Raw genomic sequence first — 57671 nt, 5'->3', positions numbered from 1 at the left:
TGTACGGCATTTAACTGCTCATACAAATCGATCAGTAACCTCGCCCGTTCCAATAGCAATTGGCCCTTGGGGTTATCAGGGTTCATGGCGTACTTATCGGTAAGCAGCAGATTCCGGATCAGCTCATGTTTCTGATTTACCTTAATGTGCAGTTTTATAGCTTCCTTTTGCTGCAGATCGAGCGGAACATCCACATCGTAATTTTTGGCTTTGGCATTCAAGAACATCGCGCTGCTCATCAAACATTCGAAAATGGCGTGGTGAAGCGAACGGTAAGGGCGCAGCAAAATCTGGATTAAACTGATCACGTAATACCAAACCCCGCCAACCAGGATATAACCGCTAAAATACAGCGGTCGTTCAGGATGAAGCCCCATAACAAAAGTACACACAATCAGCGCCATGGTACCAATCAGCGATAGTTTCTGCCCGTATACAGCAAACATCGAAAAGCTGAAAGCTGCAATCACCACAACCACCGCGGTGAGGTAAACATAATCTAAAACGGATGAAACGACCAACGTAGTAGCAAAAAAGACAATAATACTCGATAGCGCTGTTTTAAGTTTGTTCAGTCGGTTATCGGGCAGATCGGTCAAGCTGATCAATAAAGCGCCAACCCCTATTCCTTTTGCCGCTTCAGGATTACCCAGGTAAAAGAATAAAATAATGGGCAATACGACGGTAATGGTGGTACGCAGGGCATCAGAAAAGTACTCACCTAAAAAGAAATAAGAAATGGTAGAGCCGATGCTGTTTTTGCCCATGTATATGTTAATGAATGCTGATAATTGATAAAAGTTGCAAAGATAACAGATTTATAATGCATGCATAGCAAATAGCTTCACAAAACCAGATACCAATCTGTTCTTTGGACTTTAGCCGAGTAATTGCGTGTTCATAGCTCAATCTTATGCGTTACTCCAGTGATGCTTCGCTGAATACTACGGAGAGGAAGGGGTTCTTATTATTTCCATGCCCGACTAAATACAGCACTTATTGGAGCGATCATGGGAGCAGCTCCGAATTTTTCAGCAAGTTCTTTTTCCACCTTAGTTTTTATCTCGTCTATACAGTCAGGATGATGTTTTTTGATCTCCTCATAAACAGGTCCCCACTCTACCAAACCGCATGCAGCTTCTTTTGCGGTTGGACTTACGGAAAAAAGTTTTACTTTTTCAATTGATATTTTTGCAAAGCCGGCATCCTTTAGTAATGGTGTGATAAGCGCTTCATTATTCATCGAGGTTGCAAGATTATGCGATTCGGGCAAGGGCTCGTCTAAATATTTCATTGCAATAGATCTGGCAGAATAAGACGCGGCATTATTTTCCAGCTTATCCCAGGTTGTAAATAAAAGCAGGCCACCCGGTTTTAAAACCCGATAGGCCTCTGCAAATGCTTTCGGTTTATCAGGAACAAACATATACCCGAAGCAACAAACCACCAAATCTATGCTGTTATCGCTAAAAGGAAGTTGCTGGGCATCAATATTTCGCCAGTCAATATCAAGATGGCTCAATGTCTTTTTGGCTACGGCCAACATTTCCTCGCTAATATCTGAAGCGATCAGCTTTGCTGAGTATGGAATATGCTCGCGGATATGACGGGTAACACGACCTGTCCCTGCCGCAATTTCGAGCACCACAGAAACCGGAATGGAATTAATTCGTTTTGCAACTTCTACAGCATAGGGTTCAAAGAATAATGGGCCGAAAAACTGCTCGTAACGAGTAGCACTATCTTCCGGCAAATCAGCCGAAGGATCTTTTGTCGAAGTATCGTTCATAAACGATTGGTTTTATAATTCGTTCAAATACAATAAGTGATATTGTGACCCCTCAGGGGTTCGAACCCTGGACCCACAGATTAAGAGTCTGTTGCTCTACCAACTGAGCTAAGAAGTCTGGTTGATTAAATATAGGATTTGATAGGGATATTAGAAAGATTAACCAAAGTTATTTATTCCAATGAGATCATACGGAAGTTACGGTTATGTTGCGTCTTTTACTTAATTTGGCTTTTAACAAAACAGGATAAACAACACTATGAATAATTATATTTCTAGAGGTGGTTGGTTTAGCTTCACATTAGCTAATGGCTGGGCAGAATACGATGATGGGGATGATTCCACTTATGCCTTCTGGAATGAAGCAGATGCATCTTGGACTGGTAATTTTAGGATTACAGCCTTCCAATGGCCAAATGTAACTGACTCCAATGTAGATAAAGCCAGTGAATATATTACCATTGAGGTTTTGGAGAATACAGGTGCGCAGAAAATTATCTTAGGTGAATACGACTGCGCGCATTACAAGAAAGAATTTCAACAAGAGGGAGATCACCAGATTATTTATTATTGGATGACGGGAAAACAAAATGATATATTTATCTGCACATTCTCAATTGATAAGGAACAGGAAGCAATGCCGATTAATGCAAGAGAACTAATCTCGGTTCAAAATATGATCGCCAGTATCAAAATAATCTAGAACGATTGATTGACTATTTATGTACCAATTTGGCAACTCATTAGCATCAAGACAAAGACACCATGTACATTCAAAAACTATCCATTGACATAAAGACCAACACAAATAAAGACCATCCTAGCGCAAGTCTTAGCGCCCGAGGCCCGTGCAAAGAACTGACTTGTGCTTTAAAATAATCTCTAAGGTAAAAATCTATCTATCCAAATTCTGGAAAGCACAAGTCAACCCAACCCTACTACCCTACCCGCTAAGACTTGTGCTAGGATGTGCCGCGCTGAACGCTAAGGAGAGGATGGATTTTTCATTTATAATATTTATAACAAAGCGATATCTCTATTTACTATTAGTTATTATCTCAACAACTAATCAGACAAACAGCTTCCATAATCAATCGACATGGTATCTGATGGAGGACTAAGCCTAATTTTAAATGCTGACGCTATATTTTATAGACAATAGCTTTTTTAAAAAAAATACACAAGATTTATAGATTATTGTACATGTTAAATTTTAGTTAACATATTAAAAAATAGACACATATATATATATTTACATCTACATTTACATATCAATCATTAACCAATTCTCATTACTATGAAAACAAAAAACAAATTAATTCCTCTCCGAACAAGGATACCGAATGTAAAAACTATTGCAATAATTCTTCTTTCGCTCATCGCACTAATAACCTCCAGGTGTGCAAAGGACAGATTAGTAAGCGATGCAATTGTTAGTAAAACCCTTTCGGCAAATTCGCCAGATCTACAAAAACGTCTTGAAGCAATCAAAAAATCCTACGAACAACAAAAGCTACAACAAAAACTCCAACCAAAAAAAATCGATAAGATATCGTGGACACCAGATTGGGATCATCCCAAGATTCAGGTTGTAAATGATAGTGTTTCATATGTTTTTTATCAATTGCTGGGCCAGGTCGATGTTAACGGCAAACATCAAATTGCCAAGCAGATTAACGGAAGATTATACCTGATGGTTAAAAATGAACTGGATTTTTACAAAGCTTTTTATTACGATCCAAAGATCGATCCAAATGAAAAGATCAGTAAGAATACAAAAGAGTTTGACTTGAAATCATTCACTGGTAATTTATTACTGTCCAGTTTGCAAAATGGGGGCAATTATCTGTTAGATTATTCGAATGGCCGCCTTAGCGATTCTTATCGAAAAAAAGGTGTTCTAGCGGTAAAAAAAATGCAGTCAGTTAAAGGTACTACTTCATATTGGCAGCAAGAATGTAATAGCGTAGTTCGGAACTGTACCTTTTCATCACTGTCTCCCAGCTGGTGTGGGGGATCTGTTAACATTGTGTTTAGCCCTACTTGTAGTTGGCCACAGTCAACCTGCGGCGATGTTTATTCATTAGTGGATTCAGATGAGGCAGTTGTTTGCGAAGACGTTTGGTACCCAGATCCACCGACTGATCCAGGTGATGGTGGCAGTGGAGGCGGTGGTGGTGGTGGAGATGGTGAATTTCAACCGGTCGCACTTGCCCGTACCATAACAATTGATCCGAACACACGTCCGTGTTTAGAAAGTATAAAAAATGCCGTGGTTAACGCAGCTGAATTCTCTGTTACAATGGCAAGTCTTTTGAAACAAGTGCATAATGACAACACAAAAGCGCAAAATGCTGTCTTGGCATTGGCTAATAATACAAACATATCGATAACTTTAGGTGAAAAGACCATACCATACCAAACTGTCACCAACCCTGACGGAACAACATCAGTAAGGGAAACACACGGAGAAACCGATCCTATCACAGGTAACATCAAGCTAAACACTCTTGTGTTGAATGAAGCATCAGACCTGGCAGTTGCGGCAACCCTGATTCATGAAATGATGCATTCCTATTTTGTGTGGGGGGCCAACAATCTTACCGGTGAAGAAGCTATGGCGTTTAGTGATCTGAACAGGTATCTGTTTGATCAGGAAGATGGCACTCCCCATCCTTATAATTACCCAGAACTGGGAGCGATGCAACATATGCAAATGGCCGAAACTTACGTGAACTCTATGGCAAATATATTAGCTACTGTAGCAGCTTCAAAAGGCATAGGAGCATCTCCTGATACATCTATATCACTTGGAGAGTATTGCCGTGATATTTTCTGGGGAAGTTTACAGCAGACTTCAGGACTTGATGCGCCTAACGCGGCAAGATCAAAAGCAAATTCAGAGAGAGAATATAAAAACCAAACAGGCTCAACAGGAAAAAATGATTGTCAACCATGATAAAAAATATGATCTTTAGCATCGCAATAGTTGGATCGGCTCATTGCATAGCAACACAGAATACACCTGAATTAAAGGATGAAAGCATTATCATCAATAAAGTTATTGATATAGTATCAGATAAAGAAGTCCGTCCGAAATCCGTTTTCATCAGTGAGCAACTTTTGTCAAATCTTGATCGGTACTTGACTAATCAAGAAGGTGAAAAAAAAAGCGACTCATTATCTTTACTGATACAGGGGAAGTGGAACTATTTAAAGGAGGTAAAGTCGGATTCATATTCAATGGCCTGGAAACAACTTTTGCTTTCAAAAGCTGCACTTGATAAGAATCATGTAGGAAATAAAATTAAAGCGGATGATGTCCGATTAAGTACAGTACAATTTTCACCTGATGGTACGAAAGCATTTGTGGTATATAGCAGGACTTCTAAAAACATAACACAAACGACCGTTTTCTTTTTCTTTGAAAAAAAGAATGGAATTTGGGCTCACACAGCCCATTATATTCCATTTTTTGATTAAGACAATTATAAATTGCTACTTTAAATCAACAGTTCAAATTGCTGCGTTGTTTATCTATTGATAGATTACGCAGCAATTCTTCATTATTAAACAGCCCAGTAGTTTCTTAATCCCTATACCCATCCCTAAAACTATAATGCGTTTGCACATTACAGATTACATAATCGATAATTTCGATGTTTAGCTTTGCGCAGGTATTAAAACAGGTACTTACAAAAAGTTAATCGAGCGGGTTAACCTTAATGCTTTTAATATCCTATCTAGCGCAAGCCTTTGCGCCCTGGCCTAAACAAAGGCATGACTTGTGCTTTAATTTAGCATTAAATTTAGATTGCTTCACACCACTTCGCTACCCCTGCCCTTCAGTTCGCAATGACGAATCTCTCCGCCTTTATAAGCCCAAACTTCGAACTTCCATCTCCACCCTACCCTCATTAAAATATACCCAATAAATGGTATTGACGACAAATAGCGTGATTGGGAAATTTGCCCATAACAAACAAACAATAAAGCATGAAAATAAACAAACTACTATTAATGGCAGTGCTTGTGCAATTGGTTACAACATCCAATTTAATTGCGCAGGTAAAGAAATCGACAACCAAAACGGCTGTTCCCGTTAAAACCAAATATGGTGCATTGGCCATAGACCGATCTAATGGCTTTTATTATGGTTTTTCATTCGATCAGCCAAACCGGGCAGAAGCCGAGAAAAGAGCGGTTGACGAATGCAACAAACGTGGCGGATCCTGTAGCATTGTGCTCACCTATTCGGGCACAGGTTGTGCCGCCTACCGCACCATAAACGGTAATGTGGGTACCGCATTTGGCTGGGGTATAGCCAAAACAAAAGAAGAAGCTGATGCAATAGCAACTAAAGAATGTTTAAAAAGAAGCGGCGGCATACAACCTACCAACTTTGTTTGGAGCTGTAATGCAGCACAAGCGGCGCCATTAAAAGAAATGTACAATGCCTCGCCTGAAATTACAGGTCCGGTAAAAATTGGTAACCAGGTGTGGACAAGTACCAATTTAAACGTAAGTACCTATAGAAACGGCGAGCAGATTTATTATGCAGCCAACCAAAAAGAATGGGAAAAGGTAAGCAGGGATAAGATTCCGGCTTATTGTTACCTTAATTTCGACAGCAGCAATGAAAAGAAATACGGTAAGCTATACAACTTTTATGCGGTTACCGATCGCCGTGGCTTAGCACCTGCCGGTTGGCACGTACCTAGCAGCAGTGAATTTTTAACCCTTATTGCAGCTTTAGGTGGAGAAAAAGTAGCCGGTAAAAAAATGCGCGGAACGACCGGCTGGGACGTAAAAGACTCATATAAATTTGCGCATGGCAATGGCGATAACTCATCAGGTCTCAATTTACTTCACAATGGCAGTGCAGGTGGCGATGAATATGGTGGGGGCCAGTCTTTCAAGTATGGGATATGGTTAAGCTACTGGTGGTCGAGTACTACCAAATCAAGCGGCGACAGCTTTGCCTACTACCTTGACTTTAACAAATACAGCGAACCACGTGTAACCGATTATAGTAAAACCACAGGTGCCGCGGTAAGGTTGGTGAAAGATTAATTCTCGTATCCTAATAATGCTCATATTTCGAAACCTAAAGGTTAGAAATCGCTTACTCAACCGGGAATGATCAAGATTTCCGGTTGATTTTGTTTAAGGGGGTATAATAAACCATATACTACATACATTTGTATTTGAAAATAATAAGGAATTAAAGGGAATATAAGCTGACAGCTAACTATAGGGCTTAAATTGTTTATTTTTAACAATTGGATTGCTTCACCTCACAATTCCTCCCCTTTGGTTAGCAATGACGTATCAAAACCCTTCTTTTAACAATTACCAAAACAATTGCCTTTTAAAAGGGATTATATAAGTACACCAATAACATTTGATATGAAAACGAAAATAATAATCTTGGTAGCTGCCTTTGGTTTAGCGTTGTCAGCGTGTAGTGGTAAAAAAGCCGATCAGGAAAATGCCGACAGTATGTACAAATACACCGATACGAACAAATTGATCGATAGTACAAGCACCGATTCAATAGCAGATTCGACCAGCAATGCTCCAGCCGATGTTAGACGTTAAAGAAGAATAAACAAACAGCTAGCGCTCATACCTAAAGATATGGGCGTTTTTTAATGTTTTACCAAAACCAATCTTCCAATGTTAGGTTTCGCCCCCAACCTCCCGAACCAGTATTAATATGCCAACAGGTTGCTCCATACGTTATCTTCATCTTCGGGGTACAGCCCGATGTTAAATAGCCCTGATGGAAGTGAAACGGACAGCAGGACCGAAGCCAGCCCAAGGATTACAGCCCATTCGCTCCAAAAAACCTTTCAACTCCAAACTGATCTCTTTTAGTTTTCTCTTTAGAAATGCAAACTTCGGACGAATCTATCAAACAGATTGCTTCACGCCACATCACCCCCTAGCCTTCGGTTCGCAATGACGCGTTGAGTTAATATAAACCTCGACTTCGGACCTCCGACCCCTGACTTCTGACTCCAAGCTACAAACTAACCCTTCCCCAGTTCTCCAACATATCGATAAGTATTCAGTTGCACTCCTGTAGGCGTCGTTTTGGTACTTACAAAAGCCAGTTCCCGTGCATTGGCTGTTTCAGAAAAGAAACGTTTGCCTTTGCCTAACAACACTGGGTATACCATCAGCACCACCTCGTCAACCAGTCCCTGTTCTAATAATACAGCAACCACTGTCGAGCTTCCATACACGATCAGATCAGGACCCTCTGTTGATTTAAGTTCGCGAATACGCGTTACGATGTCTGTGCCTAAATCTTCAACGGGACCCCATTCGAGGCTGTCGGGCCTGTGAGTGGCCACGTATTTTTTGCCATTATTCAAACTGTTCGCCATCGGATTATCGCCAGCTTTTGGCCAGTACTGAGTCCAGCTATCGTAGGTTTTACGGCCCAGCAACAGATCGATGTGAGTACCCTGAGCTTCCAGTACGGCTGCCAAGCCTTCCAAACTCCGGTAAGGTGTTGTCCATCCGCCATGCACGAAATCCTCGCTGTTTTCGTGCTGCATCACGCCATCAAGCGAGATGTGTTCCATTATTTTGATCTTTCTCATCTAATTTTCTATTGATTTAATGATGATAAAGTTACAACGGAAGAGCAACGCGCATGAGGGGCAATCGTGACAATAACAAGGCGTTTTTATGACCATTTGCATTGAATATAATAGTTGACGTAAAGTTTTCATATCTAATCACATTCCATTTTACCGCTTATATTATCATTTGAGGGTTTTAACTTATATGGCCTTATATTTCTTATATGGTTAAGTGCTTAGTTGTTTAACTGAAAAGCCTACTGAAAATGGTAAAGGATTTGGAAATGAATGGTTCTGTGCTTTTCGGATATCGCAGCCCCGCCATTCGCTACAATCTTTTTGTTACTGCTATCCTGAGCCGATCGAAAGGGGCAACAAAAAGGATTTCCGCTATTGTCGGGTTTAGTGGGGAGGGTCTGTAGCTTTTGGCAAGGTTGAATAGCGATTGCTTTAACTATATGTTCCTTAAATGGTTAATTGTTTAATTGATTGGCAAAAAAAACTCCTAAATTCCTATCTTGTGATAACTAAATTAACAAGCATGCTCATAGATTTGATACCAGTAATTGAAATCGGATATAACAATCAGGAGCTAACTGCACCAGACAAATTTCCTTATTGGGAGCATCCTGAAATTTGGAACGCTTATCATCAGGAATGCTTTCGAAAAGCGGGCTTTAAAGACAAATTAACGCCTTATTTAAAAGGTTTTCCATTCTACAAACTCTCAGAAATTACTGATAACAACTTAACTAAACTCATCATTGACCATACGCAAGAAATGAGAGATGGAAAATATGAACGACAACAGTCTGCAACATTTTTTGGCGGTTATGTTTTGAATATTGATGGGCAAGACAAATATTTTCCTCAATGTTGCGGAGGGCTGAGTGATATCATGTATTGGGACAGACTTTCAATGCTACAAAATACTTATTACGAAGGACACCCTTCCCCACAGATCAAATTTGATGGCGACAATATCGTATTTGATTTTTCGGTTGACGAATTTGATGAACCCTTCCAACCTACACCACAAGAAATTACACTATCAATTGATCGACATAAACTCAGAAAAACAGTTGAAAAAGTTAAAATAGCACTTCAATATTTTGAAAAACGTCTTGATAAAATAAACGATGTCGAAAAATTAAACATTCAAAACATTGGCGGACTTTTAATTTGGAACGATTAAAACTACGGAATAAGATATTAATAGTCGTCAGTCTGAGCGTAGTCGAAGACCATCCAACTTTGCGCCCTCTGTGCCTTCTCTCTGTGATCTTTGCGGTTAAAAAAGCCACGGAAACACAGAAACATTAAGATTAGTTTCGCTGAACACCACGTGATTCTCTTCTACCCAGGAATAACGATCGTCTTTAATTTCTGCGCCCATCACCTTAAATCTGCGGGACAAAATTACCAACAAGTTCCCCGCAGATCACACAGATATCCGCAGATATTTCTTTATAAATTATCAGTCTGAGCATAGCCTAAAGCCTCCCAACTCTGCACCTTCTCTCTGTGATATTTGTGGTTAAAACACGTTATTCCGTTAACTTCTGCTTAATCCCTTCAGTAAGCTTTTTCACTTTCATATAGCCTGCCAATGAGCTGTTCCGTTTATCAAAATCGATCACTAACCAGCCTTTTTTGGCTTTAAGATTAAATTTATCGCTACCATTTAAATTCACGAACAGATCGATATTCTGATCTAACGGAAGTTCGTTATTCAAGGCGCTATCCAGGTATTTTTCCAGCTTGCCTGTTTTATCTTCGGCATACTTTGCTTCAAATTTGAAATCACTATTGCTATCTGTAGTACTTATTGATAGATAACCGCCACTATTACGGCATCCGTAACCTAAAGCAGTAAATAAAATCGCGATACTGTATATTATATTTTTCATTGTTTTCTGGTTAATTATTTGAAATGGTTAACTGTATAAACTGATTAATTGGAGATTTACCACCCAGACTTCTGACCTCGGACTCCTGACTTCTTACTCTAGACTGAGGACTAAAAACTACCCCCCCGCTCTTCCCCTAATATCATCGGTAGCTGTATTTCTAGACCGCGCCGATTTTACATTCTGGTTTCCAAAACTATAGCTGATGCTAAAATTTGCCCTTCGGCTGGTGTAGCGGTTCACTACGTTCATATTGATGTTCTGATAAACCAGTTTCCCTTCCCAATGGTTGGTAAGTAAGATATCATCCATATTTAGACGTAGTTTTAGCTTTTTGTCCATTAAAGTTTTCTGGATTCCGGCGTTTAAAGCTCCCTGATAAATGGTGGTTTGTTCTACACCCGAAACCCGTGGGGAGTTTAGCCATGCGCTAATTTCGACACTAAAGTTTTGAGGTAAGGTAAAAGAATTGGAAGTAAAAATATTTACCGCAGCCTTACCCGCACTGTATGCAGCACCCTCAATATTTCCGTCATTAAATTTGCTGTAATAAACACTTACATTATTTTGAATATTCCACCATTTTGTAACCTTGATGGGAACATATAAATCTGCAGAATAATTCTGGAAGCGGCCTAAATTCTGGCGGATTACACTGATCACCCGGGTAGCATCATCCTGTTTACTAATCTGCGTAATCATATCACGTGTATTCGAATAGCTCAGCGAAAAAGAAGCTTGTTTATAACTGTAACTAATCTGGTAATTATCAGTAAACTGAGGTTTCAGATAAGGATTTCCCTGATCAACCGCCAGGGGGTCCATGTAAAACACAAATGGATTAAGCTGTTGGTAATTCGGACGGTCTACCCTTCTGCCATAAGAGTAACGGATGTTATGGTTTTCGCTGATCTTCTGATTAACAAAAACCGTTGGAAAAACAGATAGATAGTTCCGGTCTACTTCTTTCTGGTCTGTTACAGAAGTACCATTAGAATGTGTGTGCTCTGCCCTTAACCCCAGCTGAATCTGCCATACCTTCCATTCTTTAGAGAAACTACCATAAATGGCATTGATATTTTCTTTATATACAAAGTTGTTCGATTTACCTAAATCATTTTGCCATACACCAGATACCAACTGCTCAGAAATAAAATCGTTATTCGTAACTACATAGCTACTTTTTAAGCCCGTTTCAATTTTCATCGTTTTAGAAAGCGGCAAAGTGAAATCCGTTCTGGCGGCATACACATTAATCTCGGCATCTGTATTATTTCTTAAACTAGTTTGGTTGGTCGAACTGCCACCTGCATTTAAATAATTGGCCAAAAAGTTTTCATCTTTTTTATTGCTGAAACCCGAATAATCTATATCGAAAGTAAGGCTCTTACCTTTTTTATCGAAATCGTGTTTAATGTTAAAGTTAGCTGTCAAATTACTCGCAGGAGAGCTCGAATTGGCATCCTGCAAAATATAACTCAGATTAGAAGCACCATTTTGCACCGCATTAATATTGGTATTGCTAAAGTTCGTCAGCTTGGTGTTTACCGTATTGGCATCTAACATCACCCCGAAAACTGTTTTCTCAGAAGCATAATAATCTGCACCTAGTTTCCCCTGAAAACCAACACCTTTATTTTTGCGGTCGAAATTTTGCGTAAGTGAACTGGCCAAACCTTCAGATAAAGTGGTACGGGTTAAAAAGGTATTGTTAAACTGGGCTTTGCGTACCACGGCACCATTTCCAAAAATGTTCCATTTACCCTGCCTGTGATTTAAGTTCAGGTTTACGCCGGCACGGAATAAATCGCTGGGTGAATCGGGCATAATGCCCTGCCCGGTATTAACCGAAACCGTACCATTGGTACCATAAGCTTTGTTGCGTTTTAGTTTGATGTTGATGATCCCGGCATTTCCGGCAGCATCGTACCTGGCAGATGGATTGGTAATGAGTTCAATGGTAGCAATCTGATCGCTGCTCATATTGCTTAGCAATGTGGTAATATCAGCACCCGATAGGAAATTCGATTTCCCGTCGATCATTACCATCACACCGCTTTTATTATTCAGTTTAATCTGGTCGTTTTGGCGGTCGATCTGCACGCCTGGAGCTTTTTCTAACACTTCTAAAGCCGTGCCTCCAGTTGCAATAATGCTATTTTCTACATTTAGCACCGTTTTATCAATCTGATGTTCAATAAAAGGTTTTTTGCCCTGAACGCTCACTTCTTTTAATTGTTTGCTTAAACTTTCGATACCGATATTTGGCAATTTTAAATCACCATTGACTGAAAAGTGATCTGTCTTTTTACGCTTAAAACCAACGATGGAGATCGAGAGCAGATACTCACCATTTTTTAACTGGTCGATTGTAAAAGCACCCTCGATATTGGTCGATACACTTTTAACGACCGTGGTATCAGGATAGTTTAAAATCCGAACAATCGCAAACGACACCGGGACAGTCTTTTCATCGACGATTTTTCCCGTCAAAGTATTTAATTTTTGGGCAAAAGAAGCCCCACATGCCATTAAGCATGCAACTAACGTAAATAAATTTTTCATGGCTTCTTCTTTAGGTATGATCGTCATCTCGCCCTATCGTCATCTCGACCGATAACTATCCGGATGAAGTGCAGCGAAACAGAGAGATCTATTTTAGTAAGTTTCTGTTCTTAAATAACTATTATTCAGGGGTTATGCCCAATTCTTCCTTAACTTCCTTAATCCGGTTTGATACAGAATCTTGGTAAAGGGTATCAGTAGGTTTATTGTTGCGCAAATGGTCTAAATCACGTAGCTCTTGCTCTAACTTTTCCTTTTTTAACGCCTCTTCTTTTAATTTCGCAACGCATTTCAAACCATCATCCGTCATGATCCATATGCTAGAATCGTTATGATCATTTTCGCTGTCGTTACATTCCCAGGCCCAGTAATTATTAACATAGCGGTAAGCATCCTGCTTTAAAATTAATTTTGTGCCCACCGGAATTTCAAGGTTTAACCTTACTTCCTGATTTCTCCAAATGGTTCCCTTTCTCAATTGAAACCGCGGACTAAAAATCAGTTCAGCATCTTTCACTACATAATTGTAGCTAATGTTCTGCGCATTTTGCAAGGCACTTTGAAAAGTTTTACCCTGCGATTCGTATTTCTGTGTTAAACGGGTAACACCGGTTTCACTTTTGCTAATATCAATGCGGATATGGTTCGGTGAAACAAAAGGTCCGTCTTCAAAATCATCAACTACAATCCGATTCTTCTGGTTCGCATCAATGTGATAAGCTATACTGTCCTCTTTGGTGAAGTACTTACTTTTATCAATATTTAGGGTATAGGTTGGAAAAGATTTCAGATCAACAGTTTGTGTTAGCTCTGCATGCTGCTTAAATTCTGATGATATTTTAGCGGCTTGATAACCTGTTATAGCCACACCTGCCAACCAGATAATTAACAGCGCAAAAGACAGTGTTTTGTTAATGGCCTGTTTGTTAAAAGCTACCCTGATCGAGAATAACACCAGGGCTAAAATCGGCACAAAGCAAACAATAAATGCACCAAATAAAATCGCCCCCCTATTGCCTTCATTAATAATAGAGAAGGGAAAATATTCATAAATACTCGCATCCCAGAATCCCTGAAAAGCGGCAGTACCAATAATTAACGCAATTAAAAAGAGTACGCCAAACACAACAATAAAACCCGCAATTACTTTAAAAATAACCTTTCCGGTACCCGAAATAAAGCGGCCAAGCCATTCGAAAAACTCTCCAATAAAATTCCCTAAACGGGCAAATATTGGCTGAGCATGTTTATTTACTTCTCCCAAGCGTTCCTTAACTGCCTGTAGCTCTTCATCTAAGTTCTTTTGGAAACCCTGAAGATTTGCAGGTTCGCCTTTCATTTCCATCCTTTCGATACGAGATTTGGCTTTTGGCATGATGATCCAGAGTATGGCATACACCAACAATCCAAATCCACCGGCAAAGCTGATCAGTAATGTAGCCAACCTAATCCATTTAGGATCAGCGTTTACATAATGTGCAATACCTGCACAAACACCAGCTACCACGCGGTCGTCCATATCGCGGTACAGTTTTTTCTCCGTGTATTGGTATTGATAGTTGTTATTGATTACAGGCGCTTCTTCACCTTCTTCTACCGTATCAAAATCCTGCACCTTACCCATTTGTGCAATCACTGAATTTACATTTGCCGAATCTACCACTTGTTTTTTCTGCTCGTCCAATTGCTCGGTTAACAGTTCAGCAATCCGGTTTTCGATATCCGTTACAATTTCAAGGTCATCTGCATGGTTGGCAAAATATTGCTTTACTTCATTCAGGTAGGCCTTTAAGCGTTCGTAAGCACTTTCTTCAATATGAATAATCGTGTTCCCTATGTTTATGATGATGGTCTTTTCCATTTCCTTTTTAATATTTATGAATTGGCTCCTTTTTGTGAAATACCTACAGCATAAGCCAGCTCCTGCCAGGTTTGATCTAGTTGTGACAAAATACCCCGACCATCTTCGGTTAAGGTATAATATTTACGCGGTGGCCCCGAGGTAGATTCTACCCAGTTGTAGCTTAATAAACCATTGTTTTTAAGCCTCGTTAATAATGGATATAATGTACCCTCAACCACTAATAGCTTTGCCGTCCTTAATTCGGCAATAATATCCGAAGCATATATTTCGCCCCGTGAGATGATTGATAAAACACAGTACTCCAGAATTCCCTTCCGCATTTGTGTTTGCGTATTTTCTGCTATCATAATACAAAGATATATGTTTTATATACTACCATGCAATACATAGTACTAAAATAAATCCAAATAAACATATAAATATCTCATTATCAGTTAATTAATTTTTAATAAAAATTTTATGTTTAAGGTTAATTGAATAAAAACTAAGTAGTTATAGCTTTTTTTAGTAAAGCAGAGTCCTGTAATCCTTTGGTTTCTACAGCCCTGCTATCACCTATAGTCCCGATTTAGATACCCTTTAAATATAAAATATTCGATAAATCGGGAGCTATTTGGTTCTATCAGGTTTAGTTAACAAAGGCAACTGCTACAAGCCATTACGCTAAACTTATGAAGTTCTCCCTGCCCGCTATCCTTTGTAAACTTCATAAGTTATCGCGGCGCACTTAACACCATATAAATACTATAGATTTAATATATTTTAATAATTTTGCAGCGTCTTAACTTATTTTCATGAAAAAATCTATTGCCAGCATTGTTGCTGAGGCAAGCGAAAGCGGCGAAGGAACACTCAAAAGAACCTTAGGCCCTATCAACCTAATTTTAATTGGCGTAGGCTTAACGCTTGGTGCAGGTTTATTCTCCATTACAGGGTTGGCTGCAGCCAATCACTCTGGCCCGGCAGTTACCCTATCCTTTGTTATTGCAGCATTGGGCTGTGGTTTTGCAGCATTGTGTTACGCAGAATTTGCATCCATGATTCCTGTCGCAGGCAGTGCTTATACCTACTCTTATGCCACCATGGGAGAACTTTTCGCCTGGATTATAGGCTGGGATCTGGTATTGGAATATTCTGTGGGTTGTGCTACAGTAGCCATCAGCTGGTCGCAGTATTTAACCAGGTTTTTAGCCAGCTTGCATATTTATCTCCCTCCCCAGCTAACCTTATCGCCTTTCGAAACCGCTAAACTTGCCGATGGTTCTACCATTAATGGTATTATTAACATCCCTGCAGCATTGGTGGTGGTATTAATGACAGCGATATTAATCCGCGGCACCAAAGGCTCCGCCATTGTAAATGGGATCATTGTATTTCTTAAAGTTGGTGTGGTATTGGTTTTTATTGCGCTGGGCTGGCAATATATCGATCCTGCAAATTACCATCCATACATCCCCGAAAATACCGGAACTTTCGGCCAGTTTGGTTGGAGTGGTGTTTTACGTGGTGCGGGTTTAGTATTTTTCGTATTTATCGGTTTCGACGCCGTAGCAGCTTCGGCACAGGAAACAAAGAATCCAGCGAGAGATTTACCAATCGGCATCATTGGATCATTAGTGGTTTGTACGGTTTTATTTGGTCTGTTCGGGCATGTGATGACTGGCCTGGCCAATTATAAAGAATTTGCCAATAGCGGTGCCCCTGTAGCCATTGCCATCGAAAAAACACCTTACGCCTGGTTAAGTCAGGCTATTATTTTAGCTATTTTAATCGGTTATACTTCTGTAATTTTAATCGATTTAATGGCACAGTCGCGAATGTTCTACTCCATTAGTAAGGATGGCTTATTGCCAAAGATGTTTTCTGATGTACATACTAAATTTAAAACGCCATACAAATCGAACATTATACTTTGTGTATTTATTGGACTTTTTGCTGCATTTGTCCCCATGAATGTGGTAGGCGAAATGACAAGCATTGGTACACTGTTAGCATTTTTAATGGTTTGTATCGGCATCTTGATCTTAAGAAAAACAAATCCCGAAGCTAAACGTCCATTTAAAGTCCCTTTTGTGCCCTTAATCCCTATTTTAGGCATTTTAACCTGTATTGCCATGATGGTATTTTTACCTTGGGAAACCTGGGTGAGGTTAGCGGTTTGGTTAATTATTGGTTTAGCCATTTACTTCTGGTATGGTAAAAAGAATAGCAAATTAAAGGCTCAGAAAGACAAAACAGAACGATAGGTAATAAACTCATTACTATACATATAGCGTGATTAAGCTGTTTCATTTTCTAGACAGCTTAATCATTCATTGCCCAACTAATTGCACTGATAAACGTATAAATATCAGCGGAATAACAAAAAAATATAAGTTATTAACAATTCAACATTTTTCTTGTGTTTTGGCTTGGGATTTGTCTTAAGAAAATTGACCCTATTAAACTCATTCCTATGCTTATTAAATTAGACACATCAGTTTTCAGGCTTTCCAGGCACAAAGCAGAAAGCGAAAAAAAAAGTATTACACCACTTACAAGAGCGCAATGGATTACTGCTGATAGAATCGTAATAGCAGCGATGTTTATTGCAACAATTGTTGGCGCAATCTTATTTTAAATTTCCGATGGTTGATCAAAAATCTTCAGAAATCATTTCCTTGTTCATTACCACTGCGGCCATTGTTCCTGCAGCTGTAATAATAGATAGCGACCTGAACAAGGTTGCACAATCTCCTGCGGCATAAACGCCTTTGGCAGTGCTTTGCTGCTGCTCATCTACTTTTATTGTTTTTAAATCTGTTAATTCAAAACCGAGCTGCTCGTTGAAGTTGCAATGTTGTTCAACATCCGATTTGAGGTAAATCGCCTTTAAGGCTATTTTTTCACCATTTTTAAAAACAACATCTTCGAGATAACCATTATTGTGCAGTAGTTCAACAATTTCATCTTCTATAATGGTGATTGACTTGGATTTCAGTTTTTCAGTCTGCTCGGTGCTTAGGTGCGATTTACCATTGGTTAAAACCGTTAAATCCTTATTCCAATGGTTCAGGGTTTTGGCCATTTCAAATGCATGCTCGCCATTCATTAAAAGGCCTATTTTTTCATTCTTCACCTCGTAACCATGGCAATAAGGGCAGTGTATGGCAGAAATAGCCCAGCATTCAGCCAAACCCTTAATATCAGGCAGTAAATCTTTTAAACCTGTGGCCAACAATATTGTTCGTGCAGTAAAATTTTCACCGTTTTCTACGCCAATCTTAAAACCTCCATCTATCTGCATGGCCGAAATGGCTTTCCCCTCTAAAAATCTAACTGTCGGATATTTCAGCACTTCTGCTTTAGCAGCTTTAGAAATAGCTGCGGGCTTATCTCCATCGTGCGTTAAAAAATTATGCGAATGCGGTGTTTGCCTGTTGCACGGTTTACCGGCATCGATTACCAAAACATTTCTGGTCGCCCTACCCAAAGTTAAAGCTGCAGACAAGCCAGCGTAGCTTCCACCAATTATGATTACATCAAAATCCATATCTATATCTTTTATACAAAGATCCGAAACGATTTAACAAACGCAACACAATTGCATTAAATAAATGTCATTTTTATTTTCGGAAGATTGTTGCCTTAATAAAGCTTCCATAATATAGCCGTTCTTCAATAATCAGGTAATTGGCTTTAAAAAAGTAAGGATTCATATCGATAAGCTGATGCGCTTCTACTATGCCCAATAATTTAAAAAAGCCATACATCGATCTGAGCAACAGCCATTTCCACCAGTTTCCACTGGTTTTATTTAACGAAAAATCGACCAGAAACCATAATCCATCTTTCTTTAAACGCTCATTTAACTGTGCAAATACCTTTGCAGCGCGTTGTTCCGCAAAGTTATCAAAAAGAAAAGGTGTTAAAATTACATCAAATAATACATCAGTTTTAAAATCCTCGATACCGATGTTTACAAATTCAACGTAATTATTTTTATAGTTTCTTTTTTGAGAAAGCGCAATCATTTTAGCAGATATTTCTACATAAACAATCTTTAATCCGGTATAAATCTTCGAGAGCTCTTCCAGGATCCACCCGGTTCCACCGCCAACAATTAATACATGGCTATTCTCCAGGATATATGGAAATTGATTGATCTGCGCATTAACCTGCGATTTAAAAAACACCAAACGGCTTAAAGTATCGTAATGGCCGGCAATTTTATCGTAGTTGTTAAGCATAGTATCAAGCAACGGGAATCAGGTATCAAGATTGCACTTTCAAATATAACATTGGCTTTAGTCTTTCTGCTTTAGTCTTTCTCCTTAATGAACAAACTGCATTCCGATTATTCCACATATTGCCTTAAACAAGATCAGGCCATCAATTACCATCAAATAATAGAGAATGTTTTTCCTTCGGTGCATGGAATAGGCTACGTAAATGGTGAGGATAAAAGGCAACACGTTAAATAAAACCTGCGGCCATCTAAAACCTTTGTAACTGGCAAATATGCCTAAAGAAACTAAACCTATAATCAGTAGTGGAATAAGGATACTAAAAATTGTTCTGCGCAGCCCGTAACGTACTACGAATGTTCTTAAATGTCTATTAGCATCGGTTGGATAATCTTTAATATCAAAAATGATTGCATTTACGGTGCAGAACATCCAGTTTTTTATAAATAGCCAGGTCCACAATACAGAATCGTGGTAGCCAACCCCAGTTTCAATTTTAAGCATAATCAGCGGCAGCACATTGGCACAGCAGGCCCATACAAAACCAATTACAAAAGCTTTTAACCAGCCTGTATTGCGCAGATTAAATTTAAGGAAAGATCTGGGCAGTAAACCATAGTAAAATCCTCCTGCAGTGATGATAATGAATATAGCTACCCAATAACCAATTGGCAGCGCCAGAATATGCTGAAAGTTTTGATAAAGCAGATTTATAGCCAACAGCATACAGATAGTAAAAAGTATAGCCTGACTCCAGTTAATAAACTGTTTATGTTTGAAGTACCACTGATTGCGCGGATTGGTTGCAGATGGTTTGGTAGAAACCTTATTGTAAGCGTAGGTATAATAGATGGTTGGTGCCAGAAACAACAGCAGGTAATAATTTAGAGAGTTAAGGGGTAACCTCAATTGGAAGGTAGCTTCGAGCGTTAAGGCAACAGCTAAAATGCCCACGAAGTAGTTTCCAAAAAAAATGAACCTGATAATTTTACCGAACATTTGTCACTGTTTATCGACAGGCAATTTCGGATATATAATTGAATAAGGTAAATAATATTGGTTAAAATAATTGATGCTCATTATTGGAACCTAAGTAGTATTGTTTGGCGATTTAACTTAAAACTGGCATTCTGAAATGACTGGTGATATTTTGTGCATAAAGGATTCTTCACTGCGTTCAGAATGACAGCAAAAAAAAAGTCCCTCAGTAAAACTGAAGGACTTAACTGGACTGTCAGGGAATACAATCGAACACCTGATCTCAGTTTTGACATTTTTTGATAACTTAAAATAGTTTTATTCAAAGTTAATATTCCATTTAAGTCAAAAAAAAATAAAAGTACTTTTCAAAGTGTTTTGCTTTTTTTAGATATTATCAAATCTAAATAGTTCCAAAAGCTATACGCTTTCTATTTTTTGTATTTTTATTCCCAAAATAAATTTTTAATATGCGATTCTACATCAATACAGAACATTTGAGGAATGAAATTGAATATCCTCAACGATATAAGTTTGAAAATCTTATCAAAAGCTCTATTGTTGTATTTCTTATCATTCTACTTTTTCTTTTAATGTTTAAACCATTTGGAGTTTATGATCCGGAACTGAAAATGCATTATTTCTTTATTTGTTTTTTACATGCTTTAGCTCCGGCAATAATTTTATTTGTTTATTTTGGAGTATTGAATTATTTCAGAAAAACGAAGAATCAAACTAAATGGACTTTACTTGAAGAATTCATTCAAATTGGAGCGCTATTAGTTTTAATTGGTACAGCAAGTTTCTTGATGCGAGATTTACTTTATAACAATCCAAACAACTGGTCATGGAATTATTTCTTTGAAGAAATCAGAAATTGTTTTGTTGCGGGTATATTTTTCTATTTTTTTCTACGATTATCAACTTTCTATTTTGAGTCAAAAAAAGGATCGCCATTTGTTCTGCAATTTACCCCGCTGACAGTTAAACCCGAAAAAACAGTTTTAAAATCTGATATTTTTATCACCACACAGGTAAAACAAGATGATTTTTTACTGGATATGGACCAATTACTCTTTGCAAAAGCAGATGGCAATTACATTGAGTTAACAAAATCGAATGGCCATCAAATGACTACAGAAGTAAAAAGAATTTCGTTAACTCAATTTGAAACTCAAATAACAGATTACCCGCACTTATTTAGATGTCACAGAACCTATTTAGTAAATATGTATAAGATCAAACAAGTAGCTGGAAACTCCCAGGGTTATGTATTATCATTTAAAGAAACAGACATAAAAATACCTGTTTCAAGAAAGCAAATCGATAACTTTAATAGCTGTTATCAGCAGCTTCAAAATAAAAACATTGCCTGAGCTTGTTGCTTATCACAAAAGCTAGTTGCTAGTAACAACCCTTGCTCTGGCTGTATTTTCTTGTTGTACGTTTGCCATAAATAACGCAAAACCTATTTATTATGCCAACTGCAACAGCTGTTTCAAATGAAGATTCTGGCTCTTTAAACAAATTATTATATATAGATAATATCAAAGTTTTACTGACAATTTTAGTGGTACTTCATCACACTTTAATTGCTTACAGTTCTTCGGGAGGCTGGTATTATAATGAACCAAGCAGCTTTTTAGGTGCACGTGCTGTTATGACAATGTTCGTTAGTATCAATCAGTCTTTTTTTATGGGGTATTTTTTTCTATTGGCAGCCTATTTTACCGGTTCTTCGTATTCTAGAAAAGGAGCTTCAAAATTTATTAAAGACCGATTAACGAGATTAGGAATTCCTATAGTATTCTATTCTTTTATCCTTACACCATTCATGTGTTATCTGGTCTATTATTTTACAAAAAATCATATCACTTATTTTGAATATCTAAGCGGTTACGATAGTTGGATTGACTTAGGAGTTACATGGTTTGTGGCGGCACTTTTGCTTTTTACATTACTTTATGCAGCAGTAAAAAAAATATTCAAAATTAACTTCGACAAACCTGTGGCAGCACCTAACACGCGTGCCATATTATTATTTGCATTAGCATTAGGAATTATTAGTTTCTTGGTTAGAATTATATTTCCTGTTGGATGGGTTCTTGAACCAGTTGGATTTCAGCTTGGGCATTTTTCACAATATATTGCACTATTCATTATCGGATTACTGGCTTCAAAAAACAATTGGTTCGATCAACTTTCAGAAAAAACAGGCAGACAGCTGAAAAGATCGGCAATGTTATGTTTATTGTTTTTTTCATTATTTTTTGTCATTAGTTTCAAGCTAAACACACCCTCTTCTTGGTTTTCCGGAGGTCTTCATTGGCAGGCATTATTATATGCAGTTTGGGAACAATGGATCGGTATATCGATAATAACAGCATTATTAATTAAAGGAAAAAGAAACTGGAATATTTATTCAAAACTACTTACTAAAGTATCACGCTGTAGTTTTGCTGTTTACATTTTTCATCCGTTTGTAATTGTAGTACTTACATTAGCGGTAAGAAGCTGGTCTATTGATCCTGCAATAAAACTTCTAGCTATTGCTCCATTAATAGTGCTAAGTAGTTTTGTACTGGGATCACTTATTTTATTAATTCCAGGAATAAAGAAAATCATTTAGTATTTTATTTTAAATGATGGGATTAAAATCTTTCGCTGCAATAAATCATTCCTTCGGGATTTTATAAAGAGTTCCGGACGAACGAGATATAAAATTTCTCTTCAGATTTTGAGATTGATCCATAAAAAAATTAAGGCAAGCAATTTGTGAAGTATAAAAAACAACGCCATTGGAATCCAATGGCGTTGTTTGTCTTTGTGTGGGAAATGAGGGGTTCGAACCCCCGACCCCCTCGGTGTAAACGAGGTGCTCTGAACCAGCTGAGCTAATTTCCCTTTTTGGGTGTATTCAAAGTTTTATAAAAAAGCCTTCCAGTTGTACTGAAAGGCTTGGTGGGAAATGAGGGGTTCGAACCCCCGACCCCCTCGGTGTAAACGAGGTGCTCTGAACCAGCTGAGCTAATTTCCCTTTTATAATTTTGTCAAACTTAATGTCCCATCCTCCGTTTGGGAATGCAAATATAGCGCTATAAAACTGTTCTGCAAATCTTTTTTTCTTTTTTTTCAACTTAACAAAGTTTCAAGGATTTTATGTGATTGTACCACCCCGAACGACGCCGTATGTAAGGTATAGAAAACCAATATCTTATCTAACAGAAACCGTCGCTGTGTATTGCTCATTTTCATTTCAGAAATTTTTTCGAGTGGCGTATTAAAAAGCGAAATAAACCCGATGGCATCTTCCAATTGCAGATAATTGGAGTGGATTGGCAATCTGGAAGTAAACTCGCCCTCTTGCAGATCGAAATAAATCTGATCATTTCTCCTTTTCTCATTTGGCGAGAAACCTAAAAAACGGGTAAGTTTTAATAAAAACGACAAATGAAAATTGGGATTGATCTCTTCAATTTCATCAAACCAGGCAATCGAATTAAAAATATAATCGAATAAACTCTCATCGGCTGATTGTTGCCTGATGCTTTTATACAATACCTCATTTAAAAAAATAACGATACTGGTTTTAATCATATCGTAAGGGATGCTTTTAAAAACAGGCGTTTGCCGAACTTCAGATACCCTTTGAATATTGGTATTTGCTTTATGATAAACCACCATATCCAATAAATGGAGCGATTGCAGCATGTTCATCTTAATCTTCGCTTTTGGCTTTTTAACACCATTAATGAGGTAAGACTGCATCCCGAATTTATCGGTAAGCACCTGCACTACTACACTGCTTTCACTGTAATTGGTGGTCTTTAAAACAATGCCCCTAACTTTATGCAACATCCGGTTAAAACAATTTTTTCAAAAGTATGTTATTTGTGCAAATTTAATTGCGCAAAAAGTAATCACGTTTTACAAATAAGATTAGTTTTGCCGTTAATATTATTATTAAACTAAGCTGCACATGTGGGTTAAGCTATCGAGATTCATTCTTCAGAACCGTATCGCAATCATCGTATTTTTTTTACTAGGCACAATTTTCATGGCTTATCAGGCCAAAAATGTAAAACTCTCCTACACAGGAAGTAAAATCCTGCCTGTTACCGATAGCGCATTCGTAAAATACAACGCCTTTAAAAAGACCTTTGGTGAAGATGGAAGTGTAATGGTGGTGGGAATACAATCGCCTGATATTTTTAAAAAAGAAGTTTACAACCAATGGGTGCAGCTTTCTAACGACATTCAGAAATTAAAAGGCATTAAACAGGTTTTATCATCAGGAAGGATTTTTCAACTGGAAAAAGATACTGTAAACCAAAAATTTGTTTTAAAGCCGCTCCCTGGTGGTTTAGTTAAAACTGATGCTGAGATGGATTCGATCAAGAACACCATTTATAGCAACCCTTTTTTCGAAGGACTGGTTTACAACCGTCAGAATGCCACCTTAATGGCCATTACTTTTGATACCAAAATCTTAAATACTGCTGAACGTAACCCTATTTTAAAAGAGATTGAAGCAAAAGCCAAAGCTTTCCAGGCCGCAACAAAGATACAGGTACATATTTCGGGTTTACCTTATATCCGTACCGCGGTAAGTAAATTGGTAAGTAACGAATTTGTATTGTTTTTGGGCTTATCTATCTTGGTTTCTGCGCTAATCTTATTGTTTTTCTTCAAGAAATTTTATGCCGTATTCTTCCCTATTTTAGTGGTTGTGATGGGTGTTATCTGGAGTATCGGCACATTGGTACTATTTGGTTTCGAACTTACTATTTTAACAGGACTGATTCCACCGCTTATTGTGATTATTGGTATTCCGAACAGTATTTTATTGTTGAATAAATACCAGAATGAACTTAGAAAAGATGGCGATAAACAACGTGCCCTAAGCGTAACAATAGAGAGAATTGCTATTACCACGCTAATTGCGAACATCACCGCAGCCATTGGATTTGGTGTATTGTATTTTACAGGAAGTGAGTTATTGATGCAATTTGGGAGTGTAGCCTCTATAAACGTAATGATTACCTGGCTAATGTGTTTATGTTTAATCCCAATTATCTTCAGTTATTTACCAGCGCCTAAGCTTAAAGCACAAAATCACGTTGAAGAAGGGTTTTTGCACAAATTATTGGTCAAAACCGATACGCTGGTACAGCACAAAAGTGGATTGATTTATATCGGAACGATTATCATATCCATCATTGCTTTTATTGGAGTGATGAAAATCAATGTTAATGGTTATGTAGTTGATGACCTGCCCAAAAACTCGGAGATTTTAACGGATTTAAAGTTCTTTGAGAAAAATTTTGAAGGTATTTTACCCTTAGAAGTAAGTGTAGATACGAAGAAAAAGAACGGCGTTTTCAATTTAACCAATCTGAAAAGAATGGAGAAACTGGAGAAGATGATTTCTGCCTATCCTGAGTTTTCGCGTGCTATTTCGGTTAATATGGGCTTAAAGTATGCTACCCAGGCATTTTACAATAACGATTCTACCTTTTTCCGCTTGCCAGATAATTTAGAAAAGAACTTTATCCTGGCCTACATCGCCAATGGCGGCAAAGGAAATGCAAGTTTGTTAACCAACTTTATCAGCAAGGGAAATCAGAGCACAAGGATCAGTTTTCAAATGGCTGATGTTGGCTCAAAACGTTTAGACGCTATTATGGCCGAATTAAAACCGCGGATCGACAGTATTTTGCCACCGTCTAAATTTGATGTAGAACTTACTGGCTCGAGCATTATCTTTTCTAAAGGAACAGATTATATGTTAAAGCATTTGGTTGAAAGTATTGCGCTTGCCATTGTATTGATCTCCCTTTTAAGGTTGGCACAGTTTAAAAGTTTGGGCATCATGTTTATCTCCTTATTGCCCAACATTGTTCCTTTAATTATTACCGCAGGGATTATGGGTTATTTTGGAATTTCCTTAAAACCTTCAACCATATTAATTTTTACCATAGCTTTTGGCTTGGCTTCCGATCAGACCATCTATTTCTTGACGCGTTATCAGCAGGAATTAAACCTGACCAATTTCAGCGTACCTAAAGTGATTACCGATACCATTACCGAAACAGGCGTAAGTATGACACACATCGCTTTAATCTTATTCTTTGGCTTCGGAATTTTTACCGCATCTACTTTCGGAGGAACAGTAGTACTTGGCCTGCTCCTATCCATAACCCTATTGGTAGCTTTAATTTTCAATTTAACTTTATTACCAGCGCTGGTATTATGGTTGGATAAAAAGAAAGTAAGAAAACTGGTATCTGATGAAGAATCGGCGAAAAATATTGGTGAGTTTGATCATTAACCAGTTGGGAGTTTTCAGTTGACAGTTTGGAGTTCTGGATACCTAACTTGAAGCAGAATAAATATCGTTTATAGCCTTGGGTTTAAACCCAAGGCTATTTTACAAAATCACCAAGCCCACATTCCAACCTAACCAACCTGTATATCCCGAATTGTTAAAAGAGAAATTTTTATGCTTTTCCTGCAACAATCCAAATTCACCAATTTTGGTGTTTTGCCTGGTATAATACACATTAACCGATGGAGCGCCCTGTATGGCCAGCCATTTATTTATCCGGATATTTATTGATAGCTCAAATTTGTTCAGCAGGTTGAGGTAATCCCAGCTCCCTTGGTAAACATACTGGCTACTTATTTCTGGGTTTAAAGAAACGCTTTTAAACAATTTCATTTCCTTTCCAAAACCCAGTCCACCGGTATATATTTTTTCAGCTGATTTTTTGTTCGTGCCAAACATTAACATATTGTATAAACGTTTGCTGCCACCTTTATAAGCCACATTAAAATTGGTGCTTTCATTGGTGCTAAAACTAAATTTATGATAACCTTTTAAAGCAATATTGATCAGCCCGATTGAATAGCCATCATTTTCATTTGAAACATTTAATATCCCAATTTGGACACCTTTTAAGTCTTTGGCATAATTAATTGCGCCGATTTGCAGTCCACTAGCGGTTTGTCCGGTAAAATTGGTAAGCATGGCCAGATTTATCCCACTGCTTTCTTTATCAATGTTGGCAATGCCACCAATCTGTATTCCACTTGTTCTACCGCTCACAACATTACCCCCAACTCCAATTTGAATACCTTTTGTATCCTTGCTAACCAAATTTAAGGCCCCAGTTTGGAAGCCTTTTAAGGTTCCGCCTATGGTATTAAGACCCAAGGAAAGTTGCAGGCCTTTTACATCCTCATTAACGCGGTTATAAATTCCACCCAACTGAAAACCTTCGAAATTCTTGCCTACGCGGTTATAAGCCAAGGCAATCTGGGCCGCCCGAACATCGCCTATAACATAATTAAACAGGCCGGCAATCTGCGCTCCACGAACATCCCCCCCGACTAAATTAAAAGCTCCGGCAAACTGAAAATACTGCACATTACTTTTGTTAATATTGAAAACAAAACCAATTTCTCCGCCATCTACCCCTGCGCTATAAGCACCAATAACATTAAGCGAAAATTTATTCACCACCTGACCGCTCAATGAGCCATGGGAATTTAAACCAGGAATAAGCGAAAACTGAAACGGGGCTTTTGAGATAAAACCACCGATATTGATCGACTGTATTTTTTGTTGTGCCGTAACCAAAGCATTACCAAGCCAGGTATTTTCTACATCGCCCAAATTTCCGTAGATAAACCTTTCTCCTGGATTTTCTTTTCTATTGGTAATGTTCACCTCTGCCAGAAAATGGGTAACGGTAGACTTATAATTTTCTTTACTTACTGTTAGCGATATGGGCTGTGTGATGTTTTTTAACCGCATCGAAAAATAACCGTTCCCATCCGATATTTCAGAAATCAACAGGTTTCGTTCGTAAATACTGGCATCCTGGATTGGTTTATTGGTCTGTTTATCTACTACCTGGCCCGTAATGGTATAAAGCTCTGGATTACCGACCGATTCGTTAACCAGCAACACAAGTTCGAGCGGTGCATACCTGATAATCACAAAATTGCCCGATTGACGGTATTCGAACCTATGATTTAATATTTTATCAAGCGTTTCGGCAATATTCAGGTTGTTTTCGTGGATACTGATCAAACTATCTACTGGCAATATATTACTGTTATAAGAAAACCTGAATCCACCTTTCTCCTCTATCATCGCCAATACTGAACTTAGTTTTTGCTGCTCGATATTGAGTGAGATATTTCTGGATAAATTGGATTGTGCTTTTATTAAGGAACTGAAAAAAAGGAGAAAAATAACAGTTATTCTGAGCGTACGCATTGGTTTTTATTTAAGTTTAATTATCCCCTGCCCATGCTCTACTTTTATTTTAAAAGTTTCGGCAATCACATTCAAGGTTTCTTTAAGCGATTCGTTTTTAAAGGTTGTACTAATTGGCAGCGCCTTTAATTCAGGATTTACAATAACGATATTGGAATTAAATTTTTGATTAAGTACGACAACTAATTCGCTAAGCGGTGTGCCGTCACAAACCAATTCATTCGAATAATAGTAATTGTATAATTTACCCTGATTTTCTCCTTTAGATAAATGCCGCTGATTTTGACTTACTTCTACTTTTTCTCCGGCAGTTAAACGTACACTATCATTTCGGTTGTTTACCTTAACAATTCCACTTTCTACAATTACAACAACAGCTGCCCCATCACTTTTCACATTAAATGCAGTGCCCACAACAGTTACCTGAACATCATTAACACGAATGATAAATGGTTTCGACTTATTGGCGCTGACTTTAAAAAAAGCTTCACCCCTTAGTTTAACATCGCGGGTTTTATTAAAAAACCCGCCCACGAAAGAAAGTTCAGATTGTTTATTCAAAATTGCAGTAGAACCATCAGGCAACGTTTGTGTTAAGGTATTTTCGCCGCTATTAACATTTATTTTATTGCCGATTAAATTATTGTAGAAAAATAAGCCGGCACTAAAAAATATAAATACCACAGCTACCCGACGTAAAATAGATGTATAGCTGATCGTTTTTTTTTCGGTTTCTAAACGGGCATTTAATCTATCTAAAGCCTGATGCTCATCAATTTCTGGATCAATCTGCAGTTTACTTTTCTCTAGTATCATCCTGAAATCTTCTAGCTGTTTCAAGTGATCAGGATTTGATTTTGCCCATGCTTCAACTTGCTCGCTTTCGGGCACAGTAGCCTCTCCAAGCAAGTATTTTGCAAGCAAATCATCGTTAATATGTGTATAGTTTTTATCCATTAACTTAGTTCAATAAAATAAAAATGAGGATCAAAAAATCTACTACCCTAAGGCGCAAAATCTTTAAGGCCTTCCCCATCTGGTTTTCTACCGTTTTGATAGAAATATTTAACGCATCGGCAATTTCCTGATATTTCATCTGGTCGAACCGGCTCAACTGAAATACATTTCTGCATTTCTCGGGCAGCTCGTTTATTGCCGAATGGATATTCTTTTCCAGTTCTGTGGCCATGATCTCTGTATTTAAGTTTCCTGTATCGTTTTTCACAGCATCGGCATAATGAACGTTAAAATTCGATCTCACTTTTTGATGTTTCAAATAATTTAAACTCTCGTTGTGCACCGAACGATAAAGAAATGGTTTTAAAAACCCATCCGTTTTAAGTTGCGCTCTTTTCGTCCAGATGCGCACAAACACATTCTGAACAATCTCTTCGGCATCATCTTTTTCTTTAATTATCGTAAAAGCATATGCATGCAGGCTTTTGAAATGCTTTAAAAACACTTCGTCGAAAGCCTGCTTATTACCGCTTTTAATTAACCCGATAAGATTGGTGTCGTTACTTTCCAAGATGTTAATGATTTCTATATATTTTAACCACAGATGGACACAGATAAACACAGATGCGGGTTAGTCATTTACATAACTCGTCAAAAGCGTCTTCGATTACACTCAGACTGACCAACACTTTGTTTAAGCCAACATCTTTTTAGGCAAACGCCATCTGTGTCCATCCTTTTTATCTGTGGTTAATATTTCACACGCTATGTTGTCAAAATTGCCCTCAATTTACGCCTAATTATAATTTCTTTTAAAAAGCCCGGTATAATTTTATCCAGCACCACCAAAAAACGGTTTGCAAAACCTGGTATAATTTCTTTCTTTCCTTTCAACATACCATCCATTGCTGTTTTGGCAACATAATCGGCTTCTAAAATCGTCGCTTTTGCAAAACCCTTTAATTCATTGTTCATTATCAATAATTCTGGTTTGGTATTAATACCGCCAGGACTAAGTAAACTAATGTGCACATTTGTACCGCTCAATTCGAGTTGCAAACAACGGGTAAAATAACCGATAAAAGATTTGGTTGCCCCATAAACCTGTTTTTTTGGTACGATAAAATGTCCGCCTAAACTGCCAACATTTAAAATATAACTTGCTGTACTTTTATCGATATGGTTTAAAAATAACCGCGTAAGCAAAACCGTATTCGTAATGTTAAGCTCAATCTGTGTTCTGTAAAAATCGACATTTTTATCTTCAAACCAACTCCAGTTGCCTAAACCAGCATTATTGATTAAAACATTCACATTGATCTTGTTCACCCTTAATTTTTCAAAAATTTCGCTGGCGGAGGTATTTTCGGTCAAATCTATTTCGATACAGAACACCTTACTGTTAAAGTTTACACGCAGGTAATTTGCTAAATGTTCCAGCCCACTATTGGGTAGCGAAACCAATACCAAACCTAAACCACGTTTGGCCGATTCGATAGCGAAAGATTTCCCCAAACCTTCGCTTGCACCTGTAATCAATACTGTTAATTGTTTCATTTTTATACTTTTATATCGTCCTCGTTTGTAATGAGGACGGTTGAGAACTATATTTGCAATGTGGATTATAGCGTTGTAAAAGTCGATATAATCGACATTCTCCTGCATCCTCGTTGCAAACGAGGACGATAACCTTAACCTAATTAGATTTAAAGTGATTAATGGTTTTTCCTAAACCTATTGCAAAAGGCGTTATCCGATAATTTAGTTCGGCAATGGCTTTATTGCTCGAATATTGCTGATTACATTTTAACCTATCGGCAAACGCTGGCAGAAAGAACGGGGTAAGGTTAAAAAATTTCGACTTTAAAGACTCCAGCAAACTGTAAGCTTTAATAATGCCTACCGGGATTTTATACAAACTTCTTTTTTTACCAGTGATCTGCCTTAATGTGCCGAAAAAACTATTAAAAGAAACATCAACACCGCCCAAAATATACCGTTCGCCATTCCTGCCATTCTGCATGGCTGCAATATGTCCATCTACCACATCATCTACAAAAGCATAGTTGGCAATTGCTTTTCCATCGCCCGGAATAAAATGCCATGTACCTTTTATATAACCCGTAACCATTTTGCTCACCGTATTACTATCAGTTATTGGTCCATCGCCATATACTCTTGATGGGTTTACAATTACCACTTCCAACCCCTTTTTTACAAACTCTTTCACCTCTAATTCAGCCAAGTATTTTGTGCGTTCGTAGCTAATCGGGAAGCCGACTGCCCTTGGGTCGTTTTCTGAAACCGGCAGATTTAATGTTGGTCCCCACACCCCGCAAGTTGAGGTATGCACAACTTTTTCTACACCCAACTTTAATGCACAACTGAGCACATTTCTAGTCCCGATTACATTCACATCGTAAAAATCCTGCTCATTCCGGCACCACATTTTGGCCATTGCTGCCGTATGGTAAACCTGATAACAATCTTTCATGGCGTTTTCTAAACTTTCAGGATCCAAAACATCGCCTTTTACAAACTGGATATTTCGGTGCTGAATAAGAAAGGGGTGCTTAACATTTCTGCAAAGTGCCACTACATCGTAGCCCATTTCTGCAAGGGTAAAGCTTAATTTCCGGCCGATAAAGCCTGATGCACCCGTAACCAAAACCCTGAGGTATTTATTTGCAACTGTTTCCATCTTAAACCCTTTCCATTCTAATGGTGTATAAGGAGTGATTTACAACTACCAGTTTACATATTCCGTTTTCGAAATGGTAGTCGTTATAATTCCCATCGGGAAGATTGATCCGATACTGATGTGCTCCGTTTTTATGAATGGGGATAAAACACTGAAAGTTATCAGAGTAAATTTCGGGGATATTAACAGGCTCTTTGGCATACAGGAGCATCGTATTATAACTAATAGGCTGATTTATTGTACTGGTTTTATCGCCGGTTTTAAGTTGGTAAACATTATTTGTCCAACTTGTTTTCTTAGCCTCTTTTGCACTGCCATTTACTATCCGATTTACATTTGAGCTAAGGAGTTTGCCATTTTTAAAATGCGCTATATCCTCTGTTTCCACATCAATTTTGAAAACAAAACGGGTTTGTACTTTTGAAGTTATTTTTAGATAAACATTATCACCATCGTCTTTCTGCTGGAAACACATCTGGCCGATTACTTCGCCATTACGCTTGATGTTAAATTTACTTTGTTGTGCAAAAGCCGATGAAAATGAACAGATAAGAAAGAGCAGCGAAGCAACACTTTTTGGATTGATTGGGCTTTTGGAGGAGAATTTTTTGTAGGTTTTTGGAGCAAAATATTTCTTGCAGAGCCAAATAATTAATGCAGGAATCATAGTTATCTCTATTTGTTATTTAGAGCTAATACAACTCACAGGAAATTTACCCCTACGTGGATTTTATTTTTTTCATGGCCTTGGGTTTAAACCCAAAGGCTACGGGGATGAGGTTACTCGGCTGCAGGCTTTTTATCCTCTTCATCTACCGGAACTTCGACCGTTGGATCGGTAATGATTTCGGCATTGCCATCATTATCCTTTTTGGCGAATAAAATTGGATATAACAACCATAATGCACCAATGATGATGAGTACGCCGGCCAGCATCTGTAAATAGATACTTCCTTTTACCTCGTTTGCATCTAAAATTTTATAGGCAATAAAAGAAAGTATGCCAGCTATGAGGATGAAAACGGCTTTCTGCAATTTTAAGAGCTTAATCATGGGTTCTTTCTTTTTAGTGTTACAATATGGATTAAAACAAAAATAAGCCCGATTAGTTCGAGCAAGCCGCAGAAATAAAAAGCATAAAGTACAAAATCCCGGTCTGAAGGATTTATTACCGCAACAATTGGCAAGGCAATTACGGCAACAATCATCAATGTAAGCCCGATATTAAATAATTTCACATTAAAAGTATTTACATCAAAACTACCAAAATTCAGTCAATTCTGTTAACTTTGCAACCTTTAATTTTTTGAGGTACTTGATTGATGTATAGCGAATTTAAACAATTGGAACTTGCCAAAATAGGGCAAGAAATACTGGATTTTTGGAAAAAGGAAAATATCTTTGAAAAAAGTATTTCTTCCCGTCCGAAATCTAATCCGTTTACTTTTTACGAAGGCCCACCTTCTGCCAATGGCATGCCGGGGATTCACCACGTAATGGCGCGTGCAATTAAGGATATTTTTTGCCGCTATAAAACAATTAAAGGTTATCAGGTTAAAAGAAAAGCTGGTTGGGATACACATGGTCTACCTGTTGAGCTTGGAACTGAAAAGGAATTAGGGATTACCAAAGAGGATATTGGTAAAACTATTTCTATTGAAGACTATAACGAGGCTTGTAAAAAAACAGTAATGCGCTACACTGATGTGTGGAATGACTTGACTGAAAAAATGGGCTATTGGGTAGATATGGATGACCCATACATTACCTATAAGTCGAAATACATGGAGTCGGTGTGGTGGCTTTTGAAGCAGATTTACGATAAAGGATTAATCTATAAAGGTTATACTATCCAACCTTATTCTCCAAAAGCCGGGACAGGATTGAGTTCGCATGAGGTAAATCAGCCTGGCGCTTACCGGGATGTTACAGATACAACAATTGTCGCTCAATTTAAGGCGATAGCAAATACGTTACCTCCGTTTTTACAAACATTTGGAGATGTTTACCTGATGGCATGGACTACTACTCCATGGACTTTACCATCAAACACGGCTTTAACTGTTGGGCCAAAAATCGACTATGTTTTGGTCAAAACGTTCAACCAATATACATTTTTGCCAACAAATGTAATTTTGGCAAAAAACCTGGTTGGCAAGCAGTTTAGTAAAATTTTCTTTGAAAGCAATGAAGTTGAAGATTTTACAAATTTTAAAGCTGGCGATAAAAAAATCCCCTATCAAATACTTGCCGAATGCAAGGGAAGTGAATTGGTTGGAATTAGATATGAACAACTATTAACTTACGCATTGCCGTATCAAAATCCTGAAAATGCATTTAGAGTAATTTCTGGAGATTTTGTAACTACAGAAGATGGTACCGGTATTGTTCATACAGCCCCTACTTTTGGCGCTGATGATGCTAAAGTAGCTAAAGAAGCCACTCCTGAAGTACCACCAATGTTGGTATTAGATGAAAATGATACTCCCGTTCCATTAGTAGATTTACAGGGTAAGTTCACTAAACATGTTGGTCCTTTTGCAGGCAAATATGTAAAGAACGAATATTACAATGCTGGCGAAGCACCTGAAAAATCGGTTGATGTAGAAATTGCTATTTTATTAAAAGAAGAAAATAAAGCTTTTAAAGTAGAAAAATATGTTCACAGTTACCCACACAGCTGGAGAACTGATGAACCACTTTTATATTATCCTTTAGATTCATGGTTTATTAAAGTTACGGATGTTAAGGACAGGATGTTCGACCTTAATGAAACCATTAACTGGAAACCAAAATCAACTGGTGAGGGTCGGTTTGGAAACTGGCTAAAAAACGCTAACGATTGGAATTTATCACGTTCGAGATATTGGGGAATTCCTTTGCCAATCTGGAGAACTGAAGATAAAAAAGAAGAGGTGTTAATCGGTTCTGTTGAGGAACTTTACAATGCCATTGAAAAATCTATAACAGCTGGTTTCCAGAAAGAAAATCCTTTTAAGGGCTTCGAAATCGGAAACATGTCTGAAGAGAACTATGATTTGATCGACTTACATAAAAATGTGGTCGACAAAATTATTTTAGTATCTCCATCAGGCAAACCAATGAGCCGCGAAAGTGATTTAATTGATGTTTGGTTTGACTCTGGTGCTATGCCTTATGCGCAGTGGCACTACCCTTTCGAAAACAAAGAAACAATCGACGGAAATGAAGATTTCCCTGCAGATTTTATTGCCGAAGGTGTAGACCAAACCCGTGGCTGGTTTTATACGCTACATGCAATCTCTACATTAGTTTTTGATAAAGTAGCGTACAAGAATGTAGTTTCCAATGGACTGGTCCTAGACAAAAACGGACAAAAAATGTCAAAACGTTTGGGCAATGCCGCTGATCCATTCCAAACCATTAACGAATATGGTGCTGACGCCACGCGTTGGTACATGATTTCTAATGCAAATCCTTGGGATAACCTAAAATTTGACATTGATGGAATTGCTGAAGTGCGCCGTAAATTCTTCGGAACACTTTACAATACCTATGCTTTCTTTGCCCTTTACGCCAATATCGATAAATTCGAGATCGATAAAAATAATTTAAGCAAAGTTGAAGACAGAACAGAATTAGACCGCTGGATTTTATCGTTATTGCAAACCTTAATCAACGAAGTTGATGAAAGTTACAATACTTATGAACCAACGAAAGCTACCCGCGCTATTCAGGCTTTTGTTGATGAACATTTGAGTAACTGGTACATCAGGTTAAGTCGTCGCCGTTTCTGGAAAGGCGAAATGACTGATGATAAACGTGCTGCTTACGAAACATTATATACTTGTTTAGAAACCTTAGCACAGTTGATGAGTCCTGTTGCGCCTTTCTTTGCCGACTGGTTATACAGAAACTTAACCGTTACCGATGCACATGCAGAGCAGTCGGTACATTTAACTTTGTGGAAAGAGGCTGATCAAAGTTTGATTGATACCGATTTGAATGAGCGTATGGTTTACGCTCAGGATATTTCATCGATGGTTTTATCGCTGCGTAAAAAATCGGGCATCAATGTGCGTCAACCACTTGAGAAAATCTTAATCCCATCTTTAAGTGGCGATTTCGAACAAAAAATATCAAAGGTTGCGGATTATATCCTTTCTGAAACGAATGTTAAACATATCGAATTCATTACCGATACACATGGTATCGTTAAGAAAAAGCTGAAACCAAACTTCAAATCGTTGGGTAAAAAAGTTGGAAAAGATATGAGCCTGGTTAAACAGGCTTTAGAAAATTCAAATCAGGATGATATCCAACGTTTAGAAAATGATGGCTTCATAATCGTAGTTGGCAGTAATGGTGAAGAATTTACCATCAATTTAAATGATGATGTAGAAGTTTTTGCCGAAGATATTCCGGGATGGCAGGTAACCAACCTGGGCAGTTTAACTGTTGCTTTGGATGTTACCATCTCAGAAGAGCTGAAACAAGAAGGCATTTCTCGCGAATTGGTTAACCGTATCCAAAACTTGCGAAAAGAATTAAACTTTGAAGTAACCGATAGGATTAAAGTTTCGTTACAAAATGATAACTTGGTAGCCGGCGCAGTTGCCAAAAACAAGGATTACATTTGCGCGGAAATATTGGCCGATGAATTTGAATTAACGGATACTGTAAATAATGCAAACAAAATCGTTATCGACGATGTTGAGTTAAGCATTTCAGTAACTAAAATATAAATCCATATATTAGAAAATTAGAAAAAGAACATGGAAAACAGCAACAAAACACGCTACTCAGACAGTGAATTACAAGAATTTAAAGAATTAATTCAAGATAAATTACGCATGGCGAAAGAGGAATTAAACTCTTTAACCACTTCTTTGAGTAATCCAAACGCAAACGGAACAGAAGATACTTCAGGTGCGTATAAAACATTAGAAGATGGTTCTGCAACAATGGAAAAAGAGCAGATCAATCAGTTGGCTGCCCGTCAGAAAAAGTTTATAGACAACCTGGAGAATGCATTGGTACGTATCGAGAACAAAACTTATGGTATTTGCCGCGAAACCGGAAAATTAATCCAAAAAGAACGTTTACGCGCTGTTCCTCATGCAACTTTAAGCATGGAAGCAAAATTAAAGCAGAGTTAATGAAAGGCTATACAAAACCTTTAATTGTTATCTTTTTAGTTTTACTGGCCGATCAGCTGGTTAAAACCTGGGTTAAAACGCACATGTACCTTGGTCAGGAATTCCATATTATTGGCAAATGGTGTATTATCCATTTTACCGAAAATAATGGGATGGCCTTTGGGATGGAGTTTGGTGGTGAGTTTGGCAAATTAGCCTTATCGCTTTTCCGTATTGCCGCTGTTGCAGGAATCGGCTATGGCTTACATTATCTAATTAAGCATAAATATCACCGCGGTTTAATTCTAAATGTTGCGCTGATTTTTTCTGGCGCACTAGGAAACATTATTGATTCTGTATTTTACGGAAAGATTTATGGTTACGAAAACTGGTTTCACGGTCGTGTAGTAGACATGTTCTACTTCCCGATTGCAGAAGGCCACTTCCCTACCTGGGTACCCATTTGGGGAGGCGAAGAGTTTGTTTTCTTCAGACCTGTTTTTAACCTTGCCGACGCAGCTATTTCGGTTGGCGTGATACTGATCCTCATCTTCCAGAAAAACTACTTTAAAGAAGATGTAAAAGACGATGTAAGTATTAACAGTGAGATTGTAGAAGATTAAATAAGCGATTCGTCATGCTGAACTTAATTCAGCATCTATCTAGGAAGACCCTGAAATAAATTCAGGGTGACGAAAATACAAAACAGCCCATTTCTTAACTGAGGTGGGCTGTTGTTTTTCAATGAATTCGTCATCCGATAGCTATCGGATGCGAGGAGGCTTTTGTAGAATTGTCATTCCATCAGTCCTATTGGTTGGTGTCACACCGACCAATAACATAAATACATCACATCCTTTTGGAAAGCAATTACAGAAGTAGATATTTAAGCTCGTTCCCGCTATCCTTTCTGCCAATGCAGCTTGTGCGATGCTTTAGTTTCTTCATAGAAATTCGGACAGAATTAGAACGCATGGCATTCATACTATCAGGTTTTAGTAACTTTGGATGCTGCAGGAAGAAAAAATCAAAGTACCTACTCGTCCTCCTGAATTTATTTCAGGATCTTTCACGTTAAGTATAAAACAAAACAATGATCAACTTTCTTGATATATCTTACTTAAAGCTTGGTAACGAAAGGCAACAGAAAGCTTATCAGGTGTTAACAGATAATCGAGTCCTTGCAAAGCTTACCCCTTACCATCCAATCTTGGTTGGCACCATTCCAATCAATATCGATATCGAAAACAGCGATCTGGATATTATATGCGAAGTTTCTGATAAAAATGAATTTATCTATAAATTAAATGCACTGTTTGGATCTGAAAAAGAATTTACCATTTATGAAAGCCCTAAATTCGACGCCACTAAGGCGAATTTTATCATCGATGGTTTCGAAATAGAAATATTCGGACAAAATACTCCTACCACACAACAAAATGCTTATCGGCATATGCTAATTGAACACAAATTACTCTTAGCCAAGGGCGAAAAATTTAGGCTGGACATTATTGGTCTCAAAAACCAAGGTTATAAAACGGAGCCGGCGTTTGCTAAATTATTGGGGCTTGAGGGAAATCCATACGAAGAATTACTGAAATTGGAGCCTTAACGGGACGCTGAGACCAGATCTTGAGTTGGAGCATCGCTGTCATTCTGAACGCAGTGAAGAATCTTAATCAAAGAAATACAAAAGTTCAAACCACTCAATAAAGATCCTTCATTTCATTCAGGATGACAACCATCGCTACAGTATTCCAATTTTTTAAAATATATTTGAAATATAAAACCAAATATATCATGAAACTTTACTATGCCTTTTTACTACTAGTTATTATTAGCAGCTCAGCATTTGCTCAAAAAAGCCTTTTTAACGGAAAAAATCTAAACGGTTGGCATGTAGATGTGCCTGCAATGGACAAACAGCCTAATACCGTTAACCCGTTTATTGTACGCAATGGGATGCTGGTTAGTTTAGGTACGCCAGGTGGACATTTAATAACTGATAAAATTTATAAAAATTACCAGTTAACAGTACAATACCGCTTTGCTGGCAAACCGGGCAATTGTGGTGTTTTAGTTCATTCATCTACGCCAAGGGCATTGTATGGTATGTTTCCAAAATCGCTGGAAGTGCAGATGCAACATAAAGATGCCGGCGATTTCTGGTGTATCGAAGAAGATATTACAGTGCCTGATATGGTTACCAGACGCGGGCCTCAAGAAAACTGGGGCATAAATGGAAATAAACTCCGCCGGATTAAAAATTTAACAGATGACAGTGAAAAACCGCTTGGCGAGTGGAATACCATGGTTATCCAATGTTTGAATAACGAAGTTAAAGTTTGGGTAAATGGCATAATGGTAAACTATGGTACAAATTGCACTGCAAGTAGCGGGCAAATTGCTTTACAAGCAGAAGGTAGTGAAGTAGAATTTAAACAATTGGATTTAAAACCAATTAAAGCGCTTTCAAAATAAGAAAAGTGCTTTAGCTCAATCCTTAAAGCACAAACAGATCAGATAGCCTACAAAATAAGCGAGCAGATCGTAAACACTAAAAGAGGTACCCAATATAGTGCTCATTAATCTGTTGTTTTCCCAACCAAACCAGGTAACATAATTTGCCTTTTGGAGGAACTCAATTACGAAAGAAAAAATTAAGACACCTAATGCTAACTGCTTATTATTGGTTTTAAGGAAAATCCTCAAAAATCCGTAAATCAAGATAACAACCAATACATCTCCGCCAAAAGGTCTGATAAAAGCATCGTGAAGGTATTTGCCAATTAAGATTTCCACGATGAGAATCGCGAGAAAAATAAAGAGGAATTTCGAGTTGAACGTTAATTTCATTTTTCAGGTATAAAAAAAAGAAGTCAAGTTTTTATAGCACATTGGCCATTAAAACTTGACTTCTTTATCTTGACTTTCTATAAAGATTTAATTCCCCTTTAGGGATTAGGGGTTAGATACCTAATAATAATCTAGCCGGATCTTCTAACAACTGTTTCACACGAACCAGGAAACCAACCGACTCACGTCCATCGATAATTCTGTGATCGTAAGATAAAGCAACGTACATCATCGGACGGATTACAACTTCACCTTTTTCAGCTACCGGACGCTCAACAATGTTGTGCATACCTAAAATGGCCGATTGTGGCGCATTAATAATCGGTGTAGACATCATTGAACCAAACACACCACCGTTAGTGATGGTGAATGTTCCACCAGTCATTTCTTCGATGGTTAATTTGCTATCACGTGCTTTTAAAGCCAATTCTAAAACGGATTTTTCAATCTGAGCTAAAGTCATGCTTTCTGCATTGCGGATTACCGGAACCACTAAACCTTTTGGTGCAGAAACTGCAATCGAAATATCAGCAAAGTCATTGTAAACCAATTCTTCACCTTCAATACGACCATTAACCGCAGGGAAATCTTTTAATGCTTCGGTAACTGCTTTAGTGAAAAAGCTCATGAAGCCTAAACCAACACCAAATTTTTCTTTAAACTGATCTTTATATTTTCCGCGCAAATCCATAATCGGCTTCATGTTAACTTCGTTAAAAGTAGTCAACATTGCGGTTTCATTTTTAACAGCAACTAAACGTTTTGCAACCGTTCTACGTAGTGGAGACATTTTCTCACGGCGTTCGCCGCGGCTACCTGCAGGAGCAGCAGCTACAACTGGAGCACTTGCTTTTGGTGCTTCTGGTTTTTTACCCGCCTCAGCCTTAACAGCATCGTCTTTAGTAATACGACCATCAACACCAGTACCTTTTACAGCAGCTGCATCAATTCCTTTTTCTGCAAGAATTTTACCAGCAGCAGGAGAAGGAGTTCCCGTAGCATAGCTTTCGCCTGATTTTTCGGCTACTGGAGCCGCAGTTTTATCTTCAGCAACAACAGCCTTTTCTTCAGCTTTTGGTGCATCAGCTTTCGCCGGAGCCGCACCACCATCTTCAATTTTACAAACTACTGCACCAATGGCTAAAGTATCGCCTTCGGCTGCTATGGTTTTTAAAGTTCCAGCTTGTTCTGCAGTTAATTCGAATGTTGCTTTATCCGATTCTAATTCGGCAATAACTTCATCCATTTCAACAACATCGCCATCGTTTTTTATCCAACGTGATAAAACAACTTCGGTTATCGACTCACCAACAGGTGGAACTTTTATCTCTAAACTCATTTTTGTAATGTTATGTTTTTATCTTCTAATAATCAATATCAAACGCTATGCACCAAACGCTTAGCACAATGCACCTAATCGATCTGAACTAATTTTTTTGTTGCTTTTTTGGCGATATCCTTTACATCATCCGTTACCGAAATCTCTAAAGCTTTTGCTAAAATATAAGCCTGTTGATTGGCATGTTGTTTTGCAAAGCCTGTTGCGGTACTGCTGCTTTCTCTTCGTGAAATTACATCAATGCCTTTTAATGCTGTTTTGTACAACCTGCGGAACAAATATGGCCATGCGCCCATGTTTTCTGGCTCTTCTTGTACCCAGAAAACTTCTTTAGCATTTTTATATTTCTTCTGGATGGCTTCCATCTGATCAACAGGAGTTGGATACAGCTGCTCTACACGAACCAGGGCTACATGTTTTAATTTATCAGCCTGTTGTTTCTCCAATAACTCGTAGTAAATTTTACCGCTACAGAAAACAATGCGTGTTACATCTGCAACTTTAACATTTACATCATCAATTACTTCTTTAAAACCACCTTCGGTAAATTCTTCTAATTTAGAAACACAAGCTGGGTGGCGCAATAAACTTTTAGGAGTAAATACCACTAAAGGTTTACGGAAATCGCGTTTAAACTGACGGCGTAAAACGTGGAAGAAGTTTGCCGGAGTAGTACAGTTTGTTACCTGCATGTTATAGTCAGCACAAAGCTCCATAAAACGCTCAATACGCGCTGATGAGTGCTCTGGCCCCTGACCTTCGTAACCATGAGGCAATAACATTACCAAACCATTTTCGCGTTGCCATTTGGTTTCGGCACTTGCAATATACTGATCGACAACAATTTGCGCACCATTAAAGAAATCGCCAAATTGTGCTTCCCAGATCGTTAAAGCATTCGGGTTTGCCATGGCATAACCATACTCGAAACCTAAAACACCATATTCTGATAAGTGTGAGTTGTAAATATCGAAAGCCGCTTGTTGGTCTGAAATATTTGCCAATGGTACATATTCTTCCTCACTATCTTCAAGCGTTAATACCGCATGACGGTGAGAGAATGTTCCCCGCTCTACATCCTGACCGCTTAAACGAACACGTTTACCTTCTGACAACAAAGTACCATAAGCCAACTGCTCGCCCATTGCCCAGTCGAAAACATTGGTTTCGTTAACCATTTTGCCACGTTCAGCAAATAGTTTTTCGATTTTTTTGAAGAACTTTTTATTAGATGGCAAAGCTGTAATGCGCTTACCAATTTCTAATAAAGTAGATTTTTTAACGGCAGTAACAGGAGAAGATTCGAAATCTTTAGGTGTAGCCATACGCAAATCTGCCCATGCACCACCAAATTTAACTTCGGCATTACCTGCAACAAATTCTTTAGCTTCATTTAAGCGTTCCTGCAAAATGCCACGGAAATCTTTTTCCATTTCTTTTGCCAAACCGGCTTCCAACTTACCCTCTTTGGTTAACTGATCGATATAGATTTCCCTTGGATTGGGGTGTTTTTCGATTGTTTTGTATAATAATGGCTGGGTGAATTTAGGCTCGTCAGACTCATTGTGACCGAAACGACGGTAGCAAAGGATATCAATAAAAACATCGTTTTTATATTTCTGACGATATTCCATTGCCAGGTTAATTGCATAAACCAAAGCCTCAGGATCATCACCATTTACGTGAAAAACCGGAGATAAAGTTACTTTAGCAATATCGGTACAATAAGTACTGGTACGTGCATCTTTATAATTGGTGGTAAAACCAATCTGGTTATTAATTACCAGGTGAATAGTTCCACCGGTTTTATAACCTTCAAGGCCTGCCATCTGAATTACTTCGTAAACAATACCTTGGCCGGCAACAGATGCATCACCATGAATCAAAATCGGTGCTAAACGACTGTTATCGCCACCATATTTGAAATCGATTTTCGAGCGGCTCATGCCTTCTACCACACCATCAACAGTTTCTAAGTGCGATGGGTTAGGACACAAACTTAAGTGAACACTTTTGCCTGAAACGGTAGTAACATCCGTAGAATACCCTAAATGGTATTTTACGTCGCCACCAAATGGCGTATCTGGATTATAGCTTTTACCTTCAAATTCAGCAAAAATATCTTTATATGTTTTTTGCATGATATTGGCCAACACGTTTAAACGACCGCGGTGTGCCATACCAATTACAAATTCTTCAATACCTAATTCAGCACCTTTTTCGATTACTGAATCTAAAGCAGGGATTAAAGCTTCTGCGCCTTCTAATGAGAAACGTTTTTGGCCCAAAAATTTGGTGCCTAAGAAATTTTCGAAACTTACTGCTTCGTTTAATTTCCGGAGAATGCGTTTTTTCTCATCAATTGAGAAATTAGGTGTATTACGTGCACTTTCCATTTTTTGCTGAATCCAGTTCAACACTTCAGGTGTACGTAAAAACTTAAATTCGGCTCCGATAGAACCTGCGTATGTTTGTTTTAAGAAGGCTACAATGTCTTTCAATTTTGCCGCACCGATACCAATCTCAACACCAGAGTTGAAAACGGTTTCTAAATCAGCATCAGATAATCCAAAATTTGCAAGATCTAATGTTGGTAAATGTTTACGTCTTTCGCGAACCGGATTGGTGTGCGTAAATAAGTGACCACGGCTACGATAGCCATCAATCAGATTTAAAACATTAACCTCTTTTAAAAATTGTTCAGGAGTTTCTGCTGTTACTGCAGGCGCTTCTGATCCTCTTCCAAAATCGAAACCTTCAAAAAATTTCTGCCAACCAAATTCAACAGACTCGGGATCTTGTTGATAAGATTGATATAAAGACTCTATATATTCGGCGTTTGCGCCATTAAGATAAGATAATTTATCCATTATTAACTGTTTACTATAAGCATTACAAAATTAGAATTTTACCTTATATAAATGGCAAAAATCTCGATTAAAATGAGAATTATTGAATGACAAAATTATTGAATGAGAGAATAACAAAAATACCACTTGTATTAATCGATAAAATTTCAATTCCATCATTCAACACCCAATCATTCAGTCATTACAACTATGATGCCCAAGTTAAGGAGTAATTGCCTTTTGGGTCGAGGTTTTTAATATTTTTATCAAGATCGAAAACACTTTTTGATTTCTGATCGTTACCTACACCAGCTACATTGGCCCAGTTGCCCCAGTTACTTGCAGGGTTATAATCGATCAGCTTTTCTTCAAAATATGCCGCGCCAAAAATCCAGCTTACTTCTAAATTATTGATCAGATATAAGGCAGCGGTTTGTCTGGCGATATTCGAGATGAAACCGGTCTGATTTAACTCCGTCATCACCGCATCTACCACAGCAAAACCTGTTTGCGCATTCTTCCATTTACTAAAATTATCCTGCTCATTCGCAACATCAATCAGTCCCTGGCTGCCAAATCCATCAGGACTAAAAAAAGTGTTGCCATATTTCTTAAACATGAAACGGAAATAATCTCTCCAAAGCAGGCCTAATAAAATATGATTGAACATAGCTTTTGTATTGGGCACACCTTCCATCTTTTTAATTTCCCAGTATACTTTTCGTGGCGATAAACTACCCATGGCCAGCCATGCCGATAGTTTTGAAGCCAGAATTAAATTCTTGGTTGTTGCAGCCTGTTGCATGGCTACAATTACTTTCTGAAGATGGGCCAAACCTTCGGCCTCGCCACCAACAAATTCAAAATCAGCACGTTGGTCTTTTTGCTGTGGCAACAAATTAAGGTCTTCTAATGAAGATAATGTTCCCCAGTCAATCACTTCAGCTACATTAATCCGATCGGGCGCCAAAAAACAGGGCTTAATAATCGAATCGCGTTCAATTTTCTTTTTAAACTGGTTAAAGGCGTCGGGAATATCCTTGATAGGAAAAGGTAGGTCCTCCTTATTATATAAGGTATGACCGATAAAGTGTTTAAGGTTGATGCGTAATTTCCAAAGTGCATTTTCTACCAAGGTTGAAACATGCGTTTCTTCGCGTGCCACTTCACGGTGATGGTAGACTTCGGTAATCTCATATTCCTGAACAAGCTGAGGAATAATATCTTCGGGATTGCCTTCGGCGATAAGCAAGTTACCACCAATCTGTTTTAAAGAATTGCGTAATCCTAAAACACTTTCTAAAATAAACTGTGCTCTAATATTACCTGTTTTTAACGTACCGTATTTTGTTTCACCAAAAGAACGGCGATCGAGAATGTAAACAGGCAAAATTGAATCAGATTTAGCAATCGCCTCGACCAGCATTTCATTGTCATGCAAGCGAAGATCATTTCTAAACCAGACTAAAATTTTTTTGGACATCTTTTATCGAAAAGGGTGTAAGAACGCGTTTACAAATTTATCTTATTTTTCTTCTTCATCAAACCCCTAAATAATTCTTTACAAATAGGTAACAAAAGAATTAGAACCAAATTAATGTCGTTTTAAATGAAGCCATAAAAACCCTTTTGTATCTTTAGTGTTTTAAAAAGATGGCTAAGAAGATTCTGATTACCGGGGCTACAGGACTTGTGGGTACTGAGCTAAAAAAGCATTTGATTAGTAAAGGTTACGAGGTGAATACACTTTCACGAAAGAAAGACAATAATCCGAATAATTTTGTATGGGACGTTTACAAAGGAACCATTGATGCTGACTGTTTGAATGGTGTAGATGCCATCATCCATTTAGCGGGAGAACCTGTGGCTGATAAAAAATGGACCGACGAACGGAAAAAACAGATCATCGATAGCCGTGTAAAATCAACAGAATTACTCTTTAAAACGATTAAATCGAAACCCGACAACCAGCTAAAATCATTTATTTCTGCTTCGGCAGTTGGTTTTTATGGCGACTGTGGGGATGAAATTTTAACAGAAGAAAGCCCGAACGGTTACGGATTTTTAGCCGAATGCTGTAAACTTTGGGAAGATGCTGTAGACCAAGGTAAAAAGCTAAGCCTCAGAATTGTAAAACTCCGTACCGGAATCGTTTTAAGCAATCATGGCGGCGCCCTACCACAACTCGACAAACCGGTTAAATTATTTGCCGCAGCAGCTTTAGGTACAGGTAAACAATGGACCCCCTGGCTGCATATTGATGATATGGTGGAAATGTACATCGAAGCCATCGAAAATCTTAAAATGGAGAATTGCTATAATGCCTGTGCTCCTTTTCCTGTTACTAATAAAGCGTTAACCAAAGCCATCGCCAAACAGCTGCATCGTCCTGTCTGGCCAATCAAGGTCCCGAAAAAGGTGCTTGAATTGTTATTAGGAGAACGCGTTGAAGCTGTTTTAATGAGCAACAATACCTCAGCTCAAAAAATTCTAAATGCAGGATTCAAATTTAAATTCACACATTTAGAGGATGCTTTGAAGGATCTGTACACCCCTAGCCCCTAAAGGGGAAACGAAACCTTGGTTGAAAAATAAAAAACTCAATAAGAAAAACATAATTATGCAAAATAATATAAACGATGGAAAGACAAAGCCCCCTCCAGGGGGTGTGGGGGTCTACTGGTTTCGCCGCGATTTACGTTTAGCAGATAATGCTGCTTTGTATCATGCACTTAAAAGTGCTTATCCGGTTTTACCATTGTTTATTTTTGATCAGAACATATTGGATAAACTCCCAAAAGATGATGCCCGGGTTACTTTCATTTACCAAACCATTGAAGATTTAAAAACAGAACTTCAGCAATATGGGTCAGATTTATTGGTAAAATATGGCAAGCCCGAAAAAATATGGTCAGAGATTTTAAAGGAATATGATGTTAAGGCCGTATATACCAATCATGACTATGAGCCTTATGCCCGAGAACGTGATGATAACATGGCCGAATTTTTAACCAGTGAAAAAATTGCCTTCAAAACATATAAGGATCAGGTTATTTTTGAAAAAAACGAAATCCTAAAAGCGGATAAAACACCTTATACTGTTTTTACCCCTTTTTACAAACAATGGCATGCCAAGCTGAACGATTTTTATGTGAAGGCATATCCAACCAAAAAATATCTCAAAAATCTAATAGAAATTAAACATCTGCCAAGTCCAACATTAAAAGAAATGGGGTTTGAAAAGAGCAAACTGAATTTCCCGAAAATCAGCTATAAAAACAAACTCGAAGATTATGCAAAAGAACGTGATTTCCCTGCGCTTGATGGCACCACACATATCGGACTGCATTTGCGTTTTGGAACGTTAAGCATCAGAAAAGCTGTAAAGGATGCATTGGAAGCAAAATCGACTGTCTGGCTTTCTGAATTGGCATGGCGGGAATTTTACATGACCATACTTTGGCATTTTCCCTATTCGGCTTTCGATTCGTTTAAAAAACAATACGATAAAATTAAATGGCGAAACAACGAAGCTGAATTTAAAGCCTGGTGCGAAGGCAATACCGGTTACCCTATTGTAGACGCAGGCATGCGGCAGCTTAATGAAACTGGCTGGATGCACAATCGCGTACGCATGGTTGTGGGCAGTTTTTTAACCAAACATTTACTGATCGATTGGCGCTGGGGAGAAGCCTATTTTGCCGAAAAGTTATTGGATTACGAAATGGCAAGCAATGTGGGCGGCTGGCAATGGGCCGCAGGATCAGGAAATGATGCCGCGCCTTATTTTAGGGTTTTTAATCCTGAACTCCAAACCAAAAAATTCGACCCCAAGTTCGACTATATTAAAAAGTGGGTGCCAGAATTTGGGACAAAAAAATATGCCCAACCAATAGTTGAGCATACATTTGCAAGGGAAAGGGTTTTAAAAGTTTTTAAAGAGGCACTAAAATAATAATAATAGTTAAAAAAGAGGAGTATTTGGAACCCCACCAGAGGTAAAATGCCCTGAACCACCAAAACCAATAATTTTCTCGCTTATTGTTGCCATATCGATTATAACTGGCCCATACACTCCCTGAACACTATAACTAGCTAAATTAAAATAGCGATAATCTCCCATTCCTCCTGTGATTGTCCAAGTATAATTTAAATTACTGAAATAATAATCTGTTTCATTAGTTCTCCATCCACCAAATGTTTTCTTTAACTCTTGCCTTGATGTACAATAATACCTAGATATTGGAGGACGAGGTGTCCAATCATCTGGACCCTGAGTGGAAGTTTCATCTACCCAAATATCAACAAATAATCTTCTTTTACCATCTTCATTATAATATAATTGGGATCTAATAGCTCTAGTTGTAGTTACAGCTTCTGTTGAAGCGAGCTTGCTACCTGGAATTGATGTCTTCGTTGAAATATTTGAAACAAATATTCCTTTTGTAGCATCAGTACTAATAATGCTATTAAGTTGCGACTCATTTTTATGCTTACCTGAATAAGATATCCTTCTTTGATCTTTAGTGTAAACAGTGGTAATATCACCAATCTTCACCTCTCCATTTACATTGGTAAATAGCGCAGAAAGCGGAGTGCCAAATTTATACGTCAAGGAGCTATCCGATTTGATTTCTACTAAGTCAGAATATTTATTCTTAAAATCATCAAATGATTTGCTGGTATTAACATTTTCATATTCCTTGCTTATTTCTAAATAAACATCCCTATAAGACTTAAAATTTTGTAATTCTCTAGGATTTGAATTAAGATTTTCTGGCTTTACCAAAATATTAATCAAAGAATCAAAAGCTTTTTGATCTCTGAATTTTAGATATCCGTTTTCGATGCTAACGGCGTTTGTTAAAAGTTTTTCATGAGGATTTTCAATATTAGAATCCTTTTTACATGAATTGATTGAGACAACACCTAACAAAAGTAGTATTAAGCAGCGTAAATTAGTTTTATTTTTCATATAGCATAAGTATGTTTTCCCTTACAAAACAAACATACAACTAAAAAACAAGTTATAAAAATTATTATAATTTATTATCACTGCTCGCAAATTTATTGGTGCAAAAAAAATGCTTGACTAGAGCCAAGCATTTTTAAATAGGATTATAAAACGTAATCTATTAATTCGTAACCTTTACAATTTCAATATCGAAATCTAATACAGCATTAGTTGGGATCACATATAAACCAGTACTACTACTCCTGCTTCCTGATGGCCCATAAGCTAAATCAGAAGGGATGAACATTCTAAGTTTTGTGCCTGCAGGGAACTTAGGAATTAATGTTTTCCATCCCTGAATTAAACCTGCAGTACTAGATAAAATAGTTGAGAAGGTACCATCTGTATTGGAATCAAATGAGGAACCATCCAAAAATCGGCCAGTATAATTTATAACCACAGTACTTACTTCAGGATCAATTGCTGCACCTGTACCTAATGTATTAACAATATAGTATATTCTACTATTATCCTTAGTTGCTGTTAAATTTTTACTAGACAAAAAACTTAGTATTTTAGCATCATCAAATAGCCACTGTTTGCGGTAAGGATATGTTTTAATTATAATGTCGAGATTTTCGTTTGACGGTATAGAAGAAATTCCGTTCCTACCAAATGCGAGATAAGAGGGCAACAATATCCTTGCAGTACCGCCCGGTTTAAGTTTTAAAGCAGCTGTTCTTATTGCGGGTATATTAAAAGTGGTACTTGACAATCTAATATCTGAAAAGGCATTTAAATAGCCAACATATGTACCCAAATTACCATTTGATGGGGATTGGAGGTATGTTGTTCCACTAGACATAGATTTAAGTGTAAAATCATACAGGATTGAATCTTTATTTAAGAAAAGTGTACCATCCGTAGGGTTTGTAACCTGAAAATAAAATCCTGTTTTAGCAGAATCAGGTTGCATTTGAGTCAGATTGTTTTTTGATATATATGCTTTTATAGCCGCATCATCTATAGTTTGAGCAGTATCGTACTCTTTTTTACATGAGCTGAAAATTGTAGTAGCCAGTAAAAGTGCAAATAGGCTAAGTTTAGTAAATTTGTTCATTTATTATTGTACGTCTGTAAGTGTTATAGTAAAATCGAGTATTGAATTTGCCGGAACCAAAGATGATGGTGATTGTGTCCCATAAGCGTAATAAGAAGGTATTATCAATCTGATCTTACCCCCTTTTTGTATTTTTTGAATCCCAATTTGCCATCCTACAATAACGTTACCAAGTAGAAACGAGATTGGGGTTCCTTTGGTGCTATCGAAAATAGTTCCGTTTAATAATCTCCCTTCATAATCAGAAGTGATTTTTGTAGATGCTGTATATACCACAGTTCCTGTACCCGGTTCTAATATCTGATAAAATATTCCGCTGGCATCTTTCGTAGCCGGGATATTATTCGCCTTAACAAAAGCGCTTATTGCAGCAGTATCGGCCTTAAACTGTGGAGTTGGGTCGTAATCATCAACCGGCGCATTTTTCTTACAGGCTGCTAAGCATCCTGCAAAGCAGATCATGAGTATAAAATATTTAAACTTAACCATCAATCGCAAAAATAAGCTTTTAATACGGATGCTACAATTTTTAACCTATTTTAACAATTTTAAGGCGCTTAAAGGTAAAAGCAAAAAGACTAAAGCGGTATTTTGATTTGAATTTAGTCTTTTATCCCTGGTCTTACGCTTATTGTGTATTAGACAGCTGTATGGTAAAATCTAATACAGAGTTACCAGGGATAGGGCCTACCGAACTGCTTCCATAACCCAAACCCGGTGGAACAATTAATCTTATTTCTCCCCCCTTTTGGATTTTAGGGATACCGATTCTCCAGCCCTGTATTAATTCTGCCAGATTAAAGGTCTGCTCTTTGCCACCACCATTATCAAATACACTTCCGTCTAATAACCTGCCTTCGTATTTAATCGTGATTTTAGTATTGCTGGGATAAGTAAACGAACCCGCACCAGGTTTAATGATCTGATAATATAAGCCAGAGTTATCCCTAACGGCATTAATATTATTTTTTTTGATGAAATCGGTCATCTGTTTTTCAGGGTCTTCATCTTTTTTACAAGATGAAACCATAGCCACACATAAAAGAAGTATCGGAAGTAATTTAAATTTAAACATGCGCGAAAATAGGATTTAATAATATAAAGCTAAGGACTTATTATTTTTTCAACTTCTGTCATGCTAAGTTTTAATTTACTACATAAAAATCAATATAAACGACAGTAATCAATCTACTTGTAAAAAATTCTCTCAAGTAACCGTCATTTCGAGCGGAGTGCAACGCAGTCGAGAAATCTGCCTTGATAGATCTCTCCGTTTCGCTGTGCTACAGTCGAGATGACGACCATTCTTCCTGATGTCCTGTCACTTCGTTCCTCAACATGACAGCATATTATAGGCCACTGCAGAATAAAAAAAGGTTTAGCGCCTGAGTTAATACACCCAAACCCTAAACCTTAACCCTCTACCCTAAACCTACCTTAAAAAATATACTTATTTGCCTCAATAAGCTGTTGGGCAACTCTTTGGCGGGCATCTTTAACATTAAATGGTTCCACTTTAGTAAAACGGCGCAAACCAACTAACATCATACGTTGTTCATCACCCTCAGCAAAAGCCCAAAGTGCTTCTTTACCTGCTTTGGCTATGCCATCAACCGCTTCTACCAAATAAATTCTTAATAGATCTAATTGACCCGCAATGGCTTCTTCTCCGCGGGTACTTGCTAATTTTTCTGTTCTCAACAGTGCAGATTCGAGCACATAAACATAACTGGCCATATCTGCAATGTTCATTAAAATTTCCTGCTCTTTGCTTAAGGTCATCATTAATTTCTGAACCGCAGCACCTGCCACCATTAAAGTTGCTTTTTTCAAATTCGAGAGTACCTTTTTCTCTGCCGCAAATAAAGTGGTATCTTCTTCACCAAAATCAGGGATGCTCATTAATTCAGCTGCAACTGCTGTAGCTGGCGTCATTAAATCCAGTTCACCCTTCATGGCGCGTTTCAGCATCATATCAACGGTTAATAAACGGTTAATTTCGTTTGTGCCTTCGAAAATACGGTTGATACGTGCATCACGATAAGCCCGATCCATTGGCGCATCAGCACTAAAGCCCATGCCACCGTAAATCTGAACACCTTCATCCACAGTATAATCTAAAGCTTCAGAACCCCATACTTTTAAAATGGCACACTCTACCGCAAATTGTTCGACAGATTTTAACCTCGCTTTACCAGATTCCATTCCACCCGCAACCAGTTGATCGTAAGTATCATCAATATTCTGACCTGCACGGTAGTTAGCCGCATCAACAGCGTAAAGTTTAGCGGCGATTTCTGCAATTTTAAAACGGATAGCGCCGTATTTAGAAATCGGGCGGCCAAACTGGATCCGCTCATTCGAATAATTAATCGCTGTATTTAAAGTTGCTTTTGAAGCACCAATAGCTGCCGCTGATAATTTAATACGGCCAATATTTAAAATGTTAACCGCTATTTTGAAACCGTTTTCTCTATCGCTCAACATGTTCTCAACCGGCACCGGACAATCGTTAAAGAAAACCTGACGGGTTGACGAACCTTTAATACCCATTTTATGTTCTTCAGGATTCATAGTTATGCCACCGAAATCTTTCTCCACAATAAATGCAGTTAAGTTTTTATCATCATCAATCTTCGCGAAAACAATAAAAATATCGGCAAAACCACCGTTGGTAATCCACATTTTCTGTCCGGTGATGATATAGTGTTTACCATCATTGCTCAGCGTGGCTTTGGTTTTACCAGAGTTTGCATCCGAACCCGAGTTTGGCTCGGTTAAGCAATAAGCAGCCTTCCATTCGCCCGAACCGAGTTTAGGGATATACTTTGCTTTTTGTGCTTCATTACCATAATATAAAATTGGCAATGTACCAATCCCGGTATGAGCAGAAAGCGCAACAGCGAAAGAGTGGCCTGCACCTACCACATCTGCAACCAGCATGGAAGTATTGAAGTTTTTACCAAAACCGCCATACTCCTCTGGTACCGAAACGCCCAAAATACCCAGTTCGCCAGCTTTGGTTAAAAGTGTTGGCATGAGCTCAGGATCTTCCTGTTTGTCAATTTTATCTAAATTGGGATAAACCTCAGCGGCCAGAAAATCGCGACAGGTTTGTGCAATCATCTGCTGCTCTTCATCAAATTCTTCAGGGATAAATACTTCCTGATAAGTGGTATCCTTAATTAAGAATTCACCGCCTTTAATTGTCTTTTTTTCAGTTGTTTCCATTGTTATGAGATTTGAGAAATGAGATTTGAGATTTGAGACCTGCTCAAATTCAAACTCAAATCAGTAATGTATTTTTTTTAGGTTCGTCATGCTGAACTTGTTTTACAAGTAGAAATAGTTTTAACAATTGTCTTGTAGCTACTACGTGCTTCAGCATCTTAATTACGCTGAAGATCCTGAAACAAGTTCAGGATGACGACCACTTAATCATCAATTTTATACGAATTTCAGCACTACAACAACTCAAAAATTCCCGCTGCACCTTGTCCGGTTCCTACGCACATGGTTACCATTCCGTACTTTTTGTTCTGTCGTTTTAGCTCATTCATGATCTGTACGGTAAGTTTTGCTCCGGTACAGCCCAGCGGATGCCCCAAGGCAATTGCACCACCATTTACGTTAATTACATCAGGGTTTAAATCCAATGTTCTGATTACGGCTAATGATTGCGAGGCAAAAGCTTCGTTCAGTTCGATTAAATCGATATCCTCTTTTTTCAAACCTGCTTGTTTCAACGCTTTTGGGATAGCTTCGATTGGACCAATTCCCATAATGCGTGGCGGAACTCCTGCGATACCGTAACTTACCAACCTGGCAATAGGCTCTGCATTTAATTCTTTCATTTTCTTTTCAGACACCACCAAAACAAAGGCTGCTCCATCAGATGTTTGCGATGAATTACCTGCGGTTACGCTTCCAACCGCATCGAATACAGGTTTTAGTTTCGCCAACTTATCTAAGGTAGTATCTGCACGGGGACCCTCATCGGTATCTACCACGTAAGAGCGGGTTTTCTTTTTAAGGTTTGCATCAAGGTAATTTTCGTTTACCGTGATTGGCAAAACACCATCTTTTAAATGACCGTTTTTTATAGCGTGAATGGCTTTTTCATGAGATTTTAACGAAAAAGCATCTTGATCTTCACGGCTCACATTATATTCTTTAGCTACTGCTTCGGCGGTTAAGCCCATGCCCCAATACCAATCTGGATTGTTTTTTGCAACTTCTGCATTTGGTACAAGCTTCCAACCTCCAAAAGGCATTCCGCTCATTACCTCTACACCACCTGCAATAATACAATCGGCCATACCGGATTTAATTTTAGCAACTGCTGTGGCAATGGTATCTAAACCCGATGCACAATAGCGGTTTACCGTAACACCGGGCACTTTATCGGTATCTAAACCCATTAGCGAGATCATACGGCCAATATTTAAGCCCTGTTCCGCTTCTGGAGTGGCATTACCCACAATTACATCATCAATCTGTTCGTTATCTAAATTCGGAACCGATGCCACTAAAGCCCTGATTACTTCTGCGGCTAAATCATCAGCTCTTGTAAAACGGAATACGCCACGGGGTGCTTTGCCCACTGCTGTACGATATCCGGCTATAATATATGCTTCCATTGTTTTTAGTATTTTTATGGCAATAGCCAATATTATCTTTTTAATTTTTCGCATTCGTCATGCTGAACTCGTTTCAGCATCTATCCTGGAAAGACCCTGAAATAAATTCAGGGTGACGACCGCAGAAACCCCATAGATTTCTATGTATCCATTAATTCCTCAACGGTTTTCCCTTAGTAATTATCGACTGAATCCTTTCTAAACTCTTCCGCTCACCTGCAAGTGATAAAAATGCTTCCCTTTCCAGATCCAATAAATATTGCTCCGTTACTTCTGTTGGAGAAGATAAATCGCCACCGCACATTACATAACCTAATTTCTCGGATATTTTTTTATCGTGTTCAGAAATGAAATGCCCTGCATACATGCTGTTTGCACCTGCATAAACAATTCCCAAACCTTGCTTGCCTAAAACTTTGATATCGTTCCGTTGCACGGGTTTTGTATAACCAGCATCAGCTAATTCTATTGCTTTAGCTTTTGCATCGGCCAATAAGCGGTTCCGGTTCATCGAGATCGAGAATTTATCCTTTTGCAGATAGCCCAGTTCGTAAGCCTCATAACCAGAGGTTGAAACTTTTGCCATTCCGATGGTTAAGAAACGGTCTTTTAAAGCATTTTGAACAATCTGATCGTCTTTATATTCATCAGAAGCGCGCAAAGCAAATTCTTTGGTACCGCCACCGCCAGGGATTACACCAACACCAAACTCAACCAAACCCATATAAGTTTCGGCAGAAAGCTGAACATGATCGGCATGTAAACTAAACTCACAGCCACCGCCCAGGGTTAAATTATGTGGGGCAACCACAACCGGAATAGAAGAATAACGGATGCGCATCGAAGTATTCTGGAACATGCGGATTGCCATGTTCAACTCATCCCACTCCTGCTCTACCGCCATCATAAAAATCATCCCCACATTTGCACCGGCAGAGAAGTTTGCACCATCGTTGCCGATTACCAAACCACGGTAATCTTTCTCGGCCATATCAATCGCTTTGTTGATACCCGAAATCACATCACCGCCAATGGTATTCATTTTGGTGTGGAATTCTACATTCAGAATGCCATCGCCCAGATCGATAATCGAAACACCTGAGTTTTTCCAAAGGGTTTTATTTTCGCGGAGGTTATCTAAAATGATAAACTCATCCGTTCCCGGTAAGGCTTTATAACTTTTTGAAGGGATATCGTAATATTTTTTAACGCCATTTTCTACTTTATAGAATGAAGTATTTCCGGCATCGAGCATTTCATGCACCCAAGCCGCAGCTTTATTGCCATATTGCTCCATCCCTTCGATGGCTTCTTTTATGCCTACAGCATCCCAAAGTTCGAAAGGACCAAGTTCCCAACCGAAACCTGCACGCATGGCATCATCGATACGATAAAATTCATCAGAAATTTCTGGAATCCTATCTGATACATATTCAAATAAACCAAATGAAGAATGGCGGAACAATTCGCCTGCCTTATCTTTTCCTTTGGCAAAAATCTTCATACGCTCACGAAGATTTTCAACCGGCTTAGTCATTTCTAAGGTAGCCGATTTTACTTTTTGCTGTGGTTTGTATTCTAAAGTTTTTAAATCAAGCGCAAGGATTTCGGTTTTACCATCAGCAGTTTTTGTCTTTTTATAGAAACCCTGTTTGGTTTTGTCGCCAAGCCATTTGTTCTCTTCCATTTTTTGCACATACACAGGGAGCTTAAACAAATCGTGTGCTTTATCATCCGGACAATTATCGTAAAGCCCTTTTGCAACTTTGATCATAGTATCTAAACCGACTACATCCGAGGTACGGAAAGTAGCCGATTTTGGTCTACCCAAGGCTGGCCCGGTAAATTTGTCAACCTCTTCTACTGTCAGATCCAGTTTTTCAACTAAATGCAAAAGTGCCATGATGGAATAAACACCTACACGATTGGCGATAAAAGCTGGTGTATCTTTACATAAAACAGTTGTTTTCCCTAAAAACTTATCACCATAATGCATCAGAAAATCAACAATTTCTGGTTGCGTATGTGGCGTAGGAATAACTTCCAACAATTTTAAATAGCGGGGCGGATTAAAAAAGTGTGTACCGCAGAAATGCGATTTAAAATCATCACTCCTTCCTTCAGCCATTAAGTGGATTGGAATACCAGAAGTATTTGAAGTAATCAATGTGCCGGGTTTACGGAACTGCTCTACCTGCTCGAAAACTTTTTTCTTGATATCAAGATTTTCGACCACAACTTCAATTACCCAATCGTAACCGGCAATTTTCGGCATATCATCGTCGAAATTCCCAGTTTTGATCTTATTTAGTGCCTTTTTGCTATAAACTGGAGATGGATTTGTTTTTACGGCCGTTTGCAAAGCTGTATTAACAATCCGATTTTTTACAGCTGGGTTATCCAGTGTTAATCCTTTTGCCTGTTCTTCGGGACTTAGTTCTTTGGGGGCTATATCTAACAACAAAACCTCTACGCCAATGTTGGCGAAGTGGCATGCAATACGCGAGCCCATAATACCCGAACCTAAAACTGCAACTTTATTAATGCTTCGTTTCATTATCTATTTGCTTTTCATTAGTCTGATAGAACCATTCATGTAGCAACCTACCAAACAGATTTGATTGTTATATTTGTTAATCAACAGTGTAGGCTACCGTGATATCATTTAGTTTGATCAATAGGTTAATAAAAGTCTCTTTCTCCTTTTTAGAGAAATGCTCATCGAGATATTCGTTAAATTTCCGAACAACACCTTTGGCCAGTTGTTTTTTCTCTTTACCAAAATCAGTAAGAAAAACCTTTACCGATCGTTTATCGCCTGCAGATGTTTCACGGTAAATGAGGTTAGCCTCTTCCATATTATTTAACATACGGGATAAACTGGTTGCTTTAACCCCAAGTAAGCCAGCTAAATTTGAAACCG

Annotated in this window: 49 protein-coding genes and 3 tRNA genes (2 of these 52 only partly in view); 18 read left to right on the top strand and 34 right to left on the bottom strand. The window is 38.1% G+C overall.

What is annotated here, in order from left to right; genetic code table 11:
* The 3 genes from ACTJKN_RS17240 to ACTJKN_RS17230 form a co-directional block, all read right to left on the bottom strand.
* Window positions 1-767 carry the 5' portion of an FUSC family membrane protein gene (locus ACTJKN_RS17240; RefSeq protein ID WP_440826931.1) on the bottom strand. It extends 1315 nt beyond the left edge of the window, so 767 of the gene's 2082 nt are visible here — the first part of the coding sequence; the start codon lies at window positions 765-767; its stop codon lies beyond the left edge, outside the window.
* 200 nt (window positions 768-967) lie between these two features.
* A complete protein-coding gene (locus ACTJKN_RS17235) occupies window positions 968-1789 on the bottom strand; it encodes a class I SAM-dependent methyltransferase (RefSeq protein WP_440826929.1) in 822 nt (273 codons plus the stop codon).
* A 45-nt stretch (window positions 1790-1834) separates the two neighbouring features.
* Window positions 1835-1907: transfer RNA gene (locus ACTJKN_RS17230), tRNA-Lys, on the bottom strand.
* A gap of 141 nt (window positions 1908-2048) precedes the next feature.
* Between ACTJKN_RS17230 and ACTJKN_RS17225 the strand changes: the two genes are divergently transcribed.
* From ACTJKN_RS17225 to ACTJKN_RS17205, 5 genes are all read left to right on the top strand, one after another.
* Window positions 2049-2492 carry a DUF3805 domain-containing protein gene (locus ACTJKN_RS17225; protein ID WP_440826927.1) on the top strand — a complete coding sequence of 148 codons (444 nt, stop codon included), beginning with the start codon at window positions 2049-2051 and terminating at the stop codon, window positions 2490-2492.
* Between the two features lie 594 nt (window positions 2493-3086).
* Complete coding sequence (locus tag ACTJKN_RS17220; protein ID WP_440826925.1) at window positions 3087-4748, top strand: hypothetical protein; 1662 nt, start codon at window positions 3087-3089, stop codon at window positions 4746-4748.
* Window positions 4745-5272 carry a hypothetical protein gene (locus ACTJKN_RS17215; RefSeq protein WP_440826923.1) on the top strand — a complete coding sequence of 176 codons (528 nt, stop codon included), beginning with the start codon at window positions 4745-4747 and terminating at the stop codon, window positions 5270-5272. The genes ACTJKN_RS17220 and ACTJKN_RS17215 overlap by 4 nt, the downstream gene beginning before the upstream one ends.
* Window positions 5273-5785: 513 nt before the next feature.
* Entirely contained in the window at window positions 5786-6862 is a 1077-nt protein-coding gene (locus ACTJKN_RS17210; RefSeq protein ID WP_440826921.1) for an FISUMP domain-containing protein, read from the top strand.
* A gap of 336 nt (window positions 6863-7198) precedes the next feature.
* Window positions 7199-7390 (top strand): hypothetical protein, encoded by a 192-nt coding sequence (locus tag ACTJKN_RS17205; protein WP_440826920.1) that lies wholly within the window; start codon window positions 7199-7201, stop codon window positions 7388-7390.
* Window positions 7391-7824: 434 nt separating this feature from the next.
* On the opposite strand, the gene ACTJKN_RS17200 is transcribed toward ACTJKN_RS17205, so the two are convergent.
* Complete coding sequence (locus tag ACTJKN_RS17200) at window positions 7825-8385, bottom strand: dihydrofolate reductase family protein (protein ID WP_440827161.1); 561 nt, start codon at window positions 8383-8385, stop codon at window positions 7825-7827.
* A gap of 541 nt (window positions 8386-8926) precedes the next feature.
* Here ACTJKN_RS17200 and ACTJKN_RS17195 point away from each other — a divergent pair.
* Window positions 8927-9580, top strand: coding sequence for a hypothetical protein (locus tag ACTJKN_RS17195; RefSeq protein WP_440826918.1), 654 nt, complete (start codon window positions 8927-8929; stop codon window positions 9578-9580).
* A 352-nt stretch (window positions 9581-9932) separates the two neighbouring features.
* Here ACTJKN_RS17195 and ACTJKN_RS17190 read toward each other — a convergent pair whose 3' ends face one another.
* The 4 genes from ACTJKN_RS17190 to ACTJKN_RS17175 form a co-directional block, all read right to left on the bottom strand.
* Window positions 9933-10295, bottom strand: coding sequence for a hypothetical protein (locus tag ACTJKN_RS17190; RefSeq protein WP_440826916.1), 363 nt, complete (start codon window positions 10293-10295; stop codon window positions 9933-9935).
* A gap of 117 nt (window positions 10296-10412) precedes the next feature.
* Window positions 10413-12860 (bottom strand): TonB-dependent receptor domain-containing protein, encoded by a 2448-nt coding sequence (locus tag ACTJKN_RS17185; RefSeq protein WP_440826914.1) that lies wholly within the window; start codon window positions 12858-12860, stop codon window positions 10413-10415.
* A gap of 121 nt (window positions 12861-12981) precedes the next feature.
* A complete protein-coding gene (locus ACTJKN_RS17180; protein WP_440826912.1) occupies window positions 12982-14721 on the bottom strand; it encodes a PspC domain-containing protein in 1740 nt (579 codons plus the stop codon).
* A gap of 14 nt (window positions 14722-14735) precedes the next feature.
* Window positions 14736-15071: a PadR family transcriptional regulator gene (locus ACTJKN_RS17175; protein WP_029275299.1), complete on the bottom strand. Its 336-nt coding sequence runs from the start codon at window positions 15069-15071 to the stop codon at window positions 14736-14738.
* A gap of 447 nt (window positions 15072-15518) precedes the next feature.
* Here ACTJKN_RS17175 and ACTJKN_RS17170 point away from each other — a divergent pair, with 447 nt between their 5' ends.
* Window positions 15519-16970: an amino acid permease gene (locus tag ACTJKN_RS17170; RefSeq protein WP_440826910.1), complete on the top strand. Its 1452-nt coding sequence runs from the start codon at window positions 15519-15521 to the stop codon at window positions 16968-16970.
* Between the two features lie 209 nt (window positions 16971-17179).
* Window positions 17180-17344 (top strand): hypothetical protein, encoded by a 165-nt coding sequence (locus tag ACTJKN_RS17165; RefSeq protein WP_215130492.1) that lies wholly within the window; start codon window positions 17180-17182, stop codon window positions 17342-17344.
* A 15-nt stretch (window positions 17345-17359) separates the two neighbouring features.
* Here ACTJKN_RS17165 and ACTJKN_RS17160 read toward each other — a convergent pair whose 3' ends face one another.
* From ACTJKN_RS17160 to ACTJKN_RS17150, 3 genes are all read right to left on the bottom strand, one after another.
* Window positions 17360-18256 carry an NAD(P)/FAD-dependent oxidoreductase gene (locus tag ACTJKN_RS17160; RefSeq protein WP_440826907.1) on the bottom strand — a complete coding sequence of 299 codons (897 nt, stop codon included), beginning with the start codon at window positions 18254-18256 and terminating at the stop codon, window positions 17360-17362.
* A gap of 73 nt (window positions 18257-18329) precedes the next feature.
* Window positions 18330-18953 carry a class I SAM-dependent methyltransferase gene (locus tag ACTJKN_RS17155; protein WP_440826904.1) on the bottom strand — a complete coding sequence of 208 codons (624 nt, stop codon included), beginning with the start codon at window positions 18951-18953 and terminating at the stop codon, window positions 18330-18332.
* 84 nt (window positions 18954-19037) lie between these two features.
* Window positions 19038-19949, bottom strand: a complete 912-nt coding sequence (locus ACTJKN_RS17150) for a hypothetical protein (protein ID WP_440826902.1) — start codon at window positions 19947-19949, stop codon at window positions 19038-19040.
* A 572-nt stretch (window positions 19950-20521) separates the two neighbouring features.
* On the opposite strand from ACTJKN_RS17150, the gene ACTJKN_RS17145 reads away from it, so the two are divergent.
* Both ACTJKN_RS17145 and ACTJKN_RS17140 read left to right on the top strand, forming a co-directional pair.
* Window positions 20522-21304 carry a LytTR family DNA-binding domain-containing protein gene (locus ACTJKN_RS17145; protein ID WP_440826900.1) on the top strand — a complete coding sequence of 261 codons (783 nt, stop codon included), beginning with the start codon at window positions 20522-20524 and terminating at the stop codon, window positions 21302-21304.
* Between the two features lie 101 nt (window positions 21305-21405).
* Window positions 21406-22557 (top strand): acyltransferase family protein, encoded by a 1152-nt coding sequence (locus tag ACTJKN_RS17140; protein ID WP_440826898.1) that lies wholly within the window; start codon window positions 21406-21408, stop codon window positions 22555-22557.
* A gap of 200 nt (window positions 22558-22757) precedes the next feature.
* On the opposite strand, the gene ACTJKN_RS17135 is transcribed toward ACTJKN_RS17140, so the two are convergent.
* The 3 genes from ACTJKN_RS17135 to recO all read right to left on the bottom strand — a co-directional run bounded on the left by ACTJKN_RS17135 (window position 22758) and on the right by recO (window position 23786).
* A tRNA-Val gene (locus ACTJKN_RS17135) sits at window positions 22758-22832 on the bottom strand.
* A 55-nt stretch (window positions 22833-22887) separates the two neighbouring features.
* Window positions 22888-22965 (bottom strand) — tRNA-Val (locus ACTJKN_RS17130).
* Window positions 22966-23060: 95 nt separating this feature from the next.
* Window positions 23061-23786: a DNA repair protein RecO gene (recO, locus tag ACTJKN_RS17125; protein WP_440826896.1), complete on the bottom strand. Its 726-nt coding sequence runs from the start codon at window positions 23784-23786 to the stop codon at window positions 23061-23063.
* Between the two features lie 121 nt (window positions 23787-23907).
* Here recO and ACTJKN_RS17120 point away from each other — a divergent pair, with 121 nt between their 5' ends.
* A complete protein-coding gene (locus tag ACTJKN_RS17120) occupies window positions 23908-26259 on the top strand; it encodes an efflux RND transporter permease subunit (protein ID WP_440826895.1) in 2352 nt (783 codons plus the stop codon).
* Between the two features lie 99 nt (window positions 26260-26358).
* Here the strand turns inward: ACTJKN_RS17120 and ACTJKN_RS17115 are convergent, their stop codons facing one another.
* From ACTJKN_RS17115 to ACTJKN_RS17080, 8 genes are all read right to left on the bottom strand, one after another.
* Window positions 26359-28215: an STN and carboxypeptidase regulatory-like domain-containing protein gene (locus tag ACTJKN_RS17115; RefSeq protein WP_440826893.1), complete on the bottom strand. Its 1857-nt coding sequence runs from the start codon at window positions 28213-28215 to the stop codon at window positions 26359-26361.
* 6 nt (window positions 28216-28221) lie between these two features.
* Window positions 28222-29172 carry a FecR family protein gene (locus ACTJKN_RS17110; RefSeq protein ID WP_440826891.1) on the bottom strand — a complete coding sequence of 317 codons (951 nt, stop codon included), beginning with the start codon at window positions 29170-29172 and terminating at the stop codon, window positions 28222-28224.
* A gap of 4 nt (window positions 29173-29176) precedes the next feature.
* On the bottom strand, window positions 29177-29743 hold the full coding sequence (locus ACTJKN_RS17105; protein ID WP_440826890.1) for an RNA polymerase sigma factor: 567 nt from the start codon (window positions 29741-29743) through the stop codon (window positions 29177-29179).
* Between the two features lie 194 nt (window positions 29744-29937).
* Complete coding sequence (locus tag ACTJKN_RS17100; RefSeq protein ID WP_440826889.1) at window positions 29938-30729, bottom strand: SDR family NAD(P)-dependent oxidoreductase; 792 nt, start codon at window positions 30727-30729, stop codon at window positions 29938-29940.
* A 139-nt stretch (window positions 30730-30868) separates the two neighbouring features.
* Window positions 30869-31873: an SDR family NAD(P)-dependent oxidoreductase gene (locus tag ACTJKN_RS17095; protein WP_440826888.1), complete on the bottom strand. Its 1005-nt coding sequence runs from the start codon at window positions 31871-31873 to the stop codon at window positions 30869-30871.
* Between the two features lies 1 nt (window position 31874).
* Window positions 31875-32540 carry a DUF6134 family protein gene (locus tag ACTJKN_RS17090; protein ID WP_440826887.1) on the bottom strand — a complete coding sequence of 222 codons (666 nt, stop codon included), beginning with the start codon at window positions 32538-32540 and terminating at the stop codon, window positions 31875-31877.
* Between the two features lie 113 nt (window positions 32541-32653).
* Complete coding sequence (locus ACTJKN_RS17085; RefSeq protein ID WP_440826885.1) at window positions 32654-32926, bottom strand: isoleucyl-tRNA synthetase; 273 nt, start codon at window positions 32924-32926, stop codon at window positions 32654-32656.
* Window positions 32923-33111 (bottom strand): hypothetical protein, encoded by a 189-nt coding sequence (locus ACTJKN_RS17080; protein WP_131031924.1) that lies wholly within the window; start codon window positions 33109-33111, stop codon window positions 32923-32925. The genes ACTJKN_RS17085 and ACTJKN_RS17080 overlap by 4 nt, the downstream gene beginning before the upstream one ends.
* An 84-nt stretch (window positions 33112-33195) precedes the next feature.
* Between ACTJKN_RS17080 and ileS the strand changes: the two genes are divergently transcribed.
* From ileS to ACTJKN_RS17055, 5 genes are all read left to right on the top strand, one after another.
* Window positions 33196-36597, top strand: a complete 3402-nt coding sequence (ileS, locus tag ACTJKN_RS17075; protein ID WP_440826882.1) for an isoleucine--tRNA ligase — start codon at window positions 33196-33198, stop codon at window positions 36595-36597.
* Between the two features lie 30 nt (window positions 36598-36627).
* Window positions 36628-37011 carry a TraR/DksA family transcriptional regulator gene (locus tag ACTJKN_RS17070; protein WP_025144123.1) on the top strand — a complete coding sequence of 128 codons (384 nt, stop codon included), beginning with the start codon at window positions 36628-36630 and terminating at the stop codon, window positions 37009-37011.
* Window positions 37011-37613, top strand: a complete 603-nt coding sequence (locus ACTJKN_RS17065; RefSeq protein ID WP_131031926.1) for a lipoprotein signal peptidase — start codon at window positions 37011-37013, stop codon at window positions 37611-37613. The genes ACTJKN_RS17070 and ACTJKN_RS17065 overlap by 1 nt, the downstream gene beginning before the upstream one ends.
* Before the next feature lie 470 nt (window positions 37614-38083).
* On the top strand, window positions 38084-38602 hold the full coding sequence (locus ACTJKN_RS17060; RefSeq protein WP_440826880.1) for a DUF4269 domain-containing protein: 519 nt from the start codon (window positions 38084-38086) through the stop codon (window positions 38600-38602).
* 188 nt (window positions 38603-38790) lie between these two features.
* Window positions 38791-39471, top strand: a complete 681-nt coding sequence (locus tag ACTJKN_RS17055; RefSeq protein ID WP_440826878.1) for a 3-keto-disaccharide hydrolase — start codon at window positions 38791-38793, stop codon at window positions 39469-39471.
* 15 nt (window positions 39472-39486) lie between these two features.
* Here ACTJKN_RS17055 and ACTJKN_RS17050 read toward each other — a convergent pair whose 3' ends face one another.
* The 4 genes from ACTJKN_RS17050 to ACTJKN_RS17035 form a co-directional block, all read right to left on the bottom strand.
* Window positions 39487-39846, bottom strand: a complete 360-nt coding sequence (locus ACTJKN_RS17050; protein WP_440826876.1) for a DUF2809 domain-containing protein — start codon at window positions 39844-39846, stop codon at window positions 39487-39489.
* A gap of 112 nt (window positions 39847-39958) precedes the next feature.
* The gene (odhB, locus tag ACTJKN_RS17045) at window positions 39959-41185 is read right to left on the bottom strand and encodes a 2-oxoglutarate dehydrogenase complex dihydrolipoyllysine-residue succinyltransferase (RefSeq protein ID WP_440826874.1); all 1227 of its coding nucleotides are present in this window, start codon (window positions 41183-41185) and stop codon (window positions 39959-39961) included.
* A gap of 74 nt (window positions 41186-41259) precedes the next feature.
* Entirely contained in the window at window positions 41260-44055 is a 2796-nt protein-coding gene (locus tag ACTJKN_RS17040) for a 2-oxoglutarate dehydrogenase E1 component (protein ID WP_440826872.1), read from the bottom strand.
* Window positions 44056-44242: 187 nt separating this feature from the next.
* On the bottom strand, window positions 44243-45517 hold the full coding sequence (locus tag ACTJKN_RS17035; protein ID WP_440826870.1) for a DASH family cryptochrome: 1275 nt from the start codon (window positions 45515-45517) through the stop codon (window positions 44243-44245).
* 170 nt (window positions 45518-45687) lie between these two features.
* Between ACTJKN_RS17035 and ACTJKN_RS17030 the strand changes: the two genes are divergently transcribed.
* A complete protein-coding gene (locus ACTJKN_RS17030) occupies window positions 45688-46599 on the top strand; it encodes a TIGR01777 family oxidoreductase (protein WP_440826868.1) in 912 nt (303 codons plus the stop codon).
* Window positions 46600-46654: 55 nt separating this feature from the next.
* Window positions 46655-47989, top strand: a complete 1335-nt coding sequence (locus tag ACTJKN_RS17025; protein WP_440826866.1) for a cryptochrome/photolyase family protein — start codon at window positions 46655-46657, stop codon at window positions 47987-47989.
* Between the two features lie 9 nt (window positions 47990-47998).
* Here the strand turns inward: ACTJKN_RS17025 and ACTJKN_RS17020 are convergent, their stop codons facing one another.
* The 8 genes from ACTJKN_RS17020 to ACTJKN_RS16985 all read right to left on the bottom strand — a co-directional run.
* Window positions 47999-49009: a hypothetical protein gene (locus ACTJKN_RS17020; protein ID WP_440826864.1), complete on the bottom strand. Its 1011-nt coding sequence runs from the start codon at window positions 49007-49009 to the stop codon at window positions 47999-48001.
* 160 nt (window positions 49010-49169) lie between these two features.
* Complete coding sequence (locus ACTJKN_RS17015; RefSeq protein WP_440826862.1) at window positions 49170-50108, bottom strand: FKBP-type peptidyl-prolyl cis-trans isomerase; 939 nt, start codon at window positions 50106-50108, stop codon at window positions 49170-49172.
* A gap of 3 nt (window positions 50109-50111) precedes the next feature.
* Window positions 50112-50597: an FKBP-type peptidyl-prolyl cis-trans isomerase gene (locus ACTJKN_RS17010; RefSeq protein WP_440826860.1), complete on the bottom strand. Its 486-nt coding sequence runs from the start codon at window positions 50595-50597 to the stop codon at window positions 50112-50114.
* 139 nt (window positions 50598-50736) lie between these two features.
* Window positions 50737-51183: an FKBP-type peptidyl-prolyl cis-trans isomerase gene (locus ACTJKN_RS17005; protein ID WP_440826858.1), complete on the bottom strand. Its 447-nt coding sequence runs from the start codon at window positions 51181-51183 to the stop codon at window positions 50737-50739.
* Between the two features lie 362 nt (window positions 51184-51545).
* Window positions 51546-53339, bottom strand: a complete 1794-nt coding sequence (locus ACTJKN_RS17000; protein ID WP_440826856.1) for an acyl-CoA dehydrogenase family protein — start codon at window positions 53337-53339, stop codon at window positions 51546-51548.
* 233 nt (window positions 53340-53572) lie between these two features.
* Window positions 53573-54748 (bottom strand): acetyl-CoA C-acyltransferase, encoded by a 1176-nt coding sequence (locus ACTJKN_RS16995; protein WP_440826854.1) that lies wholly within the window; start codon window positions 54746-54748, stop codon window positions 53573-53575.
* Window positions 54749-54899: 151 nt separating this feature from the next.
* Window positions 54900-57305, bottom strand: coding sequence for a 3-hydroxyacyl-CoA dehydrogenase NAD-binding domain-containing protein (locus ACTJKN_RS16990; protein WP_440826852.1), 2406 nt, complete (start codon window positions 57303-57305; stop codon window positions 54900-54902).
* Window positions 57306-57381: 76 nt separating this feature from the next.
* Window positions 57382-57671: the 3' portion of a MarR family winged helix-turn-helix transcriptional regulator gene (locus tag ACTJKN_RS16985; RefSeq protein ID WP_055903221.1), read on the bottom strand. Its footprint extends 145 nt past the window's final position; only the last 290 of its 435 coding nucleotides appear in the window; the start codon falls outside the window, past its right edge — the gene reads right to left on this strand; its stop codon occupies window positions 57382-57384.

It is taken from the genome of Pedobacter sp. 22163, from assembly GCF_052045595.1.
Taxonomy (GTDB): domain Bacteria; phylum Bacteroidota; class Bacteroidia; order Sphingobacteriales; family Sphingobacteriaceae; genus Pedobacter.
The sequence above is the reverse complement of the archived record's forward strand: the minus strand, read 5'-3'. Positions and strand labels throughout refer to the sequence as shown.

Excerpts from the sequence above, each read along its gene's own strand:
- ACTJKN_RS17235 (WP_440826929.1), bottom strand. The coding sequence starts at position 1,789 with ATGAACGATACTTCGACAAAAGATCCTTCGGCTGATTTGCCGGAAGAT.
- ACTJKN_RS17225 (WP_440826927.1), top strand. The coding sequence starts at position 2,049 with ATGAATAATTATATTTCTAGAGGTGGTTGGTTTAGCTTCACATTAGCT.
- ACTJKN_RS17220 (WP_440826925.1), top strand. The coding sequence starts at position 3,087 with ATGAAAACAAAAAACAAATTAATTCCTCTCCGAACAAGGATACCGAAT.
- ACTJKN_RS17215 (WP_440826923.1), top strand. The coding sequence starts at position 4,745 with ATGATAAAAAATATGATCTTTAGCATCGCAATAGTTGGATCGGCTCAT.
- ACTJKN_RS17210 (WP_440826921.1), top strand. The coding sequence starts at position 5,786 with ATGAAAATAAACAAACTACTATTAATGGCAGTGCTTGTGCAATTGGTT.
- ACTJKN_RS17205 (WP_440826920.1), top strand. The coding sequence starts at position 7,199 with ATGAAAACGAAAATAATAATCTTGGTAGCTGCCTTTGGTTTAGCGTTG.
- ACTJKN_RS17200 (WP_440827161.1), bottom strand. The coding sequence starts at position 8,385 with ATGGAACACATCTCGCTTGATGGCGTGATGCAGCACGAAAACAGCGAG.
- ACTJKN_RS17195 (WP_440826918.1), top strand. The coding sequence starts at position 8,927 with ATGCTCATAGATTTGATACCAGTAATTGAAATCGGATATAACAATCAG.
- ACTJKN_RS17190 (WP_440826916.1), bottom strand. The coding sequence starts at position 10,295 with ATGAAAAATATAATATACAGTATCGCGATTTTATTTACTGCTTTAGGT.
- ACTJKN_RS17185 (WP_440826914.1), bottom strand. The coding sequence starts at position 12,860 with ATGAAAAATTTATTTACGTTAGTTGCATGCTTAATGGCATGTGGGGCT.
- ACTJKN_RS17180 (WP_440826912.1), bottom strand. The coding sequence starts at position 14,721 with ATGGAAAAGACCATCATCATAAACATAGGGAACACGATTATTCATATT.
- ACTJKN_RS17175 (WP_029275299.1), bottom strand. The coding sequence starts at position 15,071 with ATGATAGCAGAAAATACGCAAACACAAATGCGGAAGGGAATTCTGGAG.
- ACTJKN_RS17170 (WP_440826910.1), top strand. The coding sequence starts at position 15,519 with ATGAAAAAATCTATTGCCAGCATTGTTGCTGAGGCAAGCGAAAGCGGC.
- ACTJKN_RS17165 (WP_215130492.1), top strand. The coding sequence starts at position 17,180 with ATGCTTATTAAATTAGACACATCAGTTTTCAGGCTTTCCAGGCACAAA.
- ACTJKN_RS17160 (WP_440826907.1), bottom strand. The coding sequence starts at position 18,256 with ATGGATTTTGATGTAATCATAATTGGTGGAAGCTACGCTGGCTTGTCT.
- ACTJKN_RS17155 (WP_440826904.1), bottom strand. The coding sequence starts at position 18,953 with ATGCTTAACAACTACGATAAAATTGCCGGCCATTACGATACTTTAAGC.
- ACTJKN_RS17150 (WP_440826902.1), bottom strand. The coding sequence starts at position 19,949 with ATGTTCGGTAAAATTATCAGGTTCATTTTTTTTGGAAACTACTTCGTG.
- ACTJKN_RS17145 (WP_440826900.1), top strand. The coding sequence starts at position 20,522 with ATGTTTAAACCATTTGGAGTTTATGATCCGGAACTGAAAATGCATTAT.
- ACTJKN_RS17140 (WP_440826898.1), top strand. The coding sequence starts at position 21,406 with ATGCCAACTGCAACAGCTGTTTCAAATGAAGATTCTGGCTCTTTAAAC.
- recO (WP_440826896.1), bottom strand. The coding sequence starts at position 23,786 with ATGTTGCATAAAGTTAGGGGCATTGTTTTAAAGACCACCAATTACAGT.
- ACTJKN_RS17120 (WP_440826895.1), top strand. The coding sequence starts at position 23,908 with ATGTGGGTTAAGCTATCGAGATTCATTCTTCAGAACCGTATCGCAATC.
- ACTJKN_RS17115 (WP_440826893.1), bottom strand. The coding sequence starts at position 28,215 with ATGCGTACGCTCAGAATAACTGTTATTTTTCTCCTTTTTTTCAGTTCC.
- ACTJKN_RS17110 (WP_440826891.1), bottom strand. The coding sequence starts at position 29,172 with ATGGATAAAAACTATACACATATTAACGATGATTTGCTTGCAAAATAC.
- ACTJKN_RS17100 (WP_440826889.1), bottom strand. The coding sequence starts at position 30,729 with ATGAAACAATTAACAGTATTGATTACAGGTGCAAGCGAAGGTTTGGGG.
- ACTJKN_RS17095 (WP_440826888.1), bottom strand. The coding sequence starts at position 31,873 with ATGGAAACAGTTGCAAATAAATACCTCAGGGTTTTGGTTACGGGTGCA.
- ACTJKN_RS17090 (WP_440826887.1), bottom strand. The coding sequence starts at position 32,540 with ATGATTCCTGCATTAATTATTTGGCTCTGCAAGAAATATTTTGCTCCA.
- ACTJKN_RS17085 (WP_440826885.1), bottom strand. The coding sequence starts at position 32,926 with ATGATTAAGCTCTTAAAATTGCAGAAAGCCGTTTTCATCCTCATAGCT.
- ileS (WP_440826882.1), top strand. The coding sequence starts at position 33,196 with ATGTATAGCGAATTTAAACAATTGGAACTTGCCAAAATAGGGCAAGAA.
- ACTJKN_RS17070 (WP_025144123.1), top strand. The coding sequence starts at position 36,628 with ATGGAAAACAGCAACAAAACACGCTACTCAGACAGTGAATTACAAGAA.
- ACTJKN_RS17065 (WP_131031926.1), top strand. The coding sequence starts at position 37,011 with ATGAAAGGCTATACAAAACCTTTAATTGTTATCTTTTTAGTTTTACTG.
- ACTJKN_RS17060 (WP_440826880.1), top strand. The coding sequence starts at position 38,084 with ATGATCAACTTTCTTGATATATCTTACTTAAAGCTTGGTAACGAAAGG.
- ACTJKN_RS17055 (WP_440826878.1), top strand. The coding sequence starts at position 38,791 with ATGAAACTTTACTATGCCTTTTTACTACTAGTTATTATTAGCAGCTCA.
- ACTJKN_RS17050 (WP_440826876.1), bottom strand. The coding sequence starts at position 39,846 with ATGAAATTAACGTTCAACTCGAAATTCCTCTTTATTTTTCTCGCGATT.
- odhB (WP_440826874.1), bottom strand. The coding sequence starts at position 41,185 with ATGAGTTTAGAGATAAAAGTTCCACCTGTTGGTGAGTCGATAACCGAA.
- ACTJKN_RS17040 (WP_440826872.1), bottom strand. The coding sequence starts at position 44,055 with ATGGATAAATTATCTTATCTTAATGGCGCAAACGCCGAATATATAGAG.
- ACTJKN_RS17035 (WP_440826870.1), bottom strand. The coding sequence starts at position 45,517 with ATGTCCAAAAAAATTTTAGTCTGGTTTAGAAATGATCTTCGCTTGCAT.
- ACTJKN_RS17030 (WP_440826868.1), top strand. The coding sequence starts at position 45,688 with ATGGCTAAGAAGATTCTGATTACCGGGGCTACAGGACTTGTGGGTACT.
- ACTJKN_RS17025 (WP_440826866.1), top strand. The coding sequence starts at position 46,655 with ATGCAAAATAATATAAACGATGGAAAGACAAAGCCCCCTCCAGGGGGT.
- ACTJKN_RS17020 (WP_440826864.1), bottom strand. The coding sequence starts at position 49,009 with ATGAAAAATAAAACTAATTTACGCTGCTTAATACTACTTTTGTTAGGT.
- ACTJKN_RS17015 (WP_440826862.1), bottom strand. The coding sequence starts at position 50,108 with ATGAACAAATTTACTAAACTTAGCCTATTTGCACTTTTACTGGCTACT.
- ACTJKN_RS17010 (WP_440826860.1), bottom strand. The coding sequence starts at position 50,597 with ATGGTTAAGTTTAAATATTTTATACTCATGATCTGCTTTGCAGGATGC.
- ACTJKN_RS17005 (WP_440826858.1), bottom strand. The coding sequence starts at position 51,183 with ATGTTTAAATTTAAATTACTTCCGATACTTCTTTTATGTGTGGCTATG.
- ACTJKN_RS17000 (WP_440826856.1), bottom strand. The coding sequence starts at position 53,339 with ATGGAAACAACTGAAAAAAAGACAATTAAAGGCGGTGAATTCTTAATT.
- ACTJKN_RS16995 (WP_440826854.1), bottom strand. The coding sequence starts at position 54,748 with ATGGAAGCATATATTATAGCCGGATATCGTACAGCAGTGGGCAAAGCA.
- ACTJKN_RS16990 (WP_440826852.1), bottom strand. The coding sequence starts at position 57,305 with ATGAAACGAAGCATTAATAAAGTTGCAGTTTTAGGTTCGGGTATTATG.